Consider the following 54,732-nt stretch of genomic DNA (forward strand, 5'->3'; position numbering starts at 1 on the left):
CGGCCGCCGAGAGGTCGACGCCCCTCGCGGACCGTATGCACGCCCCCGACGAACAGGTGGACATGTCCGTCTCCACACCGTCGTCCTCCACACCGTCGTCCGCCGCTCCCGCGCCGCGTCACCACGGTGAGGGCGCGGCCCGCCGGACCCGGCTCTCGCCGGAGCGCGAGAGCGAGCTGTACACCGCCGTCCTCGACCTGGTGCGCGAGGTCGGGTACGAGAGCCTGACCCTGGACGCCGTCGCCGCGCGCTCCCGGTGCAGCAAGGCCACGCTGTACCGCCGCTGGCAGGGCAAGCCCCGGCTGGTGTCCGCCGCGCTGCGGCACACGAAGCCCTTCTCGCTGGCGGACCTGGACACCGGCTCGCTCCGCGGCGACGTGCACGAACTGGCCCGGCGCATCGGGGACACCAAGAAGGACATCGACCTGATGCGCGGCATCACCCACGCCGTGCACAAGGACCCCGAGCTGGCCGAGGCCATGCGCACGGCCCTGATCGAACCCGAACTGGAGGTGATGCGGGCGATGCTCGACCGGGCGGTCGCCCGCGGCGAGGTGGATCCCGGCTGTCCCGCGATCCCCTTCTTCCCGCACGCCCTGTCCGGCGCCGTCTTCGCGCGCCCGATGATCGACCAATGCCCTGCTGATGCCGCGTACCTGACGCGTTACCTGGACGCCGTGGTGCTACCCGCCCTGCTGCGGAGCTGAGCCGGACCGGTACCGCGCCGGCCGGACGGCCGCGCCGGGACCGTACGCCGGGCGGCACGCACGAGAACCACCCCCCGGGGACACCGGAAGAGGAGTACCGGGCCCCGGAAGATCCAAAGGACTCCGTATGACATCCACCCCTGTCGATGCACGCGCCGACGCCGCTCAGCCGGGGGACGCGCCGTCCACCGGGCGGGCGGCGGGGCACGCGCCCCATCGCTGGTGGGTACTGGCCGTCATCGGCCTCGCCCAGCTGATGGTGGTGCTGGATGCCACCATCGTGAACATCGCCCTGCCGTCCGCCCAGCAGGACCTGGGCTTCAACAACGACGGCCGGCAGTGGGTCGTCACCGCCTACTCCCTCGCCTTCGGCTCGCTGCTGCTGCTCGGCGGCCGCCTCGCCGACCTGTTCGGACGGAAGACGACGCTGCTGATCGGCCTGATCGGCTTCGCCGGGTCCTCCGCGCTGGCCGGCGCGGCCAACGGCTTCTCGATGCTGGTCGTCGGCCGGGCCCTGCAGGGTCTGTTCGGCGCGCTGCTCGCGCCGTCCGCGCTCTCCCTGCTGACCACCACGTTCACCGACGCCAAGGAACGCGCCAAGGCGTTCGGCATCTTCGGTGCGATCGCCGGTTCCGGCGGCGCCATCGGCCTGCTGCTCGGCGGCGTGCTCACCGAGCACCTGGACTGGCGCTGGACGCTCTACGTCAACCTGGTCATCGCCGTCGTCGCCGTCATCGGCGCACTGGTCTTCATCCGCCGTCCCGCGCCCGCCGACCGGCCCCGGCTCGACCTGTTCGGCACGCTGCTCGTGGCGGCCGGCCTCTTCGGCATCGTCTTCGGCTTCTCCAACGCCGAGACGCACGCCTGGAGCCACTGGATGTGCTGGGCCTTCCTCGCGGCCGGCGGCGTGCTGCTGCTCGCCTTCGTCCTGTGGGAGACGCGCGCCGCGCACCCGCTGCTGCCGCTGCGCGTCCTGGGTGACCGCAACCGTTCCGCGTCCTTCATATCCGTGTTCATCTCGGGCGCGGGCATGTTCGGGGTATTCCTCTTCCTGACCTACTACCTCCAGCAGACGCTCGGCTACACCCCGGTCAAGACCGGCCTCGGCTTCCTGCCCATGGTCGGCATGCTGATGGTGATGGCGCAGCTGTCCATGAACATCCTGGTGCCGAAGATCGGGCCCAAGCCGATCGTGCCGCTGGGCATGGCGTTCGCCGGTGCGGGCCTCATCTGGCTGACCCGGCTGGACGTGGACAGCACCTACGCCGCGCACGTCCTGCCGCCGCTGCTGGTGATGGGCCTCGGCCTCGGCATGGTCATGCCGCCCGCGATGAGCCTGGCCACCCTCGGGGTCGCCCCGCACGACCAGGGCGTCGCCTCCGCGACCGTCAACACCATGCAGCAGGTCGGCGGCTCGATCGGCACCGCGCTGTTCAACACCATGGCCGCCAGCGCCGCCACGGACTACATGGCGGGCCGCAGGCCGACGAAGCTGAACCAGGCCGAGGCCGCGCTGCACAGCTACGACACCGCGTACTGGTGGGCCGCCGCGTTCTTCGCCGCAGGGCTGGTCATCTCGCTGCTGCTGTACCGCAGGGGCAAGGCCGTCGCCGACCACGGACCGGCCGTACCCGTCGAGGCCGAGCACCACGGCCACGGTCACGGTCACGGCCGGCACGCCGGGGAACCGGAGGACGCCACGGCGGCCGCCGGAGCGCCGGTGGCCGGCGCCACCGCGGCGGCCGGTGCGGACACGGAGCCGACCCCGGTGACCCTCGCCACCGAGGCGCCGGCCGGGCCCGCCGTGCACGGCCGGGTGCTGGACGCGGCCGGCGCCCCCGTGCCGGACGCCGCCGTCACGCTGATCGATCCGGGCGGCCGCCAGCTCGGCCGCGCCACCGCGGGCCAGGACGGCCAGTACGCGCTGGCCACCCCGGCCACCGGCAGCTACGTACTGGTCGGCGCCGCCGCGGGACACCAGCCGTGCGTGGCCACCCTGGCCGTCGGCGCCGAGCCGGTCGCCTTCGACCTGATGCTCGCCGGCACCGGCGGTCTGGAGGGCACGGTGCGGGCCGGCAGCACGGCGGTGCCGGGCGCCCTGGTCGTCGCCACCGACGAGCGCGGCGACGTGATCGAGTCGGCCTCCTCCGGAGCGGACGGCGGCTACCGGCTGCCCTCCCTCGTGCCGGGCGTCTACACCCTGACGGCCAGCGCGGAGGGCTACCAGCCGTACGCCGGCATGGTCGAGGTCTCCGGCGGGGTGCCGACCCGCCAGGACGCCGTGCTCCAGCCGGCCGCCACGCTGCGCGGCACGGTCCACAACAGCGCCGGCACGCCCCTCGGCGAGGCCCGCGTCTCCCTGCTGGACCCCGCGGGCAACGTAGTGGCGGTCCGCACGACGGGCCCGGACGGCGCGTACGTGTTCACCGACCTCTCCGGCGGCGAGTACACGGTCGTGGCCAGCGGCTACCCACCGGTCGCCACCCCGCTCACGGTCACCGCCGAAGGCCACGACGGCTTCGACATCACCCTGGCCCACGGGGAGTGACACACCACAGGCGCTGAGGAGGGCGGTGTCCGTACGTGAGGTACGGGCACCGCCCTCTCCGCTGTCAGCGCTGGGCCGGGCGCCACATCGGCCAGAGGGTCGGGCCGTCGGCGTGGGGGCGGAGTTCGGCGGTGACGGTGAAGCCGAAGTGTGCGTAGAAGGGGATGTTCTCCGGCTTGGAGGACTCCAGGTGGACGGGGAGGCCCGCCGCGTCGGCCTGGGCGAGGCCCGAGCGGAGCAGGGCAGCGCCGTGGCCCTGGCCGCGTACCGCCGGGTCGGCGCCGATCACGGCGAGGTACCAGTGGGGCTCCTGCGGGGTGTGCGCGACGACCTGCTCCACGACGCCGCCCAGGAGCGGGGCGCGGTCGCCGAGGACGGCCGTCAGCTCGGCGACCGTCCCGGCGTCCGGCACGGCCTTGTCGCGGGACTCCGGCGGCACCCAGAACGCCGCTGCCGAATCGGTGAGTTCGCACCTGCCGTGCGGGCCGTACTGCCGGTGGAAGAGCGTGCCGAAGTAGCGCGCGAGGCGCTCGCCGCGGGTGTCGGCGTCGGGGAGCAGCCAGCTCATCAGCGGGTCGTCGGTGAAGGCCAGGGACAGCGACCGGGCGATCGGCCCGGCGTCGTCGGTGGTCGCGGCCCTTGGGGTGCAGGTGTTCGACATGTCGCACATTCTGCCCGGCCCCCATCGGACGGACGTACGGGGGGCACGGTCAACGGGTCGGCACCGCGCCTCACTTGGTGTTGTGCACCTGCCAGCTCTCGCCGTACAGCCACGTGCCCTGCGCGTCGTACACGGTGACGTCGCACGCCAGGTACTCGGGGATCAGCGTGGCGTAGTTGGCGTCGATGTCGGCGGCGACCTGGCCGGTGGCGCCCAGTTCGGCGCCGGTGACCTTGCCGTAGTGCGCCGTGACCTCGTACTCCACGATGTTGCCCGCCGCGATCTCGCGCTTCACGTTCTTCTCGGCGTAGTGCAGGTGGTTGGAGTTGCCGGTCTTCGTCAGTGGGGTGAGGTTGGTGAGGGTGTTGCCGGGGCCGCCCAGGTTCTCGTTCAGCAGGTGCCCCTGGACCATCTGGCGCGCGAACCACTGGGCCGTGGCACCGCTGCCGGTCGGCCACCAGGACGGCTTCACGCTCGGCGAGGAGCCGCGGCCGATGGACTTCGGGTGCAGCTCGGCCTTCATGCTGCTGCCGGCGCCGCCCACCAGCCTGCCGTACGAGACGCTGTGCTTGCCCGTGTAGGCGCGCTGCACCGCCCGGGACACCGTCGGCGCCGGGCCGCCGGCCGCCGGGTCCTCCTCCGTCTCCGGTTGCCGTACCGGCACCGGACCGCTCATCACGCGGGCGGCGTTGGCCTCCGCGGCCCGCTCGAACGCGTCCGAGGGGTCGGACACCTTCAGCCCCTGGCCGTTGTCGGTGCCGGCCACCGGGCCCTGCCGCTGCTGGATGACGTGCGTCAGCTCGTGCGCGAGGGTGTGCCGGTCGCCGCCGCCCTCGCCGAGCACCACATGGCTGCCGGAGGTGTACGCGCGGGCGCCGACCTCGGCCGCCGAGCGCCGCGCCGCCGCGTCGTCGTGCACCCGTACGTCACGGAAGTCCGCGCCCAGCCGGGCCTCCATCTCCGTACGCACCGGCTCGTCGAGCGGGCGCCCCGCGGAGCCGAGCACCGAGTGCACCGCGGAACGCTGCACGGCGGGACCCTCGTCGGCCGCGGGGTGCCCGCAACCGGGGCCGTGCTCGTGCCGGGCCTCCTCCACGGCGCGCGACACCGCCGCGTTCCCCGCCAGGCGCTGGAGGCGCAGCACCGCTTCCGGCCCGGAGGCCGTACCGGACGGCGTGCCGTGCGCGCTCTGCTGAGCAGCGCCGGACGGGACCGGGCGGTGCCTGTGCTCGCGATCACCCTCGGATCCCGGTTGGCGCCGTGCGTTCATGAGCTCTACCTCCGTTGCCTTGCGGCCACCCTTACGCGGCGCGGCGGGGCCGCGCCAGGATCGCCCGGGCAGGAGAGGGGGCAGCGCCCGTGCCCCCGCGGCCGCCCGGTCAGTCCGCCGCGTGGCCCGGCCGCTCCGCCGTACCGGACGCGCCCGCGGGGACGGGCTCCTCCGCGAAGTGCATCTCCGGCGGCGGGACCCGGAACAGGCGGGTCAGGTGGGCGAGGTAGCAGATGCCCACCGCGAGCCAGACCAGGCCGAGGGTGAGCGCCTTGCCGTCCAGCCGGCTGAGGAGCCAGAGGTCGACCACGGCGCCGACGGCCGGGAACGCCAGGTGGGTGACCGGGTTGAGCCGGTTCCCCGCGTGCCGCTCGCGCAGATACGTCGCGATGACGCTGACGTTGACCAGCGTGAAGGCGGTGAAGGCACCGAAGTTGATGAAGGAGGTCGAGGTGGTGACGCTCAGCCGCAGGGCGATCAGGCCGATCAGCCCGGTCAGCGCGATGTTGAAGGCGGGCGTGCGGAGCCGGGGGTGCAGATAGCCGAAGAGGCGGCGCGGCAGGACGCCGTCGCGCCCCATGGCGTACAGCAGGCGCGAGGCGCTGGCCTGCGCGGCGATGCCGGACGCGAACTGCGCGACGACCAGCCCGGCGAGGAAGAAGGAGGCGAACAGGTCGCCCGCGATGGTCTTCGCGATCTCGAAGGCGGCCGAGTCGGGGTCGGCGAACTCCGCACCGGGGTGCACCAGCTGCGTGGTGTAGGCGAGCGCGACGAAGATGCCGCCGCCGATCAGGGCGGTGAGGAGGATGGCGCGCGGAATGGTGCGCTGCGGGTCGACGGCCTCCTCGGTGAGCGTGGTGACCGCGTCGAACCCGAGGAAGGAGTACGCGGCCACGGCCGCCCCCGCGGAGATGCCGGTCACGGTGGTCGCGTCGTTGACGAACGGCGTGGCGCTGAACAGCGCGCCGGTGCCGCCCCGGTGGAAGACGTGCAGCAGGGAGAGGGCGGCGAAGAAGACGATCACCAGGACCTGGAAGGTCATCAGGAGGTCGTTGGCCCGCTCGGCGGTGCGGATGCCGCAGACGTTCAGTGTGGTGGTGAGCGCGATGAACGCGAGGATCCACACCCACGAGGGCACGGCCGGGAACTGCGCCTTGAGATAGGCCGCGCCGATCAGCCAGATGACCATCGGCAGGAAGAAGTAGTCCAGCAGGGTCGCCCAGCCGACCAGGAACCCGGCCCGTGAGTCGATGGCACGCCGTACGTAGGTGTAGGCCGAGCCGGCGACCGGGTGGCGCGCGGCCATCTTGCCGTAGCTGTGCGCCGTGAAGATCATCGCGACCATGGCGAGCAGGTAAGCGGTGGGCACGGCGCCGTGCGTCTCGCCGGCGACGACGCCGAAGGTGCCGAGCACGATCAGCGGGGCCATGTAGGCGAGGCCGAAGGCGACCACGCCCTTCAGGGACAGGGTCCGGCGGAGCGCGGGGGTCGGCTCGGTCACGGCGGGGCTCCAGGGTCGGTGCTGAGGGAGTCGGTGCTGAGGTAGGGGAGAGGCGCGGGCCCCGGGTCAGGGGCGGCCGCGGTGCGGCCCGGGGCGCCAGGTGCGCGGGTCGATCCGGCCGTCGTACAGCGGCAGTTCCACGGGCGCGTCCCGCTCGCCGAACTGCTCCCACATACGGCTGAGGCCCGCCGTCCCGTGGGTGCGGACCCGGGCCACGTCGTCCAGGTCGAGCACGTCGGTGAGGACCGTGGCGGCGGAGTCCACTGCCTCGGTGCGGACCCGGCCCTCCGGGTCGACGACGAGGCTGCGGCCGGTGCCCTCGGGGCCGGCGGTGTTCACGCTGAGTACGTACACCTGGTTCACGATGGCGTTGGCACGCGCGAGCACCAGCTCCTGCGCCCGGTCGGAGGTGGTCGTCATGACCGGGTTCACGATGACCTCGGCGCCCATCCAGGCCAGCTGCCGCGCCACCTCGGGGAACCAGGCGTCGTAGCAGATCGCGAAGCCGATCCGGCCCGCCTCGCCCAGGTCGGCGACGACGAAGCGGTCGCCGGCCGCGTACGGCTCGTACGGCCGCCAGGGGAAGACCTTGCGGTACGAGGCGGCCAGCCGGCCCTCGGGGGAGAAGGCCAGCGCGGTGTTGAACAGCTCGCCGCCGGGGCCCCGCTCGCACACCGTGCCGGGCAGCAGCCAGACGCCGAGGTCACCGGCCAGCTCGGCGAGCGCCTTGGTGCGCGCCCCGTCCAGCGGCTCGGCGGCCTCCTGGAGCCGGGCCTCGCTCTCCTCCCCGGAGCCCGCGACGCCGCACAGATGCAGCTCCGGATAGGCGACCAGCCGCGTCCGCGGGAACTTCGCCAGCAGCGCCTGGACGTCGTCGGCGAAGCCGGACAGCGGTGCCTCGGCGGGACGGGGCGGGGCCTGCGCGAGTGCGACGGGCAGCGGGCGGGACATGGACGTCACCTGCTTCGGGAGGAGCGGACGGGATGACCGGGTGGCCGCAAAAATAGAGCACATTGATCACTTAAACAAGAGTGTTCAAGATGAGCAGTTTTTTGGCTACGGTGCCTGCATGGCCGGCTCCCCCTCGAGTTCCCCTGCCCCTTCCGGTGTGCACCCGCCCGCGGCGGGCGAGCCCATATCCCCGGCACCGCACCCGCTGAACGCGCCGTCGCTGGCGGGCATCCGGCGGCTGTCCGCGCTGGACGCCGTGCGGGCCAGGATCGCCCTCGCGGTCGACCTGGGACTGCTGAGACCCGGCGAGCGGCTGCCGCCCGGCGACCGGATCGCCGAGGCCCTGGACACCTCCGAGATCACCGTCCGCCGCGCCCTCGTCGCGCTGTGCCGGGAGGGCGTACTGGAGCGCCGGCGCGGCCGGACCGGCGGCACCCTCGTGGCGGAGCACCCGCCCCGCGGCGCGGTCGACGCCGTGGCGTCCTACCGGGCCGCCGCGCCCGACGTGCACGCCCTGATCGACCACCGCCTCGTCCTCGAATGCGGCATCGCGCACCTCGCCGCCGTCCGGGAGCCCGACGAGGCGGCGGGCCGGGAGCTGGACCGCCTGGTGGCGGAGATGGAACGGGCCCAGAGCTGGGCGGAGTTCCACCGCTGGGACGAGCGCTTCCACCTCGCGGTGGCCGCGGCCACCGGCCTCCCGTCCGTCGTCGAGCCCTACGGACGGGCCCTGAAGGAGCTGTACCGCTACTACCTGCCCTATCCGCTGGCGCACCTGCGCGAGTCCAACGCGGAGCACCGGGCCCTGGCCGAGGCGGTGCGCCGGGCCGATCCGGCCGCCGCCGCCGAGGTGGCCAGACGCCACGTACAGACCCTGCACGAGAGCATGTTCATGCACTTGTTGGGGGATTCCTGACCGGGTTATGTTGCTGAAGGCAACTATTGGCCGGTGAGAGGCGAGGGAACGTGACAGCAGTCGTGCAGGGCCACTGCGCCCCCGGGTTCGAGAACGTCCGTGCCGAGTTCGCGCGCAACTTCGCCGAACGCGGGGAAGTCGGCTCCTCCCTCGCCGTGACGCTCGACGGCGAGTTCGTCGTGGACCTGTGGGGCGGCCACGCCGACGCCGGCCGCACCCGCCCCTGGGAGCGGGACAGCCTGGTCAACGTCTACTCCACCAGCAAGGGCATGACCGCGCTCTGCGCCCACCTGCTCGCCGACCGCGGCGAGCTGGACCTCGACGCACCCGTCGCCCACTACTGGCCGGAGTTCGCCCAGGCCGGCAAGGCGGACGTCCCGGTGCGCTGGCTGCTCTCGCACCGCGCGGGCCTGATCGCCCCGCGCGAGCCCCTGACACCCGCCGACGTGTACGACTGGGAGAAGACCTGCGCCGTACTGGCCGCCACCGAACCGTGGTGGAAGCCGGGCACCGCACAGGGCTACCACGCCGTCAGCTTCGGCTTCCTGGTCGGCGAGGTGGTCCGCCGGATCACCGGCAGCTCGCTCGGCACCTTCCTGCGGACCGAGATCACCGAACCGCTCGGCGCCGACCTCTACATCGGCACCCCCGAGACCGAACAGGCCCGCTGCGCCGACATGATCCCGCCCGGCAAGGACGGCACCCTGCAGACGTTGTTCCCCGGCATGCCCAAGGGCCCCTTCACGTCACTGGACGACCACCCCCTGGCCGGCGTGGCCGTGGCGATGGGCCACCTGCCGGTCGGCGACGTGAACAGCGCCGCCTGCCGCAGCGCCGAGATCCCCGCGGCCAACGGCAACGCCACCGCACACGGCCTGGCCACGGTCTACCGCGCACTGGCGGGCGGCGAACTGGTCGGCCCCGGCACGCTGGCGGCGATGCGCGCCCAGCAGAGCGAGGGCGACGAACCGGACCTGGTGCTCAGCGCGGCGGCCCCCGAACGGCTGCCGTTCGCCTGGGCGACCGGCTTCATGCTCAACTGCTACGGCTACTTCGGCCCCAACCCGGGCGCCTTCGGCCACGGCGGCGCGGGTGGCTCGCTGGCCTTCGCCGACCCGGAGAACCGCCTCTCCTACGCGTACACGATGAACGCCTTCGGCGGCAGCACGACCGGCGGCGACACCCGCAACCTCAAGCTCGTCGAGGCGGTGTACGCGGCAGCCCCGCTCGCCGAGCGGGGCTGACACCGGCTCCGGGCCGGCCGCCCCGGGCGGCCGGCCCGCTGCCTCACATCTCGTGCGCCGGGTTACCGCCCCAGCGGGAGTGCGCCGGCACCTCCTCGCCCTTCATTAGGAACGAATCCGGGCCCAGCACCACGCCGTCGCCCACGGTCACGCCGTAGTGGACGAGCGTGCCCACGCCGAGGGTGCAGCCGTTCCCCAGCGAGGTGCGGTCGGACTTGAAGCTGCCGTCCTCCTGCGAGTGGCACTGGATCACACTGCTCACGTTGAGCGTGCAGTCGTCCCCGATGGTGACGAGCGTCCGCTCCGGCATCCGCGCCCCGTCGTCGAAGAGCCGCCGCCCGAGCCGGACGCCCAGCAGCCGCCAGAACATCCCCTTGAACGGTGTGCCGTTCAGCAGCCGCAGCTCCATCGCCTGGTGCTTCCAGAAGCGCTCGTGCTGCCAGAAGTGCGGGTGGTAGATGGAGCAGAACCGCGGGCTCTGCGGCCGGAACCGGATGCTGGCACGCTCGGCGAGCGCGGTGAACCCGATCGTGAACGCGACGGTGAGGACCGTGGCGGCGGCGACCGCCAGCGCCCCGAGCGAGGCGTACAGCCCGGCGGCCGCGCCCATCAGCAGCAGGACGCCGAAGGCGTGGATCCACCGCGCGAACAGGAACGAGGCCAGCGTGACGGCGTTGTGCCGGTTCTTCGCGGCGAGCCGGCGGCGCAGCTCGTCCCCGCTGCTCAGGTGGTCGAAGGACGCGTCGCGCTCGACGGACCGCGGGATCTCGAAGCTGGGCGACCCCAGCAGCCCGACGCCCTCCCGCACCTTCCCGTCGATCGGCACCATGACCTTCGTCGCGAGCAGGCAGTTGCCGCCGGTCCTGCCCCCCGAGGGGTAGGAGACCTGGTTGCCGAGGAAGTTGTGCGGACCGATCGTCACCCGGGTGACGCGGAACGACGTGCTGGAGTAGTCCGCGTTCATCACCGACAGCCCGTCGGCGACCATCGTCCCGGTCCCGACGGTGGTGAGGTACGGGTTCTCGTGCTTGACGTCCGTGCCGAAGTTCGACCCCGTCTGCTCGACCCCCGTGAGGTCGTACCCGATGCTCCGCAGGTAGTGGACGACGAGGGAGCTGTCGCCCGCGAGCCGCATGAAGACCTTGTTGTTCGTCAGGCGCGCGATCGCCCGGTGCACCGAGTAGTGGAAGCCGTACAGCGGATAGACCCGGTCCGGCCGGAGGAAGCGGTGCAGCAGCCGGGGCACGGTGGTGATGAACAGGAACCCGAAGACCAGCGAACCGAAGAACAGCACGAACGACGCGGCCAGCGCGTCCCGGTAGAACGTCCAGCTCGTGAACGTCAGCGGCTGCGAACTCAGCAGCGAGTCCAGCTGCGGCACCTGCGCGACCAGCAGGTCCACCCCGCCGATCACCAGCGGCACGTACACCAGCAGCGCGGTCAGCAGTTGGGTCAGGCTGTAGAGCACCCGGCTCACCGGGCGGTACGGCGCGGGCCCCACCGTCCGGTAGTCCGTGTCCGCCGGCCGTGCCGGGGTGCCGTGCCACCGCTCACCCGCCGGCACCGACTGTCCGGCGTGCAGCGAGGAGGCGTGACCGAGCTGCGCCCCGTCGCCCATCGAGACGTCGATGTCCAGCACCGTCGCCTCGCTGACGTACACGTCCTTCCCGAGCGTGACGGTGCCGGTGCGGATCCACCCGGACTCGGCCCGGTAGCAGCTGAGATGGGCCTCCTTCCGGATGACCGAGTCGTCGCCGACGGTCAGCAGGTCGGTGCAGACGGGCACGTGCTTGGTGAGGACCGCGACCCGGCGTCCGATGCGCGCGCCCAGCGCCTTGAGGTAGAGCACGTACAGCGGTGAACCGGCGAACAGCACCAGCGGGTTGAGCTGGATCAGCGTCCTGACCAGCCAGAAGCGGACGTACGCCAGGCTCCAGATGCGGATCTTCCGCGGCTTCCACCGGCCGATGAGCAGCCACTTCGCCGCGATCGGCAGGAGGCACACGCCGAGGAAGACCGCGCCGCCGAACAGCACGGCGCGCACGTAGCCGTCGAGCAGGCCCGAACCGGCCGCGATCCAGTCGTAGCCGATGGCGAGGACCAGCGCGGTGACATAGGCGTAGCCCAGGAAGAGCAGCAGTTGCAGGGTTCCGCACAGGACGTACTCCGCCGTGCGCGTCCTGGCCGGCTCCAGCGGTGCCGGCGCCCCCGGCACCGGCACCGGCCGGGCGGGCGCGGGTGCGGCCGCCGAGCCGTTGCCGTGCGCCGAGCCGTTGGCCGCCGCGGTGGCGGGGGCCGGTGTGTCGAACGCCGCGGCCAGGCTGCGGATCGTGGGGTACCGGTAGATGTCCTTCATCGACACCGACGGCAGGTCGTCCCGCTTCCTGACCCGCGCGCAGAATCGCGCCATCAGCATCGAGTCGGCGTTGAGGTCGTCGAAGAAGTGACTGTCGGGCGGCACGTGGTCGACGCGCACGACGGCCGCCAGCACCTCGGCGAAGAGGTCCTCGGTGCTGCCGGGCGCCGCGGGAAGCGCCGGATCGAGTGGGACGGTTGACGGTTCCGCCAGGTCCGTCGTCGAGACCTGGACGTTCTTACCCACCACATGAACTCCTTGAGAGTAACGATCGAGCGGGCGGGCGAGTGGACGGAGTGGTGGCGTCCACTCGCCCGCGGTGGGGGGACGGCCCGCGGGGTACGGGGGCGCGGTGGGGGAGCCCCCGGGGCCGGAAGAGCGGGGAGACTGCGGCGACAGCCGGGTGTCAGGGCCGCCGGCCGGGAACGGCGGCGGTCACCGGGACTCCGCCGGGGACGTGCTCGGGTCTGGGAGCCCGTCCGGCCGGGTACACCTCCGGTGACACCTGCGGCAGTGCGCTGTGCGGCTGTGGCAGTGCGCTGTGCGTCGTCACGGCCACAGTCTTGGGATCGGCCGGGATTCAACCGATCCGCCAGGTTTCCGGAGCCACCCCGTCGGGTGGCCGGAGCGCAGGCGCCGACCGGCCGGCCGCACCCCGCCGACCGGCCGGGGCCGTCCCGCCGCATGGCGGGAACCGGCCGCGCGCACCCGGCCGCAGGCGGTGGGCGTGGTACACATCGGGCGGTGTCCCGAGGCGAGTGGAGCACGCGTGATCCGGGTACTGGTGGTCGACGACGAGGCCCTGATCCGTACGGGGTTCCAGCACATCCTCGGCGCGGCCGACGACATCGAGGTGGTGGCAGCGGTCCCCGGGGGCCAAGCGGTCCGGACCGTACGGGAGTTACGGCCGGACGTCGTGCTGCTCGACATCCGCATGCCGGACGTGGACGGGCTCACCGTCCTGGCCGACCTGCGCCGATTACCGCAGCCGCCGGTGGTCGCGATGCTCACCACGTTCGACACCGACGAGTACGTGGCCACCGCGCTGCGCTCCGGCGCCGACGGCTTCCTCCTCAAGGACACCGACCCCGAGCAACTGCCGCACCTGATACGCACCTTGGCCTCCGGCGGCGTCGTCCTGTCCGCCACGGTCACCAGGACGGTCGTCAACGGCTTCCTGGACAGCGGCCCCGACGACGCCGCCGTACGCGGCGTGGCCCGGCTGACCGGCCGCGAACGCGCCGTGCTCCGCCTCATCGCCGAAGGACTGTCCAACGCCGACATCGGGACGCGGATGCACCTGAGCACCGGCACGGTCAAGGACCACGTCAGCACGATCCTGACCAAACTGGAGGTGGGCAGCCGGGTGCAGGCCGCCCTGCTCGCCGAACGCGCGGGGCTCCTCAGGGCCCCGCGGACCGGGGAGGCCCCATGAAGACCACCCGACCGCCGGGCCTGCTCAGATCCGGCCGTCCGCTCGTCCTGCTGAAACCCCGCCGGCTGCCGGTGGTGGTGCTGGACATCGCCCTCATCGTCGCCGTCCTGCTGGACGCCTGGGCCCACTACGAGCCGGACGATCCGCTGGGCACCGGCACCTCCCTGCTCGCCGCCTTCTCCCTCGCGCTGCGCCACCGGCTGCCGCTGACCACCTTCTTCCTCACCCTGCCCGCCCTCGTGATCGCGGACGCCAAGTACGCCTCGCTGGCGGCGCTCTACACCTTCGCCTCGCTCACCCACCGCCGCGTGGTCCTGGCCCTCTGCGCCCTGCTGGTCGTGGCCGGCCACATCGTGCCCTGGCCCTATCCGGAGTACGACGACTACCAGGACACCTCGACCCTGATCCACGTCGGCTACAAGCTGGCGATGGCGGCGGCGCCCGTCTTCCTCGGCCAGCTCGTCCAGGCCCGCCGGGACCTGTCCGTACGGCTCGCCGAGATCTCCGAGGCCCGCGACCACGAACGGCTGCTGCTCGCCCAGACCGTGCTCGCGAAGGAACGAGCCCAGCTCGCCCGGGAGATGCACGACGTGGTCTCCCACCAGGTCAGCCTGATCGCCGTACGGGCCGGGGCGCTCCAGGTCGGCACCCGGGACCCGGCGGTGAAGGAGGCGGCCGCCACGATCCGGCGGCTCAGCGTGCAGACCCTGGAGGAACTGCGGCACATGGTCAGCGTGCTGCGCGCCTCCGGCAGCCGGCCCACCGAGCTGACCCCGCAGCCCTCCCTCGCCGACCTCCAGCGCCTGGTGGGCTGCAGCGGCATCGAGGCGGAGCTGAGGACCGACCTGCCCGACGGGCTGCCGCCGACCGTCCAGCGCGCCGTCTACCGCACCGTCCAGGAAGCCCTGACCAACGTGCGCAAGCACGCCCCCGGTGCCACCGCGACGGTCCGCGTGTACACCGAGGGCGGCACCCTGCACGCCGTCGTCACCAACACCGCGCCCACCCGGCCCGCGCTGCCGCTGCCCAGCGCGTCGCACGGCCTGGTCGGGCTGCGCCAGCGCGCCGAACTCCTCGGCGGCACCGTCACAGCGGGACCCACGGGCGAGGGCGGTTTCCGGCTCCACCTGGAGCTGCCGGCCGAGGGCCTTCCGGGGGCCGGCGGACAGCGCTGACCGGCCCCGTGCCGGCTACGGCCGGTCCGTGCCGGCCAGCATGGCGCGGGCCCGGCCGATCAGGGCGCGGGCCGCCGGGCTGACCGGCCCGTCGGCCCGCCAGGCGAACACCAGCCGCCCCCGCAGCACCGGCGGATCGATCCGTACCGTCCGCAGCTGCCCCGCCAGCGACTCGGCGTAGGCGCCCGGCAGGATCGCGGCGCCCAGCCCCCGGACGGCGAGCTGCGCGAGGACCTCCGGCTTGCTCGCCTCGAACGCGATCTGCGGCGTAAAACCGGCCGCCGCGCACGCCTCGTCGAGCCGGGCGCGCAGGCCCGTGCCGGGCGGCAGGCTGATCAGCGGGCGGCCGCGCAGGGTGTCGAGCGAGATGACCTCGTGGACGGCCAGTTCGTGCCGCGGGGCGACCGCCGCGACGATCGGCTGGTCGTCGACCACCTCGGCCGCCAGCCCCGCCGGGAGGGTGCTCCCCACGCTGACGATCGCCGCGTCCAGCCGCCCCGACCGCAGCCCGTCGACCAGCCGGTCGGAGTCGGCCTCGGACAGGGTGATGTCGACCGCCGGGTGCGCGTCGTGGAACTCCGCGAGCAGGCCGGGCAGATCGACGCCGTGCGAGGTCACGGTCCCCACGGCGACGTGCCCCCGCAGCAGCCCCGTCAGCTCGTCGACGGCCGACCGGGCCCCCGCCACCGCGGCGAGCGCGGCCCGCGCGTACGGCAGCACGGCCGCGCCCACCTCGGTCAGCCGCACCGCGCGCCCGGAGCGGTCCAGCAGCTCCTGGCCCAGCTCCCGCTCCAGCCGGCGGATCTGCGCGCTGACCCCGGGCTGGGCCACGTGCAGCTTCTCGGCCGCCCGGGTGAAGTTGCCCTCCTCGGCCACGGCGACGAAGTACTGCAACTGATGAAGCTCCATGGCCGGCGAGTCTACTCCGCCATAACCACTGCTTCTGATTGCCATACTCATCATCTCTTGGACTTCTGACGCGGGCCGGACGAGGCTGGAAACACCGCGGCACGAGGGCCGCGCGAACGAGAGACACCGCGGCACGACGGCCGCGCGAACCGAGAAGGGAAACCACCATGACCGAGACCCGCGAACGCGCCGCCACCCCCGAGGACCTGGCCCGGCTGTTCGTCGCCCGCGCCAACGCGCGCGACGCCGAGGGGCTGGCCGAGCTGTACGCGCCCGACGCCGTGCTCGCCTACCCGCCCGGCTCCGTGACCGTCGGCCGGGACGCGATCCGCGCGGTGTGCGAGCGGCTGGTGGCGCACGCACCGCTGCCGTTCGCCGAGGAGGAGCCGCTGCCGACGGTCCGGTACGGCGACCTCGCGCTGACCTCCACCCGGCCCGCCGACGGCACGGGCGGCCGGGTCCAGGTCGCGCGCCGCCAGCCGGACGGCACCTGGCTGCGGATCATGGACCGCCCCGAGATCCAGCCGGGGGCCGGGCGGTGACCGTCCTCATCGCCGGTGCCGGCATCGGCGGGCTGACCGCCGCACTGAGCCTGCACGCCGCCGGCATCGGCGCCACCGTGGTGGAGAGCGCCCGCGAGATCCGTCCGCTCGGTGTCGGCATCAACCTGCTGCCGCACGCCGTACGCGAACTCACCGAACTGGGCCTCGGCGACGACCTCGCGGCGCTCGGCGTGGCCACCGCCGAGAACGTCTACTACGACCGGCACGGACGGCGGATCTTCACCGAACCGCGCGGCAGGGCACAGGGCTACCGCTGGCCCCAGTACTCCGTCCACCGCGGCGAACTGCAGCTGCTGCTCCTCGCGGCCGTCCGCGCGCGGCTGGGCACGGACGCCGTGCGCACCGGCACCCGCCTGGTGGACTTCGCACAGGGCACGGACGGTGTGCGGGCACGCCTGCTCGACCGGGCGACCGGGGAGGAGCGCGGGTACGACGCCACGGCGCTCATCGGCGCCGACGGCCTGCACTCGGCTGTCCGGGCCCGGCTGCACCCGGAGGAGGGGCCGCTGCGGTGGTCGGGCATCCGGATGTGGCGCGGGGTGACGCGGGCCGAACCGTTCCTCACCGGCTGCTCGATGGTCATCGTGGCCGGCGGGGACGTGGAACTGGTCGCGTACCCGATCGGCCGGGGCCGCATCAACTGGGTCTGCCAGGTCAGGGAGGCGGGGCCGGGGCCGCTCACCGGGGACGCCGCGTGGAACAGCGCGGGCCGGCCCGCCGACGTCCTGCCGCACGTCGCCGACTGGTCGCTGGGCTGTCTCGACGTACCGGGTCTGGTGGCGGGCAGCGACGTCCTCCTGCAGTACCCGATGGTCGACCGGGACCCGCTGCCCACGTGGGGGAGCGGCCGGGTCACCCTGCTCGGCGACGCGGCGCACCCGATGTACCCGGTCGGGGCCAACGGCGCCTCCCAGGCGGTCGTGGACGCCCGCGTACTGGCCCATGAACTCGCGCGGGCCGACGGCGTACCGGACGGACTCGCCCGCTACGAGGCCGCGCGCCGCGCCGCGACGGCTGCCGTGGTGGACGCGAACCGGGAGATGCACCGGGCCGGCGGCCGCACGCCCGGGGACCTGGCCCGCATCACCGCAGCCTACCGGCACGCCACCGGCAGCGACGTGGCCGCGCTCAACTCCCGGGCGTCACTGAGCCTTCGCTGAGCCCGGCGGCGCGGCGGGCCTGCGGCTCAGCGGCCCTGCGGCTCGGCGGTGCGGCGGCCCTGCGGCTGCCGTACGGCAGGCTGTCGTACGGCTCCGGGCGGGCTGCCGCCGTCACGTCGTGCGGAAGGACCGGGCCGCCTGTTCCACGCGCAGCCGCTCCAGGGTCTCGACCTGGCCGTCGGCGCGCTCCAGGAGGCCGTCGAGCCGGGCGGCGTCCAGGCGGCCGTCGGTCTCCGCCAGCTCGCGCAGCGTCCGCCAGCCCGCCGCCTTGCCCGCCACGCCGAGCCGCAGCACCTCCAGCTCCAGCAGCGGGCTGAGCGGCGAGCGGGACAGCAGCCGGCGGTTGCTCTTGAGCCGGCCGATCTTCTCGGCGGCCCAGCCCGCGCCGGCCTTGTAGCCGCGGGCCCGGATGCCGAGCTCCCGCATGATGCGCAGCAGCGCCGCCCGGTCCGCCGTGATCTCGGCGGCCAGCGCTCTGAGCGTCTCGCCGGTCGCGGCGTCCACGGGGCTCCTGGCCAGCCGGCGGGCCAGCTCGGTGCCGAACGTCGCCCCGGCCAGATGGTCGTTCAGGTACACGCCGAGCAGGGCGAGCCGGTCGCCCTGCGGGCCGCGCTGAACGGAACGGGTCAGGGTGGGCTTCGTCATGCGGCGACGGGTACCCCCGCGCACCGCGCATATCCTCGGTACCGGCGCCGGAAGCCCCCTTCGGCCGACGGGGTCACCCGTACGCAGGCGTTCCGGCGCGCCGCCCGCCACTGCTCCCGCACCCGAAACGGCAACGTCATGGCTGCTCTCACCGACCAGGACTTCCCGGACCACGTCGCAGGGCGGCTCGCCGCGCTGCCGGGTGTGCGGGCCGTCACCCTCGGCGGCTCCCGCGCCCAGGGCACCCACACCGCCGACAGCGACTGGGACTTCGCGCTCTACTACCGCGGCACGTTCGACCCCGCTGACCTGCGTGCCGTCGGCTGGGCGGGCGAGGTCTCCGGGATCGGCGACTGGGGCGGCGGCGTCTTCAACGGCGGCGCGTGGCTCACCGTCGACGGCCGGCGCGCCGACGTCCACTACCGCGACCTCGACGTCGTCGAGCACGAACTCGCCGAGGCGGCGGCGGGCCGCTTCCGCTGGGAGCCGCTGATGTTCCACCTGGCGGGCATCCCCAGCTACCTCGTGGTCGCCGAACTCGCCGTCAACCAAGTGCTGCGCGGCGAGCTGCCGCGCCCCGCCTTCCCCGAAGCACTGCGCGCCGCGGCCCCTCCGGTGTGGCGCGGCCGGGCGGACCTGACGCTCCGGTACGCCCACGGCGCGTACGCCGCACGGGGCCGGGCCACCGAGGTCGCCGGGGCCCTCGCCACGGCCGGCATGGAGACCGCGCACGCGGTCCTCGCGGCACGCGGCGAGTGGACCACCAACGAGAAGCGGCTCCTGGAGCGGGCGGGGCTGCGCGGCCTCGACACGATCCTCGCCGGCCTGCGCCCGGACCCCGACGTCCTCACGCGCGCCCTCACCGAGGCGGAGGAGCTGTTCGGCGCCGCGGTCTGAAGGGCGTCAGCCGGCCGGGCCGTCCGCAAGGTGGGCGCCGAGTCGGTCCACGAAGGCGCGCTGGGCCGTGATCAGTACCTCGACGGCCCGGTCGGGAGTGTGCCAGGCCACCCGGTCGATCTCGGGGAACGTGCGCAGGGTGCCGGAGCCCCTGGGCCACTCCGTCTCGAAGGTCCCCGGCACGATCGACGCGGGGTCGAGGTCGCCCTCGACGGCCCAGGCGGTGACGGTCTTGCCGCCCGACTGGCGGACCTCGCCCAGCGGCACGTACGGGCCCTCAGGGGGCGGCAGGCCCAGCTCCTCCCGGAACTCCCGCCGCGCCGCCGCGAGCGGCTCCTCCGGCGGCACGTACTCGCCCTTGGGCAGCGTCCACGCCCCGGCCGTACGGCGGGCCCACAGCGGCCCGCCCATGTGGGCCAGCAGCAGCTCCACACCGGTGCCCGTCCGCCGGTACAGCAGGAGTCCGGCGCTCCGCCTGCCGGTCATGCGTCCGCCGCGCCGTGGGCTTCCAGGACGGTCTTCACGGTGTCGGCCTCCTCGGGTCGCTTGTCCTCGCGGTACCGCACCACGCGGGCGAACCGCAGGGTGACGCCGGCCGGGTAGCGGGAGGAGGTCTGGAGGCCGTCGTAGGCGATCTCCACGACCAGCTCGGGGCGGACGGTCACCACGTACCCGCTCTCGTCCACCGCGAGTTCCCGCAGCCGGTCGGTCTGCCAGGCCAGTGTGGCATCGGTGAGGCCCTTGAAGGTCTTGCCGAGCATGACGAACGTGCCGTCCTCGGCGCGGGCCCCGAGGTGCAGGTTGGACAGCTTCCCGGCGCGGCGGCCGTGGCCCCACTCGGCGGCGAGCACGACGAGGTCGAGGGTGTGCACCGGCTTGACCTTCAGCCACGAGGCACCGCGGCGGCCCGCACTGTAGGGCGCGGCGAGCGCCTTCACCACGACGCCCTCGTGGCCGCGGCGCAGGGTCGCGGCCCAGAAGTCCTCCACCGCCTCCAGGGCCGCCGCGTCACCGGGATCCGGGACCACGACGCGGCGGACCCGCATGGCCTCGGGCACGAGCCGGGCCAGCTCCGCGTGGCGCTCCTCGAAGGGCAGGTCCATCAGGTCCCGGCCGTCGGCGGCGAGGACGTCGAAGAAGACGGGGGAGAGCGGCAGCGCGGCCTGCGCGGCGGCCACGTCCACCCGGGAGCCGAAGCGCCCGGCGGTGCGCTGGAACGGCAGCGGGCGGCCGTCGGCGCCCAGCGCGATCACCTCGCCGTCCAGCACGAACCGGTCGGCCGGCAGGGCGAGCGCGGCCTCGACCACCTCGGGGAGCCGGTCGGTGACGTCGTCCAGGGTGCGGGTGTGGACACGGACGTCGCCGCCGTCGCGGTGCACCTGTACGCGGATGCCGTCGAGCTTCTCCTCCACGGCGCAGGGGCCCAGCTTGGCGACGGCCTCGGCCGGGGACTTCGCGCTGTGCGCGAGCATCGGGCCGACGGGCCGCCCGACGGTGAGCCGGAATCCGGCCAATGCGGACGGCCCTTCGGTGAGCAGCGCGCGGGCCACGTCCTGGAGCCCGCCGAGCATCACGGCCCGCCGGACGCCGGCGGCGGGCGCGCCGGTGGCGGCCGCGAGCCCTTCGACGGCGAGCGCGTCCAGCGCGCCCTGGCGCACCTCGCCGGTCAGCAGGCCGGTGAGGAAGCGCTGTTCCGGCGCGGTGGCGGCGGCGAGCAGTTCCTGTACGAGCCGCCGGCGCTCGGCCTGCGCGCCGGCCCCGGCGACCTCGGACAGCGCGGTGAGTGCCGCGTCCACGCCGCGCACGGTGAGGGTCGCGTCGGCCGCCGGGGGAGCGGGGTCGCGCAGCGCGTTCCAGCCGACGCCGATCCGTCCCTGGGGCAGCCGCCCGGCAAGGTAGGGGATGACGACCGGTACGTCCTCGGGCGCGGCCTCCCGGAACAGCTCGGCCAGCAGCGCGACCTTCTTGGAGCGCGCCGTGGTCGAGGCGACTTCCTGGGACACGCGGGCAAGGTGGGCCAGCAGCATACGGACATCGTGCCCCGCACGGTCCGGCGGCGCCTCCGCGGGCGCGCGGAGGGGAGCCGTGCGCCGGGGCGCGATCAGGCCAAAAGGTGGCGCGCCCGGCTGCCTTCACCCTCCCCGGTCATTGCCTTTCGTTGACAATCACTTGGTGATTCTTTTACCTTCGAGCGGTGCGGTAAAAGCGCACGTCAGAAGCAGCATGTCCAGCTCAACTCCACCTCTCGGAGGCCCGCATGGAACAGCTCATCAAGAAGATGGCCCAGGACGACGTCTGGCAGGGCTGGGTCGCCGCCAACTCCGCGCAGAAGGCGGACAAGGACGGCTGCATCAGCGCCTCGCCGAAGTCCGGCTGCATCAGCGCGACGAAGACCGGCTGCATCTCCTGACCCGCCGCCGGGCCGGCCGGGTCCGTCCGGCGGCGGCACACCCCCGTCGCCGGACGGTCCCGGCCCCGGCCCACGAGCACTGTTGAGGTTTCCCGTGAAGGTTTCCCCGGACGGTCAGCCGACGGCCGAGGTCATCGCGCGCGTCAAGGACATCCCGCTGTACCGCGACGCGCTGGCGCGCGGCCACTTCCCCGTACTGGAGAAGGCCGAGATCGCGCGCGGCTTCCCCGACAACTGGATGACACCGGCGCTCGCGGCGGCCCTGGAGTCCGGCGAGGCGGAGTTCGTGCTCTCCACGGGCACCAACCACGCCCGGATGCAGCTGATCCGGCCGCCCTACTTCCTCCTCACCTCCTACTACCGGCTGTGGAGCGAGCACCCGGACATCAAGGAGACCTGGGAGGCGGGCTGCCGGCGGGTGTCCCTGACGACCGTGCTCGCCACCGAGCACGTCGCCCGGGTGAACGCCCGCAAGCGCGGCGAGGACCCGCCCGCCGTGCCGGGCCCCGAGGACCGCCGGCTCGACGACCGCACCTTCTACCTCAACACCCGCCTGGACCCGGCCCTCTGGGAGCGCGCCGACGTCGAGCGGATGCTCGCCGAGATGGCGGAGGCCCGGCAGGCGCACCCGCTCGGCCGGTACCACCTCGACTGCTCCGGCTACCACTTGGCGCACCTGCTGCGGAAGATCGGCGAGTGGCACCTCTGGGACGCCTTCGCGCCGCCCGCGAGCATCGTGCACGCCTACGAGTACACGCCGGTCAACGTCCGCCGGTACCTCCAGCAGCACTTCGCGTGCCCGATCATCGACCTCTTCGGCAGCACGGAGCTGGGCTACCTCTTCTACAGCGACCGGCGCGGCCGCTACCACCCCTTCCTCGACGACATGAGCGTCGAGCTGGTGCCGGACGCCGGGGACGACGGGCTCTTCCACCTCATCGTCACCAGCGTCCGCAACCCCCACATGCCGCTGGTCCGGTACCGCTCCGGCGACTGCGCCCGCACCCTGGACGGCACCCCGGACCCCACGAAGATCACGCAGTTCTGCGGCCGCGAGAAGGAGCTGCTGGAAGCGCCCGCCGGACCGGTCGCGCAAGGCGACCTGGACGCCCTCGTCGGCTCCGTCTCGCCCCGCGTCTTCGTGCACCAGCTGCGGGTCCTCAGCCGCGCCGAGGCCGTGCTCGCGTACACCACCTTCGACGGCAAGCCCCTGGAGGCCGCGCAGGCGGCAGCCCTCGGCCGCGGCGTGCGCGAGCTCACCGGCCGCCGCTGCGCCGTCGACCACCGCGCACACATCGCCATCGGGAAGTCGGGCAAGTACGCCTGGCTCGACCGGCAGGACAACGCCGGCCGGCAGGAAGAGCCCGGCCGGCAGGACGAGGGAGCCGCAGCATGACCACCAAGACCCTGGTGACCGAGGACGACCTCAAGGCGCTGCTCGGCCCCGCCCTGCACGCGGAGCTGGTCGGGCACTTCGCGGCCGGCAGCGAGGCCCCCCGCGCGTACACCGAGCGGCAGGCCCTGGAATGCCTGCGCTACCTCTACCTGATCTCGAAGTACCCCGAAGAGCTCAGCGGCCTGTTCCTCCCCGTCGAGCAGGAGATCGACGAGTTCTGGCACTACCTCATCCTGCAGACGCGCGAGTACCGCTACCTCTGCGAGGAGCGCCTGCCGGGCAGGTTCTTCATCGAGCACCGCAGCATCCCGTACGAGGAGTACCAGCGGGAGCCCGGCCGCGAGCAGGCCGCCGAAGAGGCGCTGCGCTGGATACCGCTGTACTGCCGCGAGTTCGGCCCCTTCGACGAGGGCGCGCTGCCGCACTGGACCATCGTCCGCTTCCTGCACGAGCAGCTGGACATGCCGCTGCGGGAGATCTCCGCACTGGAGCCGGCGCGGCAGGACGGCCCATGACCTGCCGGACCGGAGCGGTGCCGGCCGCCCACGACCCGCCGCTGCATCCGGTCCCGGCCGCCACCGCCGCGTCCGTGCCCGCCGCGCAGCGGCGCATCCTGACCGTCCTGGTGCTCTCCCAGGTGCTCAGCGGCGCGGGCCTGGCCGCGGGCATCACCGTCGGCGCGCTGCTCGCCGAGGAGATGCTCGGCACGGGGCTCGCCGGACTGCCCAGCGCGCTCTTCACGGCCGGCTCGGCGCTGGGTGCTGTCGCCATCGGCCGGCTGTCCCAGCGCTGGGGCCGCCGTCCCGGCCTGGCCCTGGGATACGCCGGCGGAGCGCTGGGCAGCCTCGGCGTCGTCGCGGCCGCCGCGGCGGGCAGCGCGCCCCTGCTCTTCGTCTCGCTCACCGTCTACGGAGCGGGCACGGCCACCAACCTGATGGCCCGCTACGCGGGCGCGGACCTGGCGGCTCCGGAGCGGCGCGGCCGGGCGGTGAGCACGGTGCTGATGGCCACCACGCTCGGTGCGGTGGCCGGCCCGCTGCTGGTCAGCGCCACGGGCGAGGCCGCGCACGCCTGGGGCCTGCCGCGCCTCGCGGGCCCGTTCGCGCTGGCCGCCGTCGCGTTCGCGGCCGCCGCGCTCCTGCTCTCCACCCTGCTGCGCCCCGACCCCCTGCGCCTGGCACGCACCCTGGCGGCCGACGGGGCGGCGGCCACGCCCCGGGGCGGCGAAGCCCGTACGAGGGAGGCCGAGGGGAAGGCGGGGCAGGACTCGGAGAAGACGGTGCGGGACTCCGGCGAGGCCCCGGCCGGCGCGGGGGACCGGCCGGACCGGCGGGGGCTGCTCACCGGTACGTCCGTCATGGTGCTGGGCCAGCTCGTGATGATCGCGATCATGACCATGACGCCGGTCCACATGCGCGCGCACGGCCACGACACGGGGGACGCCGGGCTGGTCATAGCCCTCCACGTCGGCGCCATGTTCCTGCCGTCGCCGCTGACCGGGCAGCTCGTCGACCGGGTGGGCCGGCTGCCGGTGGCCGCCGCCTCCGGCGTGACGCTGTGTGCCGCCGGTGCCGTCGCCGCCCTGGCGCCGGTCGACTCCGTGCCCGCCCTCGCCGCCGCGCTGGTCCTGCTGGGCCTCGGCTGGAACTTCGGGCTGATCAGCGGCACCGCCCTGGTCACCGACGCGCTCCCGGCGGCCGTCCGGGCCCGGCAGCAGGGCGTCCTCGACGTGGGCATCGCGCTGGCCGGGGCCACCGGCGGACTGTCCTCGGGGCTGGTCGTGACGGCGGGCGGTTTCCCGGTACTGGCCCTCGTCGGCGGGGTACTCGCGCTGGCGATCCTCCCCGCCCTGGCGCTGACCGCACGACGTACGGGACGCGCCGCATGACCCGCCACCCGACCCGGAGACCACGACCGCCACCCGTACCCCCGTGACCGCCGGTGACGCCGCCGACCAGCACGGACGCACCGCCGCACCACGGACGACCACCCGTGCACGTCCGAACGCCCTTCGCTCCCGCCACACCCGTGGCACCCACCCTCACCAACAGGAGACGCCTCCCGTGGACACCTTCATCGAGCAGGCCCGGAAGCTGAACGCCCGCATCGCCGAGCACCCCGAGGAACGGGAGCTCTTCGGGCGCCTCGCCGAGGGCCAGGCGCCGCTCGCCCTGTTCATCACCTGTTCCGACTCCCGTGTCATCCCGTCCCTCATCACCGGCGCGCGGCCCGGCGAGCTCTTCGAGCTGCGCACCGCGGGCAACGCCGTCCCCGCCTACCACGAGGGCATGGCCTGCTCGGAGGCCGCGACCATCGAGTACGCGATGCGCGTGCTGAAGGTGTCCGACATCGTGGTGTGCGGGCACTCCCACTGCGGCGCGGTGGGCGCGCGGGCACGCGCCGAGAACCTGGACGGCGCGCCCGCGGTGCGGGACTGGCTCGCCCGCGAGTTCTCCGCCGAGCTGCCCCAGGACGACAGCCTGGCGGTCGCCGGTGCCGTCCAGCGGCATGTGCGGGAGCAGGTGGACCGGCTGCGCGGGTACCCCTGCGTCCGTGAGCGCCTGGACGCGGGCGAGGTGACGCTGCACGGCTGGTTCTACGAGGTGCACACCGGCCTGGTCCTGACGCACGACCGGGAGCTGGACGCCTTCGTCCCGGTCTGACGGGCTGCTCCGGCCCCCCGGGCCGGTCCGTCCGCGCGCGGCGGGGTCCCGGTTGCCGCACCGACCGGGACCCCGCCCTGCGCCGGGCCACGGCCGGCCGGCCGCGCCCCGGCGGCGGTACGGTCCCGGGCCGGAGCGGGTCCCGGGCCGGGCTCAGCCGCGGCCCGGGCCCGGGCATCCTGTGCCGGTCTCATGGGCGGGGACGTCAGCCGCGCCCGCGGTCGGCGGGCTCACGGCTGCCGCTCTTGGCCAGGCCCCGGCTGATCAGGTAGCCGATGCTCAGCAGCGTGACGTACAGCCAGGCCCGCCCGGCGGGGAAGGGATCCGCGCCGGTGTCGCTGCCCACCACCGCCGAGGCGATGAGGACGGCCACCACCGAGGCCACGTACACGAAGAACTCGGTGGTCTTGAAGGACGGTTTGGTCTCGGTGCTGGTGGGTCGTGCGGCGGTGTAGGTGCTCCCCGGCATGCCGGATTCGGAGTACCCGGGGGACGATGCTGCGGTCATGGTCCCTGCCCTTTCCCGTGGATCACCCGGCGGGCGCCGGGTGCGGAGCACGCGTACCCGGCCGCCGGGCACGAGAACGCCGTACGGGCGGCCGCCCGCCGGCACCGGGCGGCTGTCGGCCAGTGACCGCCCCGCCGCAGGATGCCCGGTGTGACAGGACGGACCGCTGTGCGCCGCGCACGGGACGCGAGGAGCGCCGGGGACGGACGGGCCCGGCGCAGGGGCCGCATTCCGGCCGGATCACTCGTGCGGCTCCGTCCCGGCGGGGGACTTGCGGAGCCCGGCGGGGACCGAGGCGTGGAGGGCGCGCAGGGCGAGCAGGAGGACGCCGATGTCATCGAGGTACACCGGGTCGGGGAGCAGGTCGACGGGGGAGAGGACGTAGAGGAGCGCGCCCCAGAAGGCGAACTCGTTCACCGGGAGGCCGGCGGCCTTGATGCGGCGGCGGACGGCCACGGTGCGCACGAGGAGCACGACTGCCGCCACCAGTGTCAGCAGGAGCAGGACTCCGGCCACGATCACGACGACCCAGAGCGTGTCACTCATCGCTTCCCCCTCGGCGGGTTTCACCCGTCCGGGTGTCGGACGGGCCTGCTGCCGACGGTACCGGTGGCAACGACATTTCCGACATGTAGCTCTCCGTGTGGGACACTCGGCGTGTATCACATGCCCGTAGTTCACAGCCTGTAGTTCACGGTCCGGGGCCGATGTGCGGCTACCGCCCGGTATTCCGTGGCACATCCGTGCGGCAGGCAACCGGAGGTGCGATGTCCACGGGTACAGGACGGCTGTCCGTCACTGTCCTCACCGAGACCGCCGACTGCGCCGTGCTGCGCGTCAGCGGCGAGCTCGACCATGCCTCCGAAGCGGCGTTCCTGGCCGATACCGGGGTGGTGCTCGCCGACGGGTGCCGCTATCTGGTGCTGGACGTGGCCGCGCTCACGTTCTGTGACTCGCGCGGCCTGAACTGCCTGCTCGCGCTGCACTGGCTGCTGCGCCGGCGGGAGGGCACCCTGCTGCTCGCGTGTGCGGGGCGCAGGCTCTCCGACCTCCTCGTCCACACCGGCAGCGCCCAGCTCTTCCCGCTGCATCCCACGGTCAGCAAGGCGCTCGCGGCCCTGCCGGAGCACTGCCGCCCCGTCTGGCCGCCCGTGACCACGCCGTAGCCCGTACGGAGCACGGAAGCGCGACGGCCGCGCCCGGTTCCGTACCGGACGCGGCCGCCTGCCCCGCAGCGGCTTCAGGCGAGCGTGACCTCGACCGGCAGCTGCTTGATGCCGTTGACGAAGTTGGAGCGGACGCGGGGGACCGGCCCGGTGACCCGGATGTCGGCGAGGCGCGGGATCAGCTCCTCGAACATGATGCGCATCTCGGTACGGGCCAGCAGGTTGCCCAGGCACAGATGCGGGCTGCCCTTGCCGAAGGTGACGTGGTCGTTGTGCGCGCGGGTCACGTCGAAGTCGTAGGGGTTGCCGAAGACCTGCTCGTCGCGGTTGCCCGAGGCGTACCACATGACGACCTTGTCGCCCTCCTTGATCCGCTTGCCGCCGAGCTCGACGTCGCGGGTGGCGGTGCGGCGGAAGTGGTAGACGGGCGAGGCCCAGCGCAGGAACTCCTCGACCGCCGTGGGGATGAGGGAGTGGTCCTTGCGGAGCTTGTCGAGCTGGTCGGGGTTGTTGATCAGCGCGAGCATGGCGTGCGTGATGGAGTGCCGGGTGGTCTCGTTGCCGGCGACGACGAGCAGCAGGAAGTAGTTGTCGAAGTCCTGCGCGGAGAGCGGGATGCCGTCCCGCGGGGTCTGGTTGACCAGCCGCGAGATCAGGTCGGTGCCGTCGCCGCCGCGCCGCTGCCGGGCCAGCTCCCGGCCGTACGCGAAGACCTCCAGCGAGGCGGGGGAGCGGAACGGCAGGTCGCGGTACTGCTCGCTCTCCTCGCTCTCCAGCAGCACGTCGGCGTAGTCGGGGTCGGTGTTGCCGATGATCCGGTTGCCCCAGTCGATGAGCTGCTGGTTGTCCTCCGGGGGCACGTCCAGCAGCCGGGCGAGGACGTTGATGGGGAAGTCGGCGGAGACCTCCTTGACGAAGTCGAAGCGGCCCTTGGCGAGCGCGGCGTCCAGCGTCCTGGCGGTCAGCCCGCGCAGGAAGTCGGCGTACTGGCTGATGGTGCTCGCGCCGAACTGGCGCTGGAGCAGGCTGCGCAGGGCGCGGTGGCGGACCCCGTCCAGCTCCAGGATCGAGGCGCGCTTCTTGATCTGGTCGTCGTCGACCTCTTCGAGGTTGACGAACCTGGTGGAGGTGAAGGTCTCCGCGTCCCGGTCGACGCGGGCGATGTCCGCGTGCCGGGTGACCGCCCAGAAGCCGGAGTTGGGCGCCTCCTCCGGCTGCCAGTGCACCGGGTCCTCGTGGCGCAGCGTGTGGAACATCCGCCAGGGGGTGACGCCGTCGGTGAAGTTGTCGAGGTCGGCGAGGTTCACCTCGTCCAGCGGCAGCGGCTCGTGGACGGCGGGCGGGGTGCGGGTCATCGAGGCTCCTTGCGGTGGCGGTACGGGGCGCGGGCGTCACGGGCGAGGGGTGTCACAGGTGGTGGGCGTACTCGGTGAACTCCCAGTCCGTGACGTGCCGCTGGAAGCGCGCGACCTCGTCGCGCTTGTAGGCGAGGAAGGCGGCGGTGAAGCCCTTGCCGAGCACGTCGGTGAGCGCGGTGTCGGCCTCGAAGGCGTCGAGCGCCGCCGGCAGTGTCATCGGCAGCGTCGCGGCCCTGGTGGTGTCGTAGCCGTATCCCTCCAGGGGCGCGGGCGGCTCCTGGCCCGCGCGCACGCCGAGCAGCGCGGCCGCGAGGGTGCCGGCCAGCAGCAGGTACGGATTGGCGCTGGCGTCGGCGAGGCGCAGCTCGAAGCGGGTGCCGGCGCCGCGCTCGGGCGGGATGCGGACCATGGCGCTGCGGTTGTCCAGCCCCCAGTCGACCAGCCAGGGCGCGAGGGTGTCGGGGCCGAACCGCTTGTAGGAGTTGACGGTGGGGTTGAGCAGTGCGGTGAGTGCGGGGGCGTGTGCGAGGACGCCGGCGACGGCGTGCCGTGCGGTGGCGGAGAGCCCGTGCGGCGCGGCCGGGTCGGCGAAGGCGTTGTGTCCGTCGCCGTCCAGGCAGGAGACGTGGACGTGGAAGCCGGAGCCGCCCTCGTCGTTGAAGGGCTTGGCCATGAAGGTGGCCAGCCGACCCTCGGCGCGGGCGAGTTCCTTGACCGCGGATTTGAAGCGGAAGGCCCGGTCGGCGGCGTCGAGCGCGGCGGAGTGGGTGAGGTTGATCTCGAACTGCCCGCTGCTGAACTCGTGGTTGCCCATGCTCGCGCCGATGTCCAGCGCGCGGAGCCGGCGCAGGGTGCGCAGCAGGTGTCCGTCCGGGTCGCCGCGGCGGCCCGCGGTGTAGACGTTGCCGGGAGCCTCGGCGTACCGCTGCCAGCCGGTGGGCGACCCGGGCGCCGGGTCGCAGAGGAAGTACTCCAGTTCCGGGCCGACGACCGGCTCGATGCCTTCGGCGGCGCACTGGTCCAGTACGTGGCGCAGCAGGTCGCGGGGGGATTCGGGGGCGGGCGCTCCGGTGGCGGGGTCGGTGACGTCGCCGAGGCAGGCGGCGACGCCCGGCTCCCAGGGCAGCGGGGTGAGCGTGCTCAGGTCGGGGCGTACGCAGATGTCCGGCAGTCCGGCGTCCAGGCCGCCCGCCACGTCGACGACGTCGCCCTGCGGGCTGGTGTGGTAGACGGCCCGGCAGAAGGCGAGGCCGTGGTCGCAGGCCGAGGGCAGGTGGTCGAGCAGTACGTCGCGGGCGCGGTCGGTGCCGATGAGGTCGGGATAGGTCACCCGGACCACGTCGATGCCGTCGGCGGCCAGGCGGTCCATGTGCTGCCGGACCTGGGCGGAGTCGTGAGCGCTCACCAGTGTCTCCTCGGAGGGGCGGGAACGGTGGCGGGGAGGGGGCGGACCAGGGCCGTTGCGAGGGCGACCGGGTCTCATTTGAAGCCAAACGGTAGGCAGCGCCCCAGGTGACCGCAAGAGGCGGGCGGCAAAAATTTATCCATGCGGATAGGTGTTGACCGGGGGTCGGGGCCTCCCTATCTTGTTTGAGGTCAAACGAGTTACGCCCTGATGCCCCAGGAGGACCGGCCATGAAGGTCGTCGTCGACATGAACCAGTGCCAGGACCACGGCCAGTGCGTCTTCGCGGCGCCCGACGTCTTCCGGTTCGACGCGGACGGACGGCTCGCCTACGTCAGCGACCCGGACGACGCGCTCCGCGAGGACGTCGAGGAAGCCGCCGACGTCTGCCCGCTCCAGGCCATCCGCATCGAGGACTGAACCATGACGCCCCGCATCGTCGTCGCCGGCGCCGCCATGGCCGGCCTGCGCGCCGCCGAGCAGCTGCGCGCAGGCGGCTTCACCGGCCGGCTCACCCTCATCGGCGACGAACCCCACATGCCGTACAACCGGCCACCGCTCTCCAAGGAAGTCCTCGCCGGCAAGGCCCCCTTCGAATCCCTCGCCTTCCGGCCCCGCGCGAGCGTCGCGGACGCCGAATGGCGGCTCGGCACCCGGGTGACCGCCGCGCGGCTCGCCGACCGCACCGTCGAGCTGGCCGACGGCACACACCTGCCCTTCGACGGCCTGGTCATCGCCACTGGCATGCGGCCCCGGCGGCTGCACTGCCCGGGCCCCGCCGCCGGCCGGCACACCGTACGCACCCTCACCGACGCACAGGGCCTGCGCGACGCGCTCACCCGGCCCGGCGCCCAGGTCGTCGTGGTCGGCGCCGGCTTCATCGGCTGCGAGGTCGCCGCCACCGCCGTCGGCCTCGGCGCCGCCGAGGTCACCGTCGTCGACCCAGAACCCCTGCCGATGCTCCGCGCGCTCGGCGAACCCCCGGCCCGCCTGCTGCGCCGCCGGCACGAGGAGCGCGGCGTCCGCTTCGCCCTCGGCACCGGCGTCGCCTCGTACGCGGGCGACGACCACGTCACCGGCGTCGTCCTCGACGACGGCCGCACCCTCCCCGCCGACGTCGTCGTCGAGGCGGTCGGCTCGGCCGCCAACACCGAGTGGCTGGCGGACAACGGCCTGGACCTCACCGACGGCGTACTGACCGACGAGCTGCTGCGCGTCGGCGGCCTGCCGTACGTGGTCGCCGTCGGCGACGTCGCCCGCTTCCCCAACGCCCGCTACGACGGCGTACCCCGCCGCGTCGAGCACTGGTCCATCCCCGGCGACACCGCCAAGCGCGCGGCGAAGACCCTCGCGGCCCACCTGGCCGGCGCCGCACCCGACCCCACGCCCTTCGCGCCGCTCCCCACCTTCTGGAGCGACCAGCACGACTTCCGGCTGCAGTCCTTCGGCGCCCCGTCCCTCGGCCTCGGCGACATCCGCGTCCTCGACGGCGACCCCGAAGGGGACGTGGTCTTCGGCTACCACACCGCCGGCCGCCCGGTCGGCGTCCTCGCCCTCGGCGGCCCCCGCGCCGCCGGCGCCGCCGCACGACACCGCGCCGGACTGCTGCAGCAGCCGGCCTCCCGCACCCAGTACGCCTGAAGGAGTCCGACCACCATGGCCAGCGTCCGCGGTTACTTCCATCCCAAGACGGCGACCGGTGCCGCCTCGCTCATCCCCTCGCCCCCCTGGCACTACTCCGGCGACCTCCTCACCGTCGAGTACCGCACCGACCCCGCACGAGTCCGCGAACTGCTGCCGGAACCGCTCGGACTCGCCGACGAGGACCCCGGCGCCGTCGCCCTCATCTGGGCCGACTGGCAGTCCTGCGCGGCCTCCGGCGAAGAACTGCTCGACCCCGTGCGCGCCCAGTACAAGGAAGCCTTCGCGGTCGTCCGCTGCTCCTACAAGGGCCGCACCTACTCCCGCTGCGTGTACATCTGGGTCGACAAGGACTTCGCGATCGCCCGCGGACTGCACCAGGGCTACCCCAAGAAGCTCGGCTCGATCCACCAGACCCGCCCGCACCCCTACGGCCCCGCACCGCGCATCGAGGCGGGCGCCCGCTTCGGCGCCACCCTCGCCGCTGCCGACCGGCGGCTCGCCCAGGCCGTCGTGACGCTGCGCGAGCCGTCGGAGACCAACGGCTTCGTCAACGGCCACCCGATGGCACACCACCGCTGGCTGCCGGCCGTCGAACCGGGCAAGGGCCTCGCGCTGGACGAGCTGATCGAGAGCGGCGCCGCCTCCTTCGAGGCCGGGCCCGCCTGGCGCGGCGACGCCGAACTGGAGCTGTTCGAAGCCCCCACCGAGGAACTGGCCCGGCTGGAGATCCGCGAGCCGATCGCCGCGTACTACCGCCAGGTCGGCGTCGTCTGGAACGGCGGCACCCTCCTGGAGTCCGGCACCTCCGCAGCCGAGTAACCACCGCATCCGACCCCTGGGAGACCGGACATGACCGCACACCTCACCACCGTCGCCGGCACCGCCGTCGACACCCGGCACTGGATCGGCGGCCGCCGCGTCGCCTCCGCCGACACCTTCACCGACGTCTCGCCCCTCGACGGCAGCAGGCTCGGCGAGATCGCCCGCGGCACGGCCACCGAGGCCGAGGCCGCCGTCACCGCATCTCAGGAGGCATTCCCCGGCTGGGCCGCCACCCCGCGCGCCGCACGCGCCCGCCTCCTGCACGCCCTCGCCGACGGCGTCGAGAAGCGCATCGAGGACCTCGCGACCGTCGAGACCGCCGACAACGGCGCACTGCTCCGCTCGCACCGCCGCGGCGTGATGCCCCGCGTCGCCCACAACTTCCGCTTCTTCGCCGACTGGCTCCTGAAGCTGGACCACGAGGACTTCCAGACCCGCGGCCACACCAACCACGTCTCCTGGGACCCGGCAGGCCCCTGCGTCCTCATCACGCCGTGGAACGCGCCGCTGATGCTCGCCAGCTGGAAGATCGCCCCCGCCCTCGCCGCCGGCAACACCGTGATCCTCAAGCCCGCCGAGTGGACCCCGCTCACCGCCTCCCTCCTCGCCGACATCGCCCACGAGGCGGGCCTCCCGGCCGGCGTCCTCAACGTCGTCCAGGGCTACGGCGCCGAAGCGGGCCACGCACTGGTCTCCGACCCCCGCGTACGCCGCATCAGCTTCACCGGCTCCGTGCCCACCGCGAAGACCATCGCCACGGCGGCCGCGGCCCACCTCGTGCCCACCAGCTTCGAACTGGGCGGCAAGTCCCCGCTGCTGGTCTTCGCCGACGCCGACCTGGACCTGGCCACCGACCTCGCCGTCGAGCAGTACGACAACGCCGGACAGGTCTGCCTGGCCGCCACCCGCCTCCTCGTCGAGTCCTCGGTGGCCGAGGAGTTCACCCGCCGCTTCACCGAGAAGGCGGCCCGGCTGCGCCAGGGCGACCCGCGCGACGAGGCCACCGACATCGGCCCCAACATCCACCCCCGCCAGCTGGAGAAGATCGACGGCTTCGTGCGGCGCGCGGTCGCGGCCGGGGCGCGCACCGTCATCGGCGGCCACCGCAAGGAAGGCCAGTACTACGCGCCGACCCTGCTCACCGACGTCGCCCAGGACAGCGAGATCGTCCAGGAAGAGGTCTTCGGCCCGGTCCTGACCCTGCAGACCTTCGACACGGAGGAGGAAGCGGTCCGGCTCGCCAACGACACCCGCTTCGGCCTCGCCGCCACCCTCGCCACCGGCGACCCCGAGCGCGCCGAGCGGGTCTCGGGACAGCTGGTCGCCGGCACCGTCTGGGTCAACTGCTTCTTCGTCCGCGACCTCCAGGCACCCTTCGGCGGCTCCCGCGAGTCCGGCATCGGCCGCGAGGGCGGCACCTGGAGCTTCGACTTCTTCTGCGACGTCAAGAACACCGTCACCGCGCCGAAGGGCCGGCGCGACCATGGGTGAGATCGTCGGGGCCGGGCTGCTCGCCCACGTCCCCACCATCGTGCTGCCCGAGGAGACCCGGCGAGAGCTGAACGAGGGCAAGGAGATCACCCTCGTCACCGGCCTCCGGCAACTCCGGAAGGACGTCTTCGAGACCGCCGACTACGACACCGTCGTGGTCCTGGACTCCCACTGGGCCACCACCGTCGAATTCGTCGTCACCGCTCACCACCGCCGGGCCGGCCTCTTCACCTCCGAGGAACTCCCGCGCGGCATGTGCCGGATGCCGTACGACTTCCCCGGCGACCCCGAACTGGCCCACAACATCGCACGGTTCGCCGACAAGCACGGCACCTGGATCACCCCCATCGACGATGCGTACCTGCCGATCTACTACGCCACCACCAACCTCTGGAAGTACCTCGGCGAGGGCCTGCCCGACAAGCGGTGGGTGACCATCGGCGTCTGCCAGACCGGCGACATGGAGGACCACCTCCGGCTCGGCCGCGCCCTCGCCGACGGCATCGCCGCCACCGAGGGCCGCAAGGTCCTGCTGATCGCCTCCGGCGCCCTCTCGCACACCTTCTGGCCACTGCGGCAGCTCCGCGACCACGAGGCCAGCGACCCGTCCCACATCTTCAGCCCCGAGGCACGCGCCGCCGACCAGCAGCGCATCGCGTGGTTCAAGGACGGCCGCCACGACGAAGTGCTGCGCACCATGCCGGAGTTCTGGCGCTTCAAGCCCGAGGCGAAGTTCTTCCACTACCTGATGATGGCCGGCGCGCTCGGCGAGGCCGCCTGCACCGCACGCGGACGCCAGTACGGGGAGTACGAGAACTCCGTCGGCACCGGCCAGGTCCACCTGTGGTTCGACCGCCCCGCGGGCGGCTGGACCGCACCCCGCCCCTCCAAGGAGACCACCCATGCCTGAGTACCGCCGCATCCTCCTCGACGGCGCCGTCGTGCGGACCGTCCGCGAGGGCGAGGAACTGGTCGCCGGTGACGGACGCCGCGTCACGACCGAAGACGCCCGGCACCTGCCCCCGGTCGTCCCCTCCAAGATCATCGCGGTGCACCTCAACCACCGCAGCCGGGTCGAGGAGTTCCGGATCACACTGCCCGCGACCCCCACCTACTTCCACAAGCCCACCTCGGCCCTCAACTCCCACCGGGGCGCCGTCGTCCGCCCCGAGGGCTGCAAATGGCTCAACTACGAGGGCGAGGTCGCCATCGTCATCGGGAGGACCGCACGCAACATCGCCCCCGCCGACGCCGCCGAGTACATCGCCGGCTACACCCTCGCCAACGACTACGGCCTGCACGACTTCCGCGACACCGACGCCGGCTCCATGCTCCGCGTCAAGGGCTCCGACACCCTCTGCCCGCTCGGCCCCGGACTGGTCACCGACTGGGACTTCCGCGGCAAGAGCCTGCGCACCTACGTCAACGGCGAGGTCGTCCAGGACGGCTCGACCGACGAGATGACCTGGGACATGCACTACCTCGTCGCCGACATCGCCCGCACCATCACCCTCCACCCCGGCGACGTACTGCTCTCCGGCACCCCCGCCAACTCCCGGCCCGTACAGCCCGGCGACGTCGTCGAGGTCGAGGCCGAGGGCCTGGGCCGGCTCACCAACCACATCGTCACAGGCCCCACCGCCATCCGCACCGACGTCGGCGCCCAGCCCACCGAGTCCGAGGAAGTCCTCTCCACCGCGCTCGGCGGCGACTGGGAATTCCGCGGCATCCGCCCGCCGAAGCGGGGCTGAGACGCCGGCCAGGAGACGTCCGGAGGGCACCCGGCGCGCGCTCCCTCCGGACGGCTTCCCGGACCGCACGGCCGTTCGTGACCTGCGGATAGGGTGGCCCGCATGACGGAAGCAGCCAAGCGGACCGGCCGTCGCGGCGGCCGCCGCGGAGTGGGGTACGGCGAGGGCCGCGACGCCCTCCTGAACGCCGCCGTCCGCGTCGTCGCCCGGAACGGCCTGCGCGGCCTCACCTACCGCGCGGTCGCCGAGGAGGCCGGCGTCACGCACGGCCTGGTCGTCCACCACTTCGGCTCCCGCGACGCCCTGATCGAGGAGGCCCTCGGATACGTCGTACGGAAGAGCCTGCACAGCAGCCTGCTCGAACCCGGCACCGGCGAGCCCGCGGACTTCGCGGCCGGCGTCCCGGAGATGGTCGAGACGGGCCCCGGCCTCCAGGCGTTCCAGTACGAGCTGCTGCTCGAAGCGCGCCGCCGCCCGGAACTGCTGCCCCAGGTACGCAACCTCTACGACGCCTACTTCGCCGCCTCCGAACGCGAACTCTCCCGCATGCTGCCGTACGCGCCGGGACCGGCCCTCGCACGCCTGGTCTTCGCCGCCCTGGACGGACTCGTGCTGCACCAGCTGACCCTGGGCGAGCGCGCCGACACCGAAGCCGCCCTCGCCGCACTGCGGTCCCTGCTGACCAGGGCGGCCGCCACCGGCCCGGCACAGCAGCAGGAGACGGCGGCCCGCCCGCAGGACACCGCATAACGCCCGCTGATCAGGCGGCCGGCCGGGCGTCCCCCGCATCCAGCGCCGCCCGCAGCCAGTCGTGCAGGGCACCCGGAGTCGGCTCCGACGGCCCGTTCAGCTCCGCGGTGAGCTGCCAGTAACGGTCGACGCGCGGATCGGCGTCCAGCTGGCCGCCGAGCACCCGGCGGAAGGCAGGCGTGTCCCGCGTGCCGCGGGAACGGGCATAGGCGGCGACGAAACAGTCCAGCGCCTCGCCCCCGTACGGCGACCGGCCCGCGCGCACGTCAGCGGCCGCCAGCTCGTACGCCTCGATGAGCCCCGCATAGAGGACCGCCGGACGGTACCCCTCCTCGGGCCGGTGCGCGGCGGGCTGCCACTGCGCGGTGCCGGTACCGGGACAGGGCCCGGAGACGAACGCGTGCAGCCGGGTGAAGGCCAGCACCTGCTCCGGCGTCGGATCCGCCGGCGGCTGCGGCACCGAATGGTCCAGGATCTCGGACGTCAGCCGGGCCGGCAGCCGCGCGGGCAGCCAGCGCCGCCAGAAACGGGCCAGCGCCGCCGTGTCGGGCGGCGCCGACACCCCGCCGATCAGCCGCAGCCGCTCCGCCCGCTCCTCCGGGGCACAGTCCCGCAGCAGCTGGAGAGCCGCCTCCCGCCAGCGCAGCGCGGCCAGTTGGGAACCCAGCTCCCGCAACTGCCCCGCGATGACGTCCTCCAGCGCGTCCTCCCGGTCCAGCACCCGGCCGACGTCCGCCACCGGCAGGTCGAGCGTGCGCAGCGAGCGGATCGTCCGCAGCCGGCCGAGCGCGTCCGGACCGTACCGCCGGTGGCCCCCGGCACTGCGCGCCGCCTCGGGCAGCAGACCGCGGTCGGAGTAGAAGCGCACGGTCTTGACGGTGACGCCGGCGCGCTCGGCCAGCTCACCGATGCTCCACAGGCCGTCGCCCGGCACCGGCGGCCCGGGGACCTCGGAGGACTCGTACTGCTCGGACGGATCAGGGCGCACGCTTGAACCTCCCTCAGGGGGAGTTCCTACCGTACCGGCGAGCGCGGACGGCGGACGAGGCCGGGCCGCGGAACCACGGCATGCGAGGAGACCCTCATGACGGCATTCATCCTGGTGCCGGGCGCCCACACCGGCGGCTGGGTGTGGCAGGAGGTGGCCGCCCGGCTGCGGGAGGCGGGCGCCGAGGCCCACCCGGCCACCCTGACCGGCATGGGCGACCGCCGCCACGAAGCGGGACCGGACACGGACCTGGAGACGCACGTCCGGGACGTGGTGGAGCTGATCGACCGGACCGGCGCGCCCGACGTGGTGCTCGTCGGCCACTGCTACGGCATCCACCCCGTCCTGGGCGCAGCGGGCCACCGCCCCGAACGAGTCGCCCGGATCGTGTACCTCGACGCGGGCCTTCCCCAGGACGGCGACCCACCGCTGAATCTCATCCCCGACCAGGCGCTCCGCGACCGGCTGTCGGCAGCGCCCGGCACGGACGGACCGGCCCGGGACGACTGGCGGGTGCCGCCGCCACCGCCCGGCGCATGGCACCGCTGGGGCAGCCTCGACGGCGTACCCGAAGCCGCACTGACCCGCCTCGCCGACCTCGCCGCACCCCAGCCGGCCGGCACCCTCACCCAGCCGCTCCGGCTCACCGAGGCCGCCGCCGCACTGCCCACCACCGGAATCCTCTGCACCGCCAACGGATCCAGCATCGCCATGGTCGAACAGGTGCTGCGGCTCGGCGACCCCCGCCTCCTGGCCCTCGTCGACCCCAAGGTCACCTTCGCCGAACTGCACACCGGCCACTGGCCGATGCTCTCCGCACCCGGCGACCTGACCGACGCACTGCTCGACGCCGCCGCCGGCAAGGGACACCGGCTGACCGCACCGGAGGACGGCCGGCCGGGCCACCTCCGCCCCTTCCTCCTGGACGTGCCGGAGCGGCCCCGCGAACGGACCGGCCGCACCGACCTCTACCTGCCGGACGGCGACGGCCCGCACCCCGCCGTGGTCTTCGTCCACGGCGGCCCCGTACCCGCCGGGGCACGGCCGACACCGCGGGACTGGCCCGCCTTCACCGGCTACGGCCGGTACGTGGCGGGCCTGGGCGCCGCCGCCGTCACGGTCGACCACCGGCTGCACGACGTCACGGACTACCCGCGCGCCGCCGAGGACGTCGCAGCGGCCGTCGCCCACGTACGCGCCGACCCGCGGATCGACGCGGACCGCATCGCGCTCTGGTTCTTCTCCGGCGGCGGACCGCTGGCGGCGGAGTGGCTCGCGGCGCCGCCACCGTGGCTGCGCTGCGTGGCGGCGACCTACCCGATCCTCGTACCGCCACCGGCCTGGGGCCTCACCGGACCCCGCTTCCACCCGGCGGACGCGGTGCGCACGGCCGGCCCGCTGCCGGTCGTCCTGACCCGCGTGGAGCACGAGGTCCCCGGGATCGCCGCGACAGTGCGGGAATTCCTCACCGCGGCCGAGGAAACCGCGGCCCGCGTGGAGGTGATCGACGTACCGGAGGGCCACCACGGCTTCGAGACGCTCGACCACACCGAACCCGCCCGCAACGCCGTCCGGCACGCGGTGCACTCCCTACTGCACCACCTGCGGGCCTGACCACCACCCGCACCGGCCGCCCGCACCCGGGCCGCCCGCGCCGCACGATAAGCACCGCCTATCAGCCGATAACAACGGCGTCTTTGACGATCACCGGAGACTGCCGGAAGCTGATCGGGCCGGAGGCACCGCCGCACACACGCGGCACGGCCCGGCGACGGAGCGGCACGCGGGCGTGCCCGGGCAGGAGAGACGAGGTCAGGCGATGAGTGCCGACGTGGACCCGACGGACGAGGGACTGGCGGTCACCCCGCCCAAGACGTGGGCGACCGGAGCACCGGCCGTGGCACACGCACTGAAGTACGCCCTCGGCCAGACCTCCCCCCGCCGCACCGCACTCACCCTCCTCAACATCAACCAGGCCAAGGGCTTCGACTGCCCCGGCTGCGCCTGGCCGGAGCCCGGACCGAAGCAGCGCCACAAGAACGAGTACTGCGAGAACGGCGCCAAGCACATCGCCGACGAGGCCACCACCCGCCGCGTCACCCGCGACTTCTTCCGGCAGCACCCCGTCTCCGAACTGGCCGCCAAGTCCGACTACTGGCTCAACCAGCAGGGCCGCCTCACCGAGCCCATGGTCAAGCGCCCCGGCGCCGACCACTACGAACCGATCGGCTGGGACGAGGCCTTCGACCTCCTCGCCACCGAACTGCGCGGCCTCGCCTCACCCGACGAAGCACTCTTCTACACCTCGGGCCGGCTCAACAACGAAGCCGCCTTCCTCCTCCAGCTGTTCGTCCGCGCCTTCGGCACCAACAACCTGCCCGACTGCTCCAACATGTGCCACGAATCCAGCGGCACCGCGCTCAACGAAACACTGGGCATCGGCAAGGGCAGCGTCAGCCTCCAGGACATCTACGACGCCGACCTCATCTTCGTCGTCGGCCAGAACCCCGGCACCAACCACCCGCGAATGCTCTCCGCGCTGGAGGAGACCAAGCGCAACGGCGGCCGCGTCATCGCCGTGAACCCGCTGCCCGAGGCCGGCCTGCTGCGCTTCAAGCACCCGCAGAAGGCCCGCGGAGTGATCGGCCGCGGCACCCAGATCGCCGACCGCTTCCTCCAGATCCGCCCCGGCGGCGACCTCGCCCTCTTCCAGGGCCTCAACCGGCTGCTCCTGGAGGCCGAGGACGCCGCGCCCGGCACCGTGCTCGACCACGACTTCATCGCATCCGACACCACCGGCTTCGAGGACTTCGCCGAGCAGGCCCGCAAGGTCTCCTGGGACGACATCCTCGACGTCACCGGACTGACCCGCGAGGAGATCGAGCGGGTCCACGAGATGGTCCTGGCGAGCAAGAAGGTCATCGTCTGCTGGGCGATGGGCCTGACCCAGCACAAGCACGGCGTGCCCACCATCCGCGAGGTGGTCAACTTCCTGCTGCTGCGCGGCAACATCGGCCGGCCCGGCGCCGGCGTCTGCCCCGTACGCGGCCACAGCAACGTGCAGGGCGACCGCACCATGGGCATCTGGGAGAAGATGCCGCAGTCGTTCCTGGACGCGCTGGAGCGCGAGTTCGGCTTCACCCCGCCGAAGAAGCACGGCGTGGACTCGGTGGACGCCATCCGCGCCATGCGCGACGGCCGCGCGACGTTCTTCCTCGGCGTCGCCGGCAACTTCGTACGCGCCACCCCCGACAGCGACGTCACCGAGCGCGCGATGCGCAACTGCCGCCTCACCGCGCACATCTCCACCAAGCTCAACCGCTCCCACACCGTGTGCGGCGACACGGCGCTCATCCTGCCCACGCTCGGCCGCAGCGACCGCGACATCCAGAACGGCGTCGAGCAGTTCATCACGGTCGAGGACTCCATGAGCGAGGTGCACGCCTCACGCGGCCGCCTCGCCCCCGCCTCGGAACACCTGCTCAGCGAGGTCGCCATCATCGGCCGGCTGGCCCGCCGCACCCTCGGCGACAGCCCCGACATCCCCTGGGAGGACTTCGAGCGCGACTACGGCCTCATCCGCGACCGGATCTCCCGCGTCGTCCCCGGCTTCGAGGACTTCAACGCCCGCGTCGCCCGGCCCGGCGGCTTCCGGCTGCCCAACCCGGTCAACGAGGGCGTCTACCACACCCCCAGCGGCAAGGCCGTCTTCACCCGCAACGACTTCGAGGCACCCGAGGTGCCCGAAGGCCACCTCCTGCTGCAGACGCTCCGCTCCCACGACCAGTGGAACACCATCCCGTACGCCATGGACGACCGCTACCGGGGCATCCACAACGCCCGCCGCGTCGTCCTCGTCAACCCCGCCGACCTGGCCGCGCTGGGCCTGGCCGACCGCGACGAGGTGGACCTGGTCAGCGTCTGGCGGGACGGCATCGAGCGGCGCGCCCCCGCCTTCCGGGTCATCCCGTACCCCACCACACCCGGCTCGGCCGCCGCGTACTACCCCGAGACCAACGTCCTCGTCCCGCTGGACAGCGTGGCCGACCTCAGCAACACACCGACGTCGAAGAGCGTGGTGGTATGCCTGGAGCCGGCCGGGGCCTGATTGGCGCGGCGGACGCGGCTGCGGTAGACCGGTGCGGTGCTCTTCCGCCAGCTCGAATACCTGGTCGCCCTCTCGCGCGAACGCCACTTCGCCCGCGCCGCGCAGTCCTGCTATGTCTCGCAGCCCGCGCTGTCCGAGGCGATCCGCAAACTGGAGGAGGAACTCGACGTCCCGCTGATCCAGCGCGGCCGCAAGTACGAGGGCCTCACCCCCGAGGGCGAACGCGTCGTGCTGTGGGCACAGCGCATACTCGCCGACCGCGACGCGCTCACCTCCGAGGTCCAGGCCCTGCGCACCGGCCTCAGCGGGGAGCTGCGGATCGGCTGTGTGCCCACCGCCTCGGCCGCCGTGGCCCTCCTCGTCGAGCCGTTCTGCGCGGCACACCCGCTGGTCGAGGTGCGCATCGCGTCCGACCTGCGCTCACGGGACATCCTCGGCCGGCTGGAGAACTTCGAGCTGGACGCCGGCATCACGTACCTGAGTGAGGAGATCTCCGACCAGTTCCGCACCGTGCCGCTCTACCGGGAGCGCTACGTCCTGCTGACCGGCGAGTCGCACCCGGCGGCCGCGGAGCCCACGGTGTCCTGGGCGACGGCCGCCGCCCTGCCGCTGTGCCTGCTGAGCACCGGCATGCAGGGGCGCCGGGTGCTCGACGAGGTGTTCGCGGAGGCCGGGGTCCGCGCCGCGCCGCAGGTGGAGACCGACTCGATCGCCTCGGTGTACGCACACGTCCGTACCGGCCGGTGGGCCGGCATCGTCCCCCGCGCCTGGCTCCGCGTCTTCGACATGCCGCCCGGCATGCGGGCCGTGCCGCTGGTGGAGCCGGTCCGCACCGCCGCCATCGGCCTCGTCCTCACCGCACGCGAGCCCGGCTCGGTCATGGCCCGAGCGCTGACCGACGTGGCCCGTCGGACGGACATGGCCCGGATGCTGGAACACCTGCCGGGGGAGCGGCCGGCGGAGGACTGAGCGGCGGGCGGCGCCCCGGTCGGGCGCGGCCCGGCGGCGAGGACCGATTGTCAGTGGCGGGCGGTAGCTTCGGGAGGTGTGCGGCGGAGGTGGGGAGGGGCCTTCGTTGCGGGTCTTCGGGAGGGGGGTTCCCCGACGGGAGACGCTCTCTCTTCGGTGGTGGGGAGAGGGAGGGGCCCTGCCAGGAAACGCGAGCGGGGCGCGAAGCGAAGGGCAGGCCACGCCCGCCCCGCCAAAGACCGCGAAGCCCCCGCGAAGCCCCCGCCAAAGATCGCGAAGCACCCGCCAAACCATCGCGCACAAGCCCCGGTTACCGTACCTTTTCCACGAGCCTGGAGGGGGTCGGATGGACCGCAATGTGCGCACGATCGATGACGTGATGAAGCTGCTGGACGAGCTGTTCGAGCCGGGGGCCGACCGCTGGACGGACCGTGCGGCCGGCTGGTGGGACGGCTTCTACACCGACCGTTCCCGGCCCGTGCCGTTCTTCGTGGCGAAGCCGGACGAGAACCTCGCCGCGTACCTGGACCGGGGCCTCATCGCGCCGGGCCGGGCCCTCGACCTCGGCTGCGGCCCCGGCCGCAACGCCCTCCACCTCGCCGCCGCCGGATTCGAGGTCGACGCCGTCGACCTCTCGCCCGAGGCCATCGGCTGGGCCGAGGAGCGCGCCCGCGAGGCCGGCGCCGACATCCGGTTCCTCCGCGGTGACGCCTTCGAGCTCGCCGCGACCGAGCTGTCCGGGCCGTACGACCTGATCCACGACTCCGGCTGTTTCCACCACCTGCCGCCGCACCGCCGCGTCAGTTACCTCGCCCTGCTGGACCGGGTCCTCGCGCCCGGCGGCCACTTCGCCCTCACCTGCTTCGCGGCCGGCGGGATGGGCTCGGAGCTCCCCGACGCCGAGCTGTACCGCACCTCCCGGCTGCACGGCGGCCTCGCGTACACGCCGGAGTCGCTGCGCCGGATCTTCACAGACCTCACCGAGGTGGAACTGCGCCGCATGCACGACGAGCCGGAGGACTCCCCGTACTTCGGCGAACCGTTCCTGTGGACCGCCCTCTTCCGGCGCGAACCCGGCACGCCGGCCCGCACGGACTGAGCCCGCTCACGTCCCCTCCCTGCCGCGCAGCTCCTCCACGGCGGTACGGGCCGCCGCGCCGATGACCGCGTCGGCACGCGGCAGGGTGGCGTCGGCGCGGGCCGCCCGGGTGAAGACCACGGCGGTATAGGCACTGCCGTCCGCCAGCTCGACGACCCCGGCCTCGTGCCGCATCGCACCGAACGTGCCGGTCTTCCCCGACACGGTCACGTCGTCGTACGGGAATCCGGAGGCGAGCCGGTGCCGCCACGGCTGCCTGCCCATGACGTCGCGCATGAAAGCGCAGCGCTCCGGGGACGCCGCCCGCCCGGTCCAGATCGCGCGCAGCAGCCGCGCCATGTCCGCCGGCGTGGTGGACGCCTTGGAGACCGGGTCGTAGACGCCGGGCGGCACGGTCGTGTCATTGCTGGAGAGGCGTTCCATGGCGGCCGCCAGCGATTCCGTACCGGTCTCGGTGACCAGCCGCGCCCAGGTCTCCGCGACACCGCCGAGGATGCGGGTGTCCGGCAGGCCGAGCTCGCGGCAGACCGCGTCGGCCGCCGTGGCGCCCACGGCGCGGAGCACCGCGTCGGCCGCGGTGTTGTCGGAGATGGTCATCATCATGACGACCAGGTCCCGCAGTGACATCTCGACCGGGTCCTGGAGGATCGAGATGCCGGTCGGGCCGGCGATCCGGTGCGACGGCTCCAGGGTCACCCGCCGGCGCGGATCGATCTCCCCGGCATCGGCCAGCCGGCAGAAGGCCACCATCAGCGGCACCTTGTAGACCGAGCCCATCGGCACCGGCTCGTCGGGGTCGACGGTCACCCGGGCCTCGGGCCGGTGCAGTTCCGCCACGTGCAGCCAGCCCCGCACCCCGGCGTCGGCGAACATCTCGCGGATCGTGCGGGTCACGCCCCCGCCGCGCCGTGCCGCGCTCACTTCGCCGCCTGCCGGGCGAGCGTGTCCACCAGCAGCTGCGCCGTGTCCGCGGTCTCCGCCGCGGCCGGCCGCCGCGGGTCCCACACCACCCGCAGCCGCAGGGGCAGCGCCGGATCGGTGGCCCTGCGCCGCTCGACGCCCTCGGCGGTCAGCGTCTCGTCCGCGGTGACCAGCACGGCCTGCCCGGCCGCGACGAGCGCGAGCCCGGCCCGTTCGTCGGACACCACGACGGTCTCCACCCGCCGCCCGCGGCTGGCCAGTGTGTCGATGAACAGGTCGTGGGCCGCCGGTGCCTCCTCGCGCGGCCGTACGGCCACGGGCAGCCGCCGGGGCGTGCCGCCGGCGGGTCTGCCGCCGTGGTCCTCGGGGGTGAGGAGCCAGGTCGGGAAGAGCACCACCCGTCCGGCGGCCAGCCCGTCCAGCACGGCCGGATGCCGGATGACGGCGAGATCCAGCCGCCCCGCCGCGACGTCGGACAGCAGGGTGGCGGTGGGCGCCGTCACCACCCCGATGCGGGTCTGCTCCCCGGCCCTGACCGGCGCGGCCGCCACGGCCGCCGCGAGCGGAGCGGGCACCTCCGGCGCCAGGCCGAGCCGCAGCCGGGGCCCGTCGGCGTGTTCCCGTGCGCCGGTCTCGCGCAGTTCGGAGAGCGCGGCGAGCGCCCTGCGCGCGTGCGGGAGCAGTACGGCCCCCTCGTCGGTGAGCGCGACGCCCCGGTCGCGGTCGAAGAGGCGCACGCCGAGCAGTGCCTCCAGCCGGCGCAGCCCCTGTGACAGGGGCGGCTGGGTGATCCCGACCCGCTGCGCCGCGGCACCGAAGTGCTCCTCCTCCGCCAGTGCGACGAAGATTTCCAAGTGCCGTTCCGTCAGCATCCCGCTCCCGTGGCGTGCGCCGATATCACCTGTGAATCAAGCTCAGGCCAAAAGCGTATTCGACATGGGCGCCGGTCGCGGGTTGACTCCGGGACGTGACGTCGACGCGCTGACCCCGCTCGGCGCGGGCGTGCCGGCATACCGATAGGGGGAACCATGACGTACGCGCATCACTCGGCGGGACCGGATCTCCCGGGGCGGCGGCGCGGTGGTCGCCGGCGGTATGCCGCGGCGCTGGCCGGCCTGCTGCTCGTGGGCGCGGGGGCCGGGGCCGGCTACTCCTTCCTGCTGGCTGACCGGGGCGCCGACGACCCCCAGGTGGTTGCCGCCACCTCCCGCTTCGAGGCGTTCGCACGGGCGTGGGAGGTGGGCGAGGCACGCAAGGCCGCCGCGTACACCGACACCCCGCCCGTCGCCCGCTCGCTCCTCACGTCGGTCATGACCAACCTCGCCCCCACCTCCGCCGACATCCGGCCCGGCGAGGGCGAGAAGCAGCGCGACGGGGAGGTCCGCCTGCCCTTCACGGTCGCGATGAAGGTGCCGGGCGCGGGCGCCGTCGAGTGGCGGTCGCAGGCCCGGCTGCGGCAGACCTCCGGCACGTGGACGGTGGTGTTCTCCACGCCGCTGGTCCATCCGGAGCTGAAGCCCGGCCAGACCCTGGCGCTCAAGAGCCGGGACAGGGCCGAGGTCCTCGACAAGAACGGTGCGGCGCTGGAGGCCGCCTCCCTCGTCGGCACCGTCGACGAGCGCACCGGACGCGGCACCTCAGGGCTCGAAGCGCGGTACGACGCGCGCCTCTCCGGCGGCAAGGGGCCGACGAAGTCCGTGGTCGCGGTGGACCGCGGCAGTGGAAGGGCCGTACGCACCCTCACGGCGAAGGAACCGGCCGGGGGCCGCCCGGTGCGGACCACCATCGACCCGCGCGTGCAGCGGGCGGCGGCCGAGGCGCTGTCCGGGGTCACCAAGAAGGCGGCGATCGTCGCCGTCGACCCGCGCAACGGCCACATCCTCGCCGCGGCCAACAAGCCCGGCGGGCTCAACCGCGCGCTGGCCGGCCGCTATCCGCCCGGCTCCACCTTCAAGGTCGTCACCGCGGCGGCGCTGCTGAAGTCCGGGCTGCGCCCCTCGGGCCCCGCGGCCTGCCCCAAGTACGCCCGCGTCGACGGCCAGCGCTTCGAGAACCAGGACCTCTTCACCCTGCCGGCCGACGCCACGTTCCAGGACGCCTTCGCCAGGTCCTGCAACACCTTCTTCGTCGACGCCAGTGCGAAGCTCTCCGCCTCGGCGCTCCGGGACGCCGCGCGCGCCTTCGGCATCGGCGGCGCCTGGGACGTGGGCATCGCCACGTACGACGGCAGTGTGCCCGTCAGCACCAGCGACAACGACAAGGCAGCCGCCGCCATCGGCCAGGCCCGCGTCCAGGCGTCGCCGCTGGTGATGGCGTCCGTCGCCGCCACCGTCAAGAACGGCTCCTTCCGGCAGCCGGTCCTCGTCCCGGACGCGGTGAAGAAGTTGTACCGGGCGCCCGGGAAGCTCGATGCGAAGGTGGCCGACGACCTCCGCGCCATGATGCGCGCCACGGTCACCTCGGGCTCGGGCCACGCCCTGAAGGACCTGCCCGGGCAGCCGCACGCGAAGACCGGCACGGCCGAATTCGGTACGGCGAAGCCGCCGCGCACCCACGCCTGGATGATCGGCTACCAGGGCGGGTCCGACCTGGCGTGGGCGGTGTTCCTGGAGGACGGCGGTTCCGGGGGCGCGGACGCCGGCCCGGTAGCGGCCCGGTTCCTGAAGAACGTCCACTGACCGCAAGGCCGAAGACCAACCACTGACCGCAGTGCCGAGCAACGACCAGCAACACCCGGCAGCAACCACTGACAACAGCGCTGCGGCGCGAGGAAGAGAGAGAAGAAGCGTGGAAACCACCGGAACGACGCGTCCGACCCGCCGTACCGTCCTCGCCCTCGGCGCGGGCACGGCCCTGGCCGCCGCCCTGCCCGCGAGCAGCACCGCGTACGCAACCGGGCGCCTCGACGACTCCACCACAAGGCAGTTGAGAGCGCTGGAGGACAAGTACGCAGCCCGGCTCGGGGTGTTCGCGCGCAACATGGCCACCGGCCGTACCGTGCGCCACCGCGCCGACGAGCGCTTCCCGATGTGCTCGGTGTTCAAGGGACTCGCGGCGGCCGCCGTCCTGCGGGACCTCGACCACGACGGCGAATTCCTCGCCCGCCGCCTCCACTACACCGCGGCCGAGGTGAAGAAGGCGGGGTACGCCCCGGTCACCGGCAAGGCGGAGAACCTCGCGCGCGGCATGACCGTCGGGGACCTGTGCGCCGCCGCGGTCGGCGAGAGCGACAACGCCGCGGCCAATCTGCTCCTGCGCGAGCTGGGCGGTCCCACGGCCGTCACCCGGTTCTGCCGCTCGGCCGGGGACGGCATCACCCGGCTGGACCGCTGGGAGCCCGAACTGAACTCCGCCGAACCGTGGCGGCGCACCGACACCACCACGCCGCGGGCCATCGGCACCACCTACGCCCGCCTCGTCCTCGGCCGCGCCCTCACCCCGCGGGACCGCGAGCGGCTCACCGGCTGGCTGGTCGCCAACACGACCAACACCAAGCGGTTCCGGGCCGGTCTGCCCGGCTGGACCCTGGCGGACAAGACCGGCGGCGGCTCGGACTACGGCGTCGCCAACGATGTGGGCATCGGCTGGCCGCCGCACGGCGCGCCGCTCGTCCTCTCCGTGCTCTCCACGACGTACGACCCCGAGGGGCCCACGCACGACGAACTGGTCGCCGAGACGGCGGAATTGGTGGCCGCACGGCTCACCTGAGCTTGTCCTTCCAGCTCACGTCGGTGCGGAGTGCCGGCCGGTGGGAAAATGCGGTGCGTGCCGGCTGCAGGCCGGTCAGACTCGCTGACATGACTGAGCAGATCACCCGCATCAACCCCGAGCAGCTCCATGAGACACCCGGCTACCACCACATCACCGTGGTGGAGGCCGGCCGTACCGCCTATCTGGCGGGGCAGTGCCCGCTTGACCGGAATGGCGGTCTCGTCGGTTCCGGTTCCCTCGAGACGCAGGTCGACCAGGTCGTCGCCAACGCGCTCACTGCCCTGGCAGCGGTGAGTGCCCAGCCCGAACACGTGGTGCGGTCAGTGATCTACGTGCGGAGCGATGAGAGGGACAGTCTCGCGGCCGCGTGGCGTCGGCTCACCGAGTCCGCCCTGGGGCCGGCGTTCACCACCGCCAGCACGCTCCTGGGCGTCGCCCAGCTGGGCTTTCCTGGACAACTCGTCGAGGTGGACCTCACCGTGGCGCTGCCTGACTGACGTCGCACGGTGTATCGCACCGGGTGGCCCAGCCGGGCATCGGGGAAGCGTTCGCGCAAGCGTCACGCTTCCGGGAGGAACCATCCGACTGGCTGACCGTGCGCGGGACGAGCGGTTCGCGCTCGTGGACGCGTTGCTGTGCGGCGTGCGGCCCGGTGCCCTCGCCGCTGCTCGGTCCGGTCCGGAAAAGCCCGCATGACCATGGTCCGCCGGTCACTCGTGTCCTCCTGCGACCGGTTCGGGCCAATGACCCCGGACGGCCTCCCCGTACGGCGGAGGAGGTGACAGGCTCGGCGTACCGCACCCACCGGGAAGCCTGGCCGGCCCGGCCGCCCGGCTCCGGATCCGGGCGGCGGACGTCGACGGGCGGCGCAGAGGCCGCCGGGGAGAAACATGTCCGGGACGGACGGTCACCGCAAGGGCAACCTCCGTGAGGAGACCACGGCGTTCCTGGGCCGCCGCCGGGAACTGACCGAGCTGCGGCGCACGGTGGTCCGCTGCCGTCTCGTGACGCTGACCGGCAGCGCCGGCGTCGGCAAGACCCGGCTCGCGCTCCGGGCCGCCGACGCGGTGCGTGCCCACTACCCGGACGGGGTGTGGCTGGTGGAGCTGGCCGCCCTGCGCAGCCCGGAGCTGCCGCCCGTCGCGGTCGCCGAGGCCCTGGGCGTGGCGGCCCCGGCCGGGTGTTCGGCGGCGGAGGCCGTCGCCGAACACCTCAGGGACAAGCGGCTGCTGCTCGTCCTGGACACCTGCGAACACCTGGTGGGCTCCTGTGCCCACCTCGTCGCCGAACTCCTCACCGTGGCGCCGGGGCTCACCGTGCTCTGCACCTCCCGCCAGCCGCTGCGCGTACGCGGCGAACGCCTGCTGGAGCTGCGCCCGTTGGCCCTGCCCGGCGACGGCGGGATGCCCGGCGCCGACGCGTGCGAGGCGCTGGAGTTCTTCCTCCGGCGTGCGGCCGACGCCGCGCCCGGTATCCGCTTCACGGCGGCGGACGCGGCGGCCGCCGTGACGGTCTGCCGGCGTCTCGACGGCCTCCCGCTGGCTCTGGAGCTGGCCGGCGCCCGGCTGCGGCAGATGCCGGTGACGGAACTGGCGGACCGGCTGAGCACCCGCCTGGACGTGCTGGACGCCGACGGGCGCACCGGTCCGCGGCGCCACCGGACGGTGCGGACCGCGATCGGCTGGAGCCATGAGCTCTGCGCGCCGCTGGAACGGCTGCTGTGGGCGCGGCTGTCCGTCTTCGCCGACGGTTTCGACCTGCCGATGGCACGGCAGGTGTGTGCGGGCGGCCCGCTCGCCCCCGACCGGCTGGGCCCGGTGCTGGCGGGCCTCGTCGACAAGTCGGTCGTGGTGATCGACGACGGCCGGCACCGGATGCTCGACACGGTACGGGAGTACGGCGGCCAGTGGCTCGCCGAGCTGGGGGAGCGGGACACCGTACGCCGCCGGCACGCGGACGCCTACCGGCGGCTGGCCGAAGAGGTGGACGGCGCGTGGCTGGGCCCGCGGCAGCGGGAGTGGCACGCGCTGCTGACCGCCGAGCACGCCAACCTCCGCGCCGCGCTGGACCACCACCTCCAGCGCGGTGACGCGGCCGCCGCCGTGGCCATGGCCGGCGCGCTCCGTTTCTTCTGGTGCTGCGGACACCACCGCGAGGGGCGCCGCTACCTCGACCGGGCGCTCGCGCTCGACCGCGCGCCGGTGCACGGCCCGGCCGACGGCCGGCCGGGCGGGCCCGCTGCGGCGAAGCGGGACCGGGACCGGGATCGGGACAGGGACCGGGACCGGTTGCGGGCCTTCTGGTCGCGCGGCTACCTCGCCCTCAATCAGGGGGACGCCCGGGCCGCCGACGGCGCGATCGCCGACTGCGCGGCACGGGCACGCGCGGCGGGCCCGGACGAGCCGATGGCGGCCGCCGCCCACCTCCTCGGGTGCAACTGGATGCTGCGCGGGGACCCGGCGGCCGCGCTGGCCGCGCTCGCCGGCGTGCCTCCCGCCACCCCCGACGGCGCCGGGTTCACCGTCTGGCTGGCCGCCCAGCTGACCCGGGGGTGCGCGCTGGTCGTCCAGGGGCAGTTCGCGCGCGCGGCGGACCGGATGGACCGGGTCCGCAGCGAATACACCTGCCACGGCGACCTGTGGTCCCGTTCCCGCGCCGGCCTGGTCCGCGCGCAGGCGGACGCCGGCCGGGGCGAGCTGGTGTCGGCGGCCCTGGGCGCGGCCGACGCGCTGGAGGGCCCGGAAGCCCTGCGCGACACCGTGAGCAGCGCCGCCCTCCTACAGGTGGTCGCCTCGGCCACCCTGGGCCTGGGCGGGGCCGAACGGGCGGCCCGGCTGCTGGGCTTCGCGGACAGTTTGTGGCGGCAGGTCGACGGCCGGATGCCGTACTCGTACCCGCACCTGGCCGGTGCCCGCCGCACCTGCCACGCGGAGGCCAGGGCGGCGCTGGGCGACCGGGTGTACGAGCGGGCGTACCGGGACGGCGGCGGGCTGGACGCCGCGGCGGGCTTCGCCTACGCCCGCGCAACGGCGCTCCGCTCCGGGCGGATCAGGTGACGTCGGACGCGTCCAGCCGGTACAGCGTCTGACCGGAGCCGGAGTTCGAGCCGGAGCCGGAACCGGAGCCGGAGTTCGAGCTGGAGGTTTCGCCGCCGTACTCGGACGCCCGCACCGCCGTGCCGTGCTTCTTCACCCAGGCGTTGACCTCGGTGGAGAGGCCGTTGCCGCCGCCGGGCCCGCCGCCCATGCCGCCGCCGACCAGCACGTAGTGCAGCTTGCCCGCCGCGACCAGCGACTTGAGCGTGGCCACGGTCATGGCCCGGTCCGACCCGGTGAAGCCCCACATGGACAGGACGGGCTGCTTGCTGCTGAGGATCATCGAAGCGGCGCTCTGCGAGTTCGACACGGCGGCCAGCCAGGTCGCGCCGTCCCGGTGCCGTTCGAGGTAGGCGAGCATCTTGCTGTCCGCGCCACCCATGCCGCCGGGACCACCGCCCCGTGCACCACCGCGAGGGGCGCCGCCGCGCGAACCGGAGGAGCCGTCGGAGGTCCCGGAATCCCCGGAGTCCCCGGAGCCGTTGGCGGGACCGGCAGCGGCGTCCTTGCTGCCGTTCCGGCCGGGTGTGCCGCCCGGCCGCTGTGGCATACCGTCGCCGGCAGGACCGGACGGCCGCGCCATGCCGCCCTCCGCACCCCGGGGACCGGCGCCCTTCGCTCCCGGCGGGCCGCCGTGGCCGCCCGGGCCGCCCATGCCGCCGGTCGACGGGCCCGCGGTCGGGTTGACCCCGCCCATGCCGCCGCCACCGGAGGAAGCGGGCACGGAGACCGCGTACGCCGTCGGGCCGGCCAGCGCGGCCACGACGGCCACGGCGAGCGAGACCGCGAGCAGCTTCGTGCGGCGTACCGCGCGGGCGCCGGCCGGTGTGCGGAAGGCGAGCAGCCCCGCCAGCGCGGCGAGTGTGAGGACCGCGACGACCGGCACGAGCCAGGCGTTCCAGTCCGCTGCCCGGCGCAGCAGCACGACCGCCCAGACCGCCGTCACGGCCAGCGCGGCGGGCAGGACCCAGATCCAGCGGCGGCTGTCGCGGAACGCGCGGAAGAGCAGCGCCCCGCCACCGCCGCACAGCGCCGCGATGCCGGGCGCGAGGGCCGTCGTGTAGTAGGGGTGCACGGTGCCCTCGGAGAGGCTGAACACCAGGTAGTGCAGTACGGTCCAGCCGCCCCACATCAGCAGGGAGGCGCGCACGGCGTCGGTGCGGGGCGCCCGGCCGCGCAGCACCAGCCCGGCGGCCAGCGCGATGCCGGCGAACGGCAGCAGCCAGGAGATCTGGCCGCCCAGCGTCTCGTTGAACATCCGGCCCCAGCCGGCGGCCCCCGCGAAGCTGCCGCCGCCTCCGCCGTTGCCCTCGCCGCCGAGGACCCGGCCCAGGCCGTTGTAGCCGAGGATCAGGTCCCAGGCCGTGCCGTCGGTCGAACCGCCGATGTAGGGCCGGCTGTCGGCGGGCCAGAGCTGTACGGCCAGCGCCCACCAGCCGCTCGCGGCCACCAGGGCGACGCCGGCGAACAGCAGGTTGCGAATCCGCTTCGCGAGGCCGAGGTTCACGGCGTACAGGTACACCGCGGCGATGGCGGGCACGACGATGTACGCCTGGAGCATCTTGGTGTGGAAGGCGAGGCCCAGGGCGAGGGCCGTGCCCAGCAGCGGCAGGAGCCGGCCGGTGCGGATCGCGCGCAGCGCCAGCGCCGTGCCGGTGACCATGAGGAACACCAGCAGCGGGTCGGGGTTGTTGTCCCGGGTGATGGCCACCGTGATCGGCGTGAGCGCGAGTACGAAGGCGGCGACCGCGGCGGCGCCGTGCCCGAAGACCCGCTTGACCGCGGTGTGCAGTACGGCGATCGAGCCGAGCGCTGCGCCGACCATGGGCAGCAGCATCTGCCAGGTGCCGAAGCCGAGGACGCGGCAGGAAAGGCCCATGAGCATCAGCGCGAAGGGCGGTTTGTCGACGGTCAGGAAGTTGCCGGCGTCGAGGGAGCCGAAGAACCACGCCTTCCAGCTCTGGGTGCCGCTGTAGACGGCGGCGGAGTAGAAGCTGTTGAGGTCGTTGGCCGAGGTGCCCCAGAGGGAGAGGAGCGCGGCGACGGCGAGGGCGGCCCACAGTGCGGGGCGCGACCAGCGCGGTTCGTCCCGGCGGCCGAGCAGCAGCGCGGCGGGCCGGGACCGCGGGCGAGCGGGCGCGGGAGGCGGGACGGTGGGCAGGGGCGGGGCGGTCATGACGGTGGCTCTTCCTCGGCAGGGACGGACGGTCGTCGGGCGGGCGCGGTCAGCGAGCGGCGGCTTCGGCCCGCACGGCAGCGGCTTCGGCCGGTACCGCGATGGGCTGTGCCGCGGCGGGCCGCTCCCCGGTTGATGGCTCACCGGCCGGCAGCGTCTCGGCCGGCAGCGTCTCGGCGTACTGCCGCAGCCAGGACCGGAAGTCAGGACCCAGGTCGGCGCGGCCGCACGCCAGCTGCACGACGGCGCGCAGGTACGAGGCCCGGTCCCCGGTGTCGTACCGCCGCCCCCGGAAGAGCACGGCGTGCACCGGGCCGCCCCGGCGGGCGTCGCGTCCGGCCAGCTCCTGGATCGCGTCGGTGAGCTGGATCTCGCCGCCGCGCCCGGGGGCCGTGCGCTCCAGCACGCCGAAGACGGCGGGGTCGAGCACGTACCGCCCGATCACCGCACAGGTGCTGGGCGCCTCGCCGGGTGCCGGCTTCTCGACCAGCCCGGTCACCCGGAGCACGCCGTCCTCGGCCGGTTCCACGGCGGCGCAGCCGTAGAGGTGCGTCTCCGCCGGGTCGACCTCGGTGAGCGCCACGACGCTGCCGCCGGTCCGCGCGTGCACCGCGAGCATGTCCGTCAGCAGCGCGTCGCGCGGGTCGATCAGGTCGTCCCCGAGCAGTACGGCGAAGGGCTCGTCGCCGATGTGGTCGCGTGCGCGGAGCACGGCGTGGCCCAGACCCAGGGGAGCGCCCTGCCGGACGTGGTGCATGCGGGCCAGCCGGGCGAGGCCGCGTACGGTCGCGAGCCGGTCCGCGTCCCCCTTGGCGGCCAGTACCTCTTCGAGTTCGTGGGCGCGGTCGAAGTGGTCCTCGACGGCGCGCTTGTTCCGGCCGGTGATCATGAGCACGTCGTCCAGCCCCGCTCCGGCCGCCTCCTCCACGACGTACTGGATCGCCGGCTTGTCGACCACCGGCAGCATTTCCTTGGGCGTGGCCTTGGTCGCGGGCAGGAAGCGGGTGCCGAGACCGGCGGCGGGGACGACGGCCTTGCGCACGGACGTGCGTACAGGCATGGAGAACCTCACGGGAACGGAGAAGGGCAAGTGCCCTCACACCCTGCGTCCCCTCGATGTGGGGAGCCTTGGCCCGTCCTTTGAGCGAGCTGTGAAGGGGCACTCCCGCGTGGCCTGCGGAAAGAGCCGTACGGTGGGGGTTTCTGTGCGGATTTACCTCATGCATATGATGTGCAAATGCGCGGCTACAGCATCAGGACGGCGACCCCCGACGACCTCGACGGCGCGCGTGCCGTCATGCTCGACACGGTCTACCGGGACTTCGGCACGGGTTACGTGCCGCGCTGGCACCGCGACATCATCG

48 protein-coding genes and 1 pseudogene are annotated in these 54,732 nt (G+C 73.6%); 31 read left to right on the top strand and 18 right to left on the bottom strand.

What is annotated here, in order from left to right:
- The first annotated feature begins 62 nt into the window (after window positions 1–62).
- Window positions 63–707 carry a TetR/AcrR family transcriptional regulator gene (locus C3486_RS21630; RefSeq protein WP_103834444.1) on the top strand — a complete coding sequence of 215 codons (645 nt, stop codon included), beginning with the start codon at window positions 63–65 and terminating at the stop codon, window positions 705–707.
- A gap of 127 nt (window positions 708–834) precedes the next feature.
- The gene (locus tag C3486_RS21635; protein ID WP_103834402.1) at window positions 835–3,255 is read left to right on the top strand and encodes an MFS transporter; all 2,421 of its coding nucleotides are present in this window, start codon (window positions 835–837) and stop codon (window positions 3,253–3,255) included.
- 64 nt (window positions 3,256–3,319) lie between these two features.
- On the opposite strand, the gene C3486_RS21640 is transcribed toward C3486_RS21635, so the two are convergent.
- The 4 genes from C3486_RS21640 to C3486_RS21655 all read right to left on the bottom strand — a co-directional run bounded on the left by C3486_RS21640 (window position 3,320) and on the right by C3486_RS21655 (window position 7,638).
- Window positions 3,320–3,916, bottom strand: coding sequence for a GNAT family N-acetyltransferase (locus C3486_RS21640; RefSeq protein WP_103834403.1), 597 nt, complete (start codon window positions 3,914–3,916; stop codon window positions 3,320–3,322).
- A 70-nt stretch (window positions 3,917–3,986) separates the two neighbouring features.
- Complete coding sequence (locus tag C3486_RS21645) at window positions 3,987–5,186, bottom strand: DUF4157 domain-containing protein (protein ID WP_103834404.1); 1,200 nt, start codon at window positions 5,184–5,186, stop codon at window positions 3,987–3,989.
- 109 nt (window positions 5,187–5,295) lie between these two features.
- Window positions 5,296–6,687: an APC family permease gene (locus tag C3486_RS21650; protein WP_258052921.1), complete on the bottom strand. Its 1,392-nt coding sequence runs from the start codon at window positions 6,685–6,687 to the stop codon at window positions 5,296–5,298.
- A gap of 66 nt (window positions 6,688–6,753) precedes the next feature.
- Window positions 6,754–7,638, bottom strand: a complete 885-nt coding sequence (locus C3486_RS21655; protein WP_103834405.1) for a carbon-nitrogen hydrolase family protein — start codon at window positions 7,636–7,638, stop codon at window positions 6,754–6,756.
- A 118-nt stretch (window positions 7,639–7,756) separates the two neighbouring features.
- Here C3486_RS21655 and C3486_RS21660 point away from each other — a divergent pair, with 118 nt between their 5' ends.
- Both C3486_RS21660 and C3486_RS21665 read left to right on the top strand, forming a co-directional pair.
- Window positions 7,757–8,554 carry a FadR/GntR family transcriptional regulator gene (locus tag C3486_RS21660; protein ID WP_103834406.1) on the top strand — a complete coding sequence of 266 codons (798 nt, stop codon included), beginning with the start codon at window positions 7,757–7,759 and terminating at the stop codon, window positions 8,552–8,554.
- Window positions 8,555–8,604: 50 nt separating this feature from the next.
- On the top strand, window positions 8,605–9,798 hold the full coding sequence (locus C3486_RS21665; RefSeq protein WP_103834407.1) for a serine hydrolase domain-containing protein: 1,194 nt from the start codon (window positions 8,605–8,607) through the stop codon (window positions 9,796–9,798).
- A 43-nt stretch (window positions 9,799–9,841) separates the two neighbouring features.
- On the opposite strand, the gene C3486_RS21670 is transcribed toward C3486_RS21665, so the two are convergent.
- A complete protein-coding gene (locus tag C3486_RS21670) occupies window positions 9,842–12,403 on the bottom strand; it encodes a Pls/PosA family non-ribosomal peptide synthetase (RefSeq protein ID WP_103834408.1) in 2,562 nt (853 codons plus the stop codon).
- A 520-nt stretch (window positions 12,404–12,923) separates the two neighbouring features.
- Here C3486_RS21670 and C3486_RS21675 point away from each other — a divergent pair.
- Window positions 12,924–13,589 (top strand): response regulator transcription factor, encoded by a 666-nt coding sequence (locus C3486_RS21675; RefSeq protein ID WP_103834409.1) that lies wholly within the window; start codon window positions 12,924–12,926, stop codon window positions 13,587–13,589.
- Between the two features lie 50 nt (window positions 13,590–13,639).
- Window positions 13,640–14,764, top strand: coding sequence for a sensor histidine kinase (locus C3486_RS21680; protein WP_103834446.1), 1,125 nt, complete (start codon window positions 13,640–13,642; stop codon window positions 14,762–14,764).
- Window positions 14,765–14,779: 15 nt separating this feature from the next.
- On the opposite strand, the gene C3486_RS21685 is transcribed toward C3486_RS21680, so the two are convergent.
- Window positions 14,780–15,673, bottom strand: a complete 894-nt coding sequence (locus tag C3486_RS21685; RefSeq protein WP_103834410.1) for a LysR family transcriptional regulator — start codon at window positions 15,671–15,673, stop codon at window positions 14,780–14,782.
- 167 nt (window positions 15,674–15,840) lie between these two features.
- Here C3486_RS21685 and C3486_RS21690 point away from each other — a divergent pair, with 167 nt between their 5' ends.
- Both C3486_RS21690 and C3486_RS21695 read left to right on the top strand, forming a co-directional pair.
- The gene (locus C3486_RS21690; RefSeq protein WP_103834411.1) at window positions 15,841–16,215 is read left to right on the top strand and encodes a nuclear transport factor 2 family protein; all 375 of its coding nucleotides are present in this window, start codon (window positions 15,841–15,843) and stop codon (window positions 16,213–16,215) included.
- Window positions 16,212–17,396: a flavin-dependent oxidoreductase gene (locus C3486_RS21695; RefSeq protein ID WP_103834412.1), complete on the top strand. Its 1,185-nt coding sequence runs from the start codon at window positions 16,212–16,214 to the stop codon at window positions 17,394–17,396. Before C3486_RS21690 ends, C3486_RS21695 begins: the two co-directional genes overlap by 4 nt.
- A 111-nt stretch (window positions 17,397–17,507) precedes the next feature.
- Here C3486_RS21695 and C3486_RS21700 read toward each other — a convergent pair whose 3' ends face one another.
- On the bottom strand, window positions 17,508–18,041 hold the full coding sequence (locus C3486_RS21700) for a hypothetical protein (protein WP_103834413.1): 534 nt from the start codon (window positions 18,039–18,041) through the stop codon (window positions 17,508–17,510).
- 138 nt (window positions 18,042–18,179) lie between these two features.
- Here C3486_RS21700 and C3486_RS21705 point away from each other — a divergent pair, with 138 nt between their 5' ends.
- The gene (locus C3486_RS21705; protein ID WP_103834414.1) at window positions 18,180–18,938 is read left to right on the top strand and encodes a nucleotidyltransferase domain-containing protein; all 759 of its coding nucleotides are present in this window, start codon (window positions 18,180–18,182) and stop codon (window positions 18,936–18,938) included.
- Window positions 18,939–18,944: 6 nt separating this feature from the next.
- Here the strand turns inward: C3486_RS21705 and C3486_RS21710 are convergent, their stop codons facing one another.
- The gene (locus tag C3486_RS21710; RefSeq protein ID WP_103834415.1) at window positions 18,945–19,424 is read right to left on the bottom strand and encodes an NUDIX domain-containing protein; all 480 of its coding nucleotides are present in this window, start codon (window positions 19,422–19,424) and stop codon (window positions 18,945–18,947) included.
- Window positions 19,421–20,965, bottom strand: a complete 1,545-nt coding sequence (locus C3486_RS21715; protein WP_103834416.1) for an ATP-dependent DNA ligase — start codon at window positions 20,963–20,965, stop codon at window positions 19,421–19,423. The genes C3486_RS21710 and C3486_RS21715 overlap by 4 nt, the downstream gene beginning before the upstream one ends.
- 230 nt (window positions 20,966–21,195) lie before the next feature.
- On the opposite strand from C3486_RS21715, the gene C3486_RS37395 reads away from it, so the two are divergent.
- From C3486_RS37395 to C3486_RS21735, 5 genes are all read left to right on the top strand, one after another.
- Complete coding sequence (locus C3486_RS37395) at window positions 21,196–21,348, top strand: hypothetical protein (RefSeq protein ID WP_181138642.1); 153 nt, start codon at window positions 21,196–21,198, stop codon at window positions 21,346–21,348.
- A gap of 94 nt (window positions 21,349–21,442) precedes the next feature.
- Window positions 21,443–22,744 carry a hypothetical protein gene (locus C3486_RS21720; RefSeq protein ID WP_103834417.1) on the top strand — a complete coding sequence of 434 codons (1,302 nt, stop codon included), beginning with the start codon at window positions 21,443–21,445 and terminating at the stop codon, window positions 22,742–22,744.
- On the top strand, window positions 22,741–23,259 hold the full coding sequence (locus C3486_RS21725; protein WP_103834418.1) for a hypothetical protein: 519 nt from the start codon (window positions 22,741–22,743) through the stop codon (window positions 23,257–23,259). The genes C3486_RS21720 and C3486_RS21725 overlap by 4 nt, the downstream gene beginning before the upstream one ends.
- Entirely contained in the window at window positions 23,256–24,632 is a 1,377-nt protein-coding gene (locus C3486_RS21730) for an MFS transporter (RefSeq protein ID WP_103834419.1), read from the top strand. Before C3486_RS21725 ends, C3486_RS21730 begins: the two co-directional genes overlap by 4 nt.
- Before the next feature lie 175 nt (window positions 24,633–24,807).
- Window positions 24,808–25,407 carry a carbonic anhydrase gene (locus tag C3486_RS21735; protein ID WP_103834420.1) on the top strand — a complete coding sequence of 200 codons (600 nt, stop codon included), beginning with the start codon at window positions 24,808–24,810 and terminating at the stop codon, window positions 25,405–25,407.
- A gap of 205 nt (window positions 25,408–25,612) precedes the next feature.
- On the opposite strand, the gene C3486_RS21740 is transcribed toward C3486_RS21735, so the two are convergent.
- Window positions 25,613–25,915, bottom strand: a complete 303-nt coding sequence (locus C3486_RS21740) for a hypothetical protein (protein ID WP_103834421.1) — start codon at window positions 25,913–25,915, stop codon at window positions 25,613–25,615.
- Window positions 25,916–26,155: 240 nt separating this feature from the next.
- The gene (locus tag C3486_RS21745) at window positions 26,156–26,461 is read right to left on the bottom strand and encodes a DUF1232 domain-containing protein (RefSeq protein WP_103834422.1); all 306 of its coding nucleotides are present in this window, start codon (window positions 26,459–26,461) and stop codon (window positions 26,156–26,158) included.
- A 221-nt stretch (window positions 26,462–26,682) separates the two neighbouring features.
- Between C3486_RS21745 and C3486_RS21750 the strand changes: the two genes are divergently transcribed.
- On the top strand, window positions 26,683–27,081 hold the full coding sequence (locus C3486_RS21750) for an STAS domain-containing protein (protein ID WP_103834423.1): 399 nt from the start codon (window positions 26,683–26,685) through the stop codon (window positions 27,079–27,081).
- Window positions 27,082–27,155: 74 nt separating this feature from the next.
- On the opposite strand, the gene C3486_RS21755 is transcribed toward C3486_RS21750, so the two are convergent.
- Window positions 27,156–28,436 (bottom strand): cytochrome P450, encoded by a 1,281-nt coding sequence (locus C3486_RS21755; protein WP_103834424.1) that lies wholly within the window; start codon window positions 28,434–28,436, stop codon window positions 27,156–27,158.
- A gap of 52 nt (window positions 28,437–28,488) precedes the next feature.
- Complete coding sequence (locus C3486_RS21760; RefSeq protein ID WP_103834425.1) at window positions 28,489–29,844, bottom strand: glutamine synthetase family protein; 1,356 nt, start codon at window positions 29,842–29,844, stop codon at window positions 28,489–28,491.
- A gap of 230 nt (window positions 29,845–30,074) precedes the next feature.
- On the opposite strand from C3486_RS21760, the gene C3486_RS21765 reads away from it, so the two are divergent.
- From C3486_RS21765 to C3486_RS21795, 7 genes are all read left to right on the top strand, one after another.
- On the top strand, window positions 30,075–30,263 hold the full coding sequence (locus tag C3486_RS21765) for a ferredoxin (RefSeq protein ID WP_103834426.1): 189 nt from the start codon (window positions 30,075–30,077) through the stop codon (window positions 30,261–30,263).
- A 3-nt stretch (window positions 30,264–30,266) separates the two neighbouring features.
- Window positions 30,267–31,484 carry an NAD(P)/FAD-dependent oxidoreductase gene (locus C3486_RS21770; RefSeq protein ID WP_103834427.1) on the top strand — a complete coding sequence of 406 codons (1,218 nt, stop codon included), beginning with the start codon at window positions 30,267–30,269 and terminating at the stop codon, window positions 31,482–31,484.
- Between the two features lie 15 nt (window positions 31,485–31,499).
- Complete coding sequence (locus C3486_RS21775) at window positions 31,500–32,306, top strand: acetoacetate decarboxylase family protein (protein WP_103834428.1); 807 nt, start codon at window positions 31,500–31,502, stop codon at window positions 32,304–32,306.
- A gap of 30 nt (window positions 32,307–32,336) precedes the next feature.
- Window positions 32,337–33,800, top strand: coding sequence for an aldehyde dehydrogenase (locus C3486_RS21780; protein ID WP_103834429.1), 1,464 nt, complete (start codon window positions 32,337–32,339; stop codon window positions 33,798–33,800).
- A complete protein-coding gene (locus C3486_RS21785) occupies window positions 33,793–34,710 on the top strand; it encodes a 3,4-dihydroxyphenylacetate 2,3-dioxygenase (RefSeq protein ID WP_103834430.1) in 918 nt (305 codons plus the stop codon). Before C3486_RS21780 ends, C3486_RS21785 begins: the two co-directional genes overlap by 8 nt.
- Window positions 34,703–35,551, top strand: coding sequence for a fumarylacetoacetate hydrolase family protein (locus C3486_RS21790; RefSeq protein WP_103834431.1), 849 nt, complete (start codon window positions 34,703–34,705; stop codon window positions 35,549–35,551). The genes C3486_RS21785 and C3486_RS21790 overlap by 8 nt, the downstream gene beginning before the upstream one ends.
- Before the next feature lie 102 nt (window positions 35,552–35,653).
- Window positions 35,654–36,301, top strand: coding sequence for a TetR/AcrR family transcriptional regulator (locus C3486_RS21795; protein WP_103834432.1), 648 nt, complete (start codon window positions 35,654–35,656; stop codon window positions 36,299–36,301).
- Between the two features lie 10 nt (window positions 36,302–36,311).
- Here C3486_RS21795 and C3486_RS21800 read toward each other — a convergent pair whose 3' ends face one another.
- On the bottom strand, window positions 36,312–37,235 hold the full coding sequence (locus C3486_RS21800) for a MerR family transcriptional regulator (protein ID WP_258052924.1): 924 nt from the start codon (window positions 37,233–37,235) through the stop codon (window positions 36,312–36,314).
- A gap of 150 nt (window positions 37,236–37,385) precedes the next feature.
- Between C3486_RS21800 and C3486_RS21805 the strand changes: the two genes are divergently transcribed.
- The 4 genes from C3486_RS21805 (at window position 37,386) to C3486_RS21820 (ending at window position 43,465) form a co-directional block, all read left to right on the top strand.
- The gene (locus tag C3486_RS21805) at window positions 37,386–38,903 is read left to right on the top strand and encodes an alpha/beta fold hydrolase (protein ID WP_103834433.1); all 1,518 of its coding nucleotides are present in this window, start codon (window positions 37,386–37,388) and stop codon (window positions 38,901–38,903) included.
- Window positions 38,904–39,108: 205 nt separating this feature from the next.
- Window positions 39,109–41,397: an FdhF/YdeP family oxidoreductase gene (locus C3486_RS21810; protein ID WP_103834434.1), complete on the top strand. Its 2,289-nt coding sequence runs from the start codon at window positions 39,109–39,111 to the stop codon at window positions 41,395–41,397.
- 36 nt (window positions 41,398–41,433) lie between these two features.
- Complete coding sequence (locus tag C3486_RS21815; protein WP_103834435.1) at window positions 41,434–42,366, top strand: LysR family transcriptional regulator; 933 nt, start codon at window positions 41,434–41,436, stop codon at window positions 42,364–42,366.
- A gap of 346 nt (window positions 42,367–42,712) precedes the next feature.
- Complete coding sequence (locus C3486_RS21820) at window positions 42,713–43,465, top strand: class I SAM-dependent methyltransferase (protein ID WP_103834436.1); 753 nt, start codon at window positions 42,713–42,715, stop codon at window positions 43,463–43,465.
- Window positions 43,466–43,471: 6 nt separating this feature from the next.
- Here the strand turns inward: C3486_RS21820 and C3486_RS21825 are convergent, their stop codons facing one another.
- Window positions 43,472–44,359: a serine hydrolase gene (locus C3486_RS21825; protein WP_308461260.1), complete on the bottom strand. Its 888-nt coding sequence runs from the start codon at window positions 44,357–44,359 to the stop codon at window positions 43,472–43,474.
- A 23-nt stretch (window positions 44,360–44,382) separates the two neighbouring features.
- Window positions 44,383–45,240 (bottom strand): LysR family transcriptional regulator, encoded by an 858-nt coding sequence (locus C3486_RS21830; RefSeq protein WP_258052922.1) that lies wholly within the window; start codon window positions 45,238–45,240, stop codon window positions 44,383–44,385.
- Between the two features lie 174 nt (window positions 45,241–45,414).
- Here C3486_RS21830 and C3486_RS21835 point away from each other — a divergent pair, with 174 nt between their 5' ends.
- The 4 genes from C3486_RS21835 to C3486_RS21850 all read left to right on the top strand — a co-directional run bounded on the left by C3486_RS21835 (window position 45,415) and on the right by C3486_RS21850 (window position 51,153).
- Complete coding sequence (locus C3486_RS21835; protein WP_103834439.1) at window positions 45,415–47,064, top strand: penicillin-binding transpeptidase domain-containing protein; 1,650 nt, start codon at window positions 45,415–45,417, stop codon at window positions 47,062–47,064.
- A 109-nt stretch (window positions 47,065–47,173) separates the two neighbouring features.
- Entirely contained in the window at window positions 47,174–48,094 is a 921-nt protein-coding gene (bla, locus tag C3486_RS21840) for a class A beta-lactamase (RefSeq protein ID WP_103834440.1), read from the top strand.
- A gap of 89 nt (window positions 48,095–48,183) precedes the next feature.
- Window positions 48,184–48,594, top strand: coding sequence for a RidA family protein (locus tag C3486_RS21845; protein ID WP_103834448.1), 411 nt, complete (start codon window positions 48,184–48,186; stop codon window positions 48,592–48,594).
- A 393-nt stretch (window positions 48,595–48,987) separates the two neighbouring features.
- Window positions 48,988–51,153, top strand: a complete 2,166-nt coding sequence (locus C3486_RS21850; RefSeq protein WP_103834441.1) for a hypothetical protein — start codon at window positions 48,988–48,990, stop codon at window positions 51,151–51,153.
- Here C3486_RS21850 and C3486_RS21855 read toward each other — a convergent pair.
- On the bottom strand, window positions 51,146–53,368 hold the full coding sequence (locus C3486_RS21855) for a glycosyltransferase family 39 protein (RefSeq protein ID WP_103834442.1): 2,223 nt from the start codon (window positions 53,366–53,368) through the stop codon (window positions 51,146–51,148). The two genes, C3486_RS21850 and C3486_RS21855, sit on opposite strands and share 8 nt — an antisense overlap.
- Before the next feature lie 49 nt (window positions 53,369–53,417).
- Window positions 53,418–54,428 carry a UTP--glucose-1-phosphate uridylyltransferase gene (locus tag C3486_RS21860; RefSeq protein ID WP_103834443.1) on the bottom strand — a complete coding sequence of 337 codons (1,011 nt, stop codon included), beginning with the start codon at window positions 54,426–54,428 and terminating at the stop codon, window positions 53,418–53,420.
- Window positions 54,429–54,605: 177 nt separating this feature from the next.
- Between C3486_RS21860 and C3486_RS38135 the strand changes: the two are divergent.
- Window positions 54,606–54,732: pseudogene (locus tag C3486_RS38135) on the top strand (GNAT family N-acetyltransferase); the annotation flags it as partial.

The sequence above is a fragment of the Streptomyces sp. Ru73 genome (assembly GCF_002920575.1).
In the GTDB taxonomy this organism is placed as follows: Bacteria; Actinomycetota; Actinomycetes; order Streptomycetales; family Streptomycetaceae; genus Streptomyces.

Bases quoted from the DNA above. Each gene is read 5' to 3' on its own strand.
- C3486_RS21630 (WP_103834444.1), top strand. From the start codon at position 63: ATGTCCGTCTCCACACCGTCGTCCTCCACACCGTCGTCCGCCGCTCCC.
- C3486_RS21635 (WP_103834402.1), top strand. From the start codon at position 835: ATGACATCCACCCCTGTCGATGCACGCGCCGACGCCGCTCAGCCGGGG.
- C3486_RS21640 (WP_103834403.1), bottom strand. From the start codon at position 3,916: ATGTCGAACACCTGCACCCCAAGGGCCGCGACCACCGACGACGCCGGG.
- C3486_RS21645 (WP_103834404.1), bottom strand. From the start codon at position 5,186: ATGAACGCACGGCGCCAACCGGGATCCGAGGGTGATCGCGAGCACAGG.
- C3486_RS21655 (WP_103834405.1), bottom strand. From the start codon at position 7,638: ATGTCCCGCCCGCTGCCCGTCGCACTCGCGCAGGCCCCGCCCCGTCCC.
- C3486_RS21660 (WP_103834406.1), top strand. From the start codon at position 7,757: ATGGCCGGCTCCCCCTCGAGTTCCCCTGCCCCTTCCGGTGTGCACCCG.
- C3486_RS21685 (WP_103834410.1), bottom strand. From the start codon at position 15,673: ATGGAGCTTCATCAGTTGCAGTACTTCGTCGCCGTGGCCGAGGAGGGC.
- C3486_RS21690 (WP_103834411.1), top strand. From the start codon at position 15,841: ATGACCGAGACCCGCGAACGCGCCGCCACCCCCGAGGACCTGGCCCGG.
- C3486_RS21700 (WP_103834413.1), bottom strand. From the start codon at position 18,041: ATGACGAAGCCCACCCTGACCCGTTCCGTTCAGCGCGGCCCGCAGGGC.
- C3486_RS21705 (WP_103834414.1), top strand. From the start codon at position 18,180: ATGGCTGCTCTCACCGACCAGGACTTCCCGGACCACGTCGCAGGGCGG.
- C3486_RS21710 (WP_103834415.1), bottom strand. From the start codon at position 19,424: ATGACCGGCAGGCGGAGCGCCGGACTCCTGCTGTACCGGCGGACGGGC.
- C3486_RS21715 (WP_103834416.1), bottom strand. From the start codon at position 20,965: ATGCTGCTGGCCCACCTTGCCCGCGTGTCCCAGGAAGTCGCCTCGACC.
- C3486_RS37395 (WP_181138642.1), top strand. From the start codon at position 21,196: ATGGAACAGCTCATCAAGAAGATGGCCCAGGACGACGTCTGGCAGGGC.
- C3486_RS21725 (WP_103834418.1), top strand. From the start codon at position 22,741: ATGACCACCAAGACCCTGGTGACCGAGGACGACCTCAAGGCGCTGCTC.
- C3486_RS21730 (WP_103834419.1), top strand. From the start codon at position 23,256: ATGACCTGCCGGACCGGAGCGGTGCCGGCCGCCCACGACCCGCCGCTG.
- C3486_RS21740 (WP_103834421.1), bottom strand. From the start codon at position 25,915: ATGACCGCAGCATCGTCCCCCGGGTACTCCGAATCCGGCATGCCGGGG.
- C3486_RS21745 (WP_103834422.1), bottom strand. From the start codon at position 26,461: ATGAGTGACACGCTCTGGGTCGTCGTGATCGTGGCCGGAGTCCTGCTC.
- C3486_RS21750 (WP_103834423.1), top strand. From the start codon at position 26,683: ATGTCCACGGGTACAGGACGGCTGTCCGTCACTGTCCTCACCGAGACC.
- C3486_RS21755 (WP_103834424.1), bottom strand. From the start codon at position 28,436: ATGACCCGCACCCCGCCCGCCGTCCACGAGCCGCTGCCGCTGGACGAG.
- C3486_RS21765 (WP_103834426.1), top strand. From the start codon at position 30,075: ATGAAGGTCGTCGTCGACATGAACCAGTGCCAGGACCACGGCCAGTGC.
- C3486_RS21770 (WP_103834427.1), top strand. From the start codon at position 30,267: ATGACGCCCCGCATCGTCGTCGCCGGCGCCGCCATGGCCGGCCTGCGC.
- C3486_RS21775 (WP_103834428.1), top strand. From the start codon at position 31,500: ATGGCCAGCGTCCGCGGTTACTTCCATCCCAAGACGGCGACCGGTGCC.
- C3486_RS21780 (WP_103834429.1), top strand. From the start codon at position 32,337: ATGACCGCACACCTCACCACCGTCGCCGGCACCGCCGTCGACACCCGG.
- C3486_RS21785 (WP_103834430.1), top strand. From the start codon at position 33,793: ATGGGTGAGATCGTCGGGGCCGGGCTGCTCGCCCACGTCCCCACCATC.
- C3486_RS21790 (WP_103834431.1), top strand. From the start codon at position 34,703: ATGCCTGAGTACCGCCGCATCCTCCTCGACGGCGCCGTCGTGCGGACC.
- C3486_RS21795 (WP_103834432.1), top strand. From the start codon at position 35,654: ATGACGGAAGCAGCCAAGCGGACCGGCCGTCGCGGCGGCCGCCGCGGA.
- C3486_RS21805 (WP_103834433.1), top strand. From the start codon at position 37,386: ATGACGGCATTCATCCTGGTGCCGGGCGCCCACACCGGCGGCTGGGTG.
- C3486_RS21810 (WP_103834434.1), top strand. From the start codon at position 39,109: ATGAGTGCCGACGTGGACCCGACGGACGAGGGACTGGCGGTCACCCCG.
- C3486_RS21820 (WP_103834436.1), top strand. From the start codon at position 42,713: ATGGACCGCAATGTGCGCACGATCGATGACGTGATGAAGCTGCTGGAC.
- C3486_RS21835 (WP_103834439.1), top strand. From the start codon at position 45,415: ATGACGTACGCGCATCACTCGGCGGGACCGGATCTCCCGGGGCGGCGG.
- C3486_RS21845 (WP_103834448.1), top strand. From the start codon at position 48,184: ATGACTGAGCAGATCACCCGCATCAACCCCGAGCAGCTCCATGAGACA.
- C3486_RS21850 (WP_103834441.1), top strand. From the start codon at position 48,988: ATGTCCGGGACGGACGGTCACCGCAAGGGCAACCTCCGTGAGGAGACC.
- C3486_RS21855 (WP_103834442.1), bottom strand. From the start codon at position 53,368: ATGACCGCCCCGCCCCTGCCCACCGTCCCGCCTCCCGCGCCCGCTCGC.
- C3486_RS21860 (WP_103834443.1), bottom strand. From the start codon at position 54,428: ATGCCTGTACGCACGTCCGTGCGCAAGGCCGTCGTCCCCGCCGCCGGT.